This is a genomic window from Faecalicatena orotica (assembly GCF_905197545.1).
Classification (GTDB): Bacteria; Bacillota; Clostridia; order Lachnospirales; family Lachnospiraceae; genus Faecalicatena_A; species Faecalicatena_A orotica.
In genome coordinates this window covers 1-44,787 of the sequence record NZ_CAJJZH010000018.1, presented here as the reverse complement: position 1 = coordinate 44,787, position 44,787 = coordinate 1, and the positions used below count along the sequence as shown (strand labels likewise).

General features: G+C 46.1%; 37 protein-coding genes, 2 pseudogenes and 1 riboswitch. Of the genes and pseudogenes, 6 read left to right on the top strand and 33 right to left on the bottom strand.

Annotation, left to right across the window (positions count from 1 at the left end; translation table 11 throughout):
• Positions 1–164: 164 nt before the first annotated feature.
• The 8 genes from ABIN22_RS22645 to ABIN22_RS22610 form a co-directional block, all read right to left on the bottom strand.
• Positions 165–371: a hypothetical protein gene (locus tag ABIN22_RS22645; protein WP_147356323.1), complete on the bottom strand. Its 207-nt coding sequence runs from the start codon at positions 369–371 to the stop codon at positions 165–167.
• Positions 372–466: 95 nt separating this feature from the next.
• Positions 467–1,453: an aldo/keto reductase gene (locus ABIN22_RS22640; RefSeq protein ID WP_346911443.1), complete on the bottom strand. Its 987-nt coding sequence runs from the start codon at positions 1,451–1,453 to the stop codon at positions 467–469.
• 218 nt (positions 1,454–1,671) lie between these two features.
• Positions 1,672–2,691, bottom strand: a complete 1,020-nt coding sequence (locus tag ABIN22_RS22635) for a TRAP transporter substrate-binding protein (protein ID WP_346911441.1) — start codon at positions 2,689–2,691, stop codon at positions 1,672–1,674.
• A gap of 24 nt (positions 2,692–2,715) precedes the next feature.
• Complete coding sequence (locus ABIN22_RS22630) at positions 2,716–4,005, bottom strand: TRAP transporter large permease (RefSeq protein ID WP_346911439.1); 1,290 nt, start codon at positions 4,003–4,005, stop codon at positions 2,716–2,718.
• Between the two features lies 1 nt (position 4,006).
• Positions 4,007–4,504 (bottom strand): TRAP transporter small permease, encoded by a 498-nt coding sequence (locus ABIN22_RS22625; protein WP_346911437.1) that lies wholly within the window; start codon positions 4,502–4,504, stop codon positions 4,007–4,009.
• Positions 4,505–5,272: a type I 3-dehydroquinate dehydratase gene (gene aroD, locus ABIN22_RS22620; protein ID WP_346911435.1), complete on the bottom strand. Its 768-nt coding sequence runs from the start codon at positions 5,270–5,272 to the stop codon at positions 4,505–4,507.
• Positions 5,273–5,319: 47 nt separating this feature from the next.
• The gene (locus tag ABIN22_RS22615) at positions 5,320–6,531 is read right to left on the bottom strand and encodes an MFS transporter (RefSeq protein ID WP_346911433.1); all 1,212 of its coding nucleotides are present in this window, start codon (positions 6,529–6,531) and stop codon (positions 5,320–5,322) included.
• A 43-nt stretch (positions 6,532–6,574) separates the two neighbouring features.
• On the bottom strand, positions 6,575–7,450 hold the full coding sequence (locus ABIN22_RS22610) for a shikimate dehydrogenase (protein WP_346911431.1): 876 nt from the start codon (positions 7,448–7,450) through the stop codon (positions 6,575–6,577).
• Positions 7,451–7,641: 191 nt separating this feature from the next.
• Here ABIN22_RS22610 and ABIN22_RS22605 point away from each other — a divergent pair, with 191 nt between their 5' ends.
• Both ABIN22_RS22605 and ABIN22_RS22600 read left to right on the top strand, forming a co-directional pair.
• Complete coding sequence (locus ABIN22_RS22605; RefSeq protein WP_346911429.1) at positions 7,642–8,526, top strand: LysR family transcriptional regulator; 885 nt, start codon at positions 7,642–7,644, stop codon at positions 8,524–8,526.
• A gap of 134 nt (positions 8,527–8,660) precedes the next feature.
• Complete coding sequence (locus ABIN22_RS22600; protein WP_346911427.1) at positions 8,661–9,407, top strand: TraX family protein; 747 nt, start codon at positions 8,661–8,663, stop codon at positions 9,405–9,407.
• On the opposite strand, the gene ABIN22_RS22595 is transcribed toward ABIN22_RS22600, so the two are convergent.
• Entirely contained in the window at positions 9,404–10,288 is an 885-nt protein-coding gene (locus ABIN22_RS22595; RefSeq protein WP_346911425.1) for a LysR family transcriptional regulator, read from the bottom strand. The genes ABIN22_RS22600 and ABIN22_RS22595 overlap by 4 nt on opposite strands.
• Before the next feature lie 194 nt (positions 10,289–10,482).
• Between ABIN22_RS22595 and ABIN22_RS22590 the strand changes: the two genes are divergently transcribed.
• A complete protein-coding gene (locus ABIN22_RS22590) occupies positions 10,483–12,483 on the top strand; it encodes an oxidoreductase (protein WP_118621792.1) in 2,001 nt (666 codons plus the stop codon).
• 78 nt (positions 12,484–12,561) lie between these two features.
• On the opposite strand, the gene ABIN22_RS22585 is transcribed toward ABIN22_RS22590, so the two are convergent.
• From ABIN22_RS22585 to eno, 13 genes are all read right to left on the bottom strand, one after another.
• Positions 12,562–14,742 carry a YhgE/Pip family protein gene (locus ABIN22_RS22585; protein ID WP_346911423.1) on the bottom strand — a complete coding sequence of 727 codons (2,181 nt, stop codon included), beginning with the start codon at positions 14,740–14,742 and terminating at the stop codon, positions 12,562–12,564.
• Complete coding sequence (locus tag ABIN22_RS22580) at positions 14,739–17,297, bottom strand: YhgE/Pip family protein (protein ID WP_346911421.1); 2,559 nt, start codon at positions 17,295–17,297, stop codon at positions 14,739–14,741. Before ABIN22_RS22580 ends, ABIN22_RS22585 begins: the two co-directional genes overlap by 4 nt.
• Before the next feature lie 248 nt (positions 17,298–17,545).
• Positions 17,546–18,013, bottom strand: coding sequence for an SsrA-binding protein SmpB (gene smpB, locus ABIN22_RS22575; RefSeq protein ID WP_109731302.1), 468 nt, complete (start codon positions 18,011–18,013; stop codon positions 17,546–17,548).
• A 28-nt stretch (positions 18,014–18,041) separates the two neighbouring features.
• Positions 18,042–20,198, bottom strand: a complete 2,157-nt coding sequence (rnr, locus tag ABIN22_RS22570) for a ribonuclease R (RefSeq protein WP_346911418.1) — start codon at positions 20,196–20,198, stop codon at positions 18,042–18,044.
• A gap of 92 nt (positions 20,199–20,290) precedes the next feature.
• A complete protein-coding gene (gene secG, locus ABIN22_RS22565) occupies positions 20,291–20,533 on the bottom strand; it encodes a preprotein translocase subunit SecG (protein ID WP_009003784.1) in 243 nt (80 codons plus the stop codon).
• Positions 20,534–20,692: 159 nt separating this feature from the next.
• Positions 20,693–20,983 carry a hypothetical protein gene (locus tag ABIN22_RS22560; protein WP_109731307.1) on the bottom strand — a complete coding sequence of 97 codons (291 nt, stop codon included), beginning with the start codon at positions 20,981–20,983 and terminating at the stop codon, positions 20,693–20,695.
• Positions 20,976–23,816: a glycoside hydrolase family 3 C-terminal domain-containing protein gene (locus ABIN22_RS22555; RefSeq protein WP_346911415.1), complete on the bottom strand. Its 2,841-nt coding sequence runs from the start codon at positions 23,814–23,816 to the stop codon at positions 20,976–20,978. The genes ABIN22_RS22560 and ABIN22_RS22555 overlap by 8 nt, the downstream gene beginning before the upstream one ends.
• A 230-nt stretch (positions 23,817–24,046) precedes the next feature.
• A complete protein-coding gene (locus ABIN22_RS22550; protein WP_118621798.1) occupies positions 24,047–24,784 on the bottom strand; it encodes a LytR/AlgR family response regulator transcription factor in 738 nt (245 codons plus the stop codon).
• 2 nt (positions 24,785–24,786) lie between these two features.
• Positions 24,787–26,145 carry a sensor histidine kinase gene (locus ABIN22_RS22545; protein WP_346911413.1) on the bottom strand — a complete coding sequence of 453 codons (1,359 nt, stop codon included), beginning with the start codon at positions 26,143–26,145 and terminating at the stop codon, positions 24,787–24,789.
• An 84-nt stretch (positions 26,146–26,229) separates the two neighbouring features.
• Entirely contained in the window at positions 26,230–26,979 is a 750-nt protein-coding gene (locus ABIN22_RS22540; RefSeq protein WP_346911411.1) for a GNAT family N-acetyltransferase, read from the bottom strand.
• 20 nt (positions 26,980–26,999) lie between these two features.
• The gene (locus ABIN22_RS22535; protein WP_346911409.1) at positions 27,000–27,263 is read right to left on the bottom strand and encodes a zinc ribbon domain-containing protein; all 264 of its coding nucleotides are present in this window, start codon (positions 27,261–27,263) and stop codon (positions 27,000–27,002) included.
• Positions 27,264–27,335: 72 nt separating this feature from the next.
• Positions 27,336–28,232 (bottom strand): helix-turn-helix transcriptional regulator, encoded by an 897-nt coding sequence (locus ABIN22_RS22530; protein ID WP_346911407.1) that lies wholly within the window; start codon positions 28,230–28,232, stop codon positions 27,336–27,338.
• 601 nt (positions 28,233–28,833) lie between these two features.
• Positions 28,834–30,105, bottom strand: coding sequence for a phosphopyruvate hydratase (gene eno / locus ABIN22_RS22525; protein WP_109731312.1), 1,272 nt, complete (start codon positions 30,103–30,105; stop codon positions 28,834–28,836).
• A 159-nt stretch (positions 30,106–30,264) separates the two neighbouring features.
• Here eno and ABIN22_RS22520 point away from each other — a divergent pair, with 159 nt between their 5' ends.
• Together ABIN22_RS22520 and ABIN22_RS22515 are read left to right on the top strand one after the other, a co-directional pair.
• Complete coding sequence (locus ABIN22_RS22520) at positions 30,265–31,107, top strand: YitT family protein (RefSeq protein ID WP_109731313.1); 843 nt, start codon at positions 30,265–30,267, stop codon at positions 31,105–31,107.
• A 44-nt stretch (positions 31,108–31,151) separates the two neighbouring features.
• The gene (locus ABIN22_RS22515) at positions 31,152–33,347 is read left to right on the top strand and encodes a DNA topoisomerase III (protein ID WP_346911404.1); all 2,196 of its coding nucleotides are present in this window, start codon (positions 31,152–31,154) and stop codon (positions 33,345–33,347) included.
• Positions 33,348–33,417: 70 nt separating this feature from the next.
• Here the strand turns inward: ABIN22_RS22515 and ABIN22_RS22510 are convergent, their stop codons facing one another.
• From ABIN22_RS22510 to ABIN22_RS22495, 4 genes are all read right to left on the bottom strand, one after another.
• Positions 33,418–34,125 carry a cell wall hydrolase gene (locus tag ABIN22_RS22510; protein WP_109731315.1) on the bottom strand — a complete coding sequence of 236 codons (708 nt, stop codon included), beginning with the start codon at positions 34,123–34,125 and terminating at the stop codon, positions 33,418–33,420.
• Positions 34,126–34,399: 274 nt separating this feature from the next.
• Complete coding sequence (gene phnX, locus ABIN22_RS22505) at positions 34,400–35,179, bottom strand: phosphonoacetaldehyde hydrolase (protein ID WP_346911402.1); 780 nt, start codon at positions 35,177–35,179, stop codon at positions 34,400–34,402.
• A 16-nt stretch (positions 35,180–35,195) separates the two neighbouring features.
• Positions 35,196–36,293 (bottom strand): 2-aminoethylphosphonate--pyruvate transaminase, encoded by a 1,098-nt coding sequence (locus ABIN22_RS22500; RefSeq protein WP_109731317.1) that lies wholly within the window; start codon positions 36,291–36,293, stop codon positions 35,196–35,198.
• A 137-nt stretch (positions 36,294–36,430) separates the two neighbouring features.
• On the bottom strand, positions 36,431–36,898 hold the full coding sequence (locus ABIN22_RS22495) for a pyridoxamine 5'-phosphate oxidase family protein (protein WP_346911400.1): 468 nt from the start codon (positions 36,896–36,898) through the stop codon (positions 36,431–36,433).
• A 306-nt stretch (positions 36,899–37,204) separates the two neighbouring features.
• On the opposite strand from ABIN22_RS22495, the gene ABIN22_RS22490 reads away from it, so the two are divergent.
• Positions 37,205–38,554 (top strand): MATE family efflux transporter, encoded by a 1,350-nt coding sequence (locus ABIN22_RS22490; protein ID WP_109731319.1) that lies wholly within the window; start codon positions 37,205–37,207, stop codon positions 38,552–38,554.
• A 188-nt stretch (positions 38,555–38,742) separates the two neighbouring features.
• Here ABIN22_RS22490 and ABIN22_RS22485 read toward each other — a convergent pair whose 3' ends face one another.
• The 7 genes and pseudogenes from ABIN22_RS22485 to tnpC form a co-directional block, all read right to left on the bottom strand.
• Positions 38,743–39,393 (bottom strand): DUF4318 domain-containing protein, encoded by a 651-nt coding sequence (locus ABIN22_RS22485; RefSeq protein ID WP_346911398.1) that lies wholly within the window; start codon positions 39,391–39,393, stop codon positions 38,743–38,745.
• A complete protein-coding gene (locus tag ABIN22_RS22480; protein ID WP_346911396.1) occupies positions 39,390–39,842 on the bottom strand; it encodes a LytTR family DNA-binding domain-containing protein in 453 nt (150 codons plus the stop codon). The genes ABIN22_RS22485 and ABIN22_RS22480 overlap by 4 nt, the downstream gene beginning before the upstream one ends.
• Before the next feature lie 190 nt (positions 39,843–40,032).
• Positions 40,033–40,659 (bottom strand): ECF transporter S component, encoded by a 627-nt coding sequence (locus ABIN22_RS22475; RefSeq protein WP_109731322.1) that lies wholly within the window; start codon positions 40,657–40,659, stop codon positions 40,033–40,035.
• 165 nt (positions 40,660–40,824) lie between these two features.
• Positions 40,825–40,950, bottom strand: a riboswitch (FMN riboswitch).
• Positions 40,951–41,288: 338 nt separating this feature from the next.
• Positions 41,289–41,507 carry a hypothetical protein gene (locus tag ABIN22_RS22470; RefSeq protein ID WP_346911394.1) on the bottom strand — a complete coding sequence of 73 codons (219 nt, stop codon included), beginning with the start codon at positions 41,505–41,507 and terminating at the stop codon, positions 41,289–41,291.
• A gap of 1 nt (position 41,508) precedes the next feature.
• Positions 41,509–41,850, bottom strand: a complete 342-nt coding sequence (locus ABIN22_RS22465) for a ParB/RepB/Spo0J family partition protein (protein WP_346911392.1) — start codon at positions 41,848–41,850, stop codon at positions 41,509–41,511.
• 49 nt (positions 41,851–41,899) lie between these two features.
• Positions 41,900–42,733, bottom strand: a pseudogene (locus ABIN22_RS22460) (ParA family protein).
• Between the two features lie 176 nt (positions 42,734–42,909).
• Positions 42,910–44,586 (bottom strand): annotated as a pseudogene (gene tnpC / locus ABIN22_RS22455) (IS66 family transposase).
• Between the last annotated feature and the right edge of the window lie 201 nt (positions 44,587–44,787).

Genomic DNA, 44,787 nt, shown 5'->3' with positions numbered 1-44,787 from the left:
GAAAAGATTTTATTTTTTTAATTGTCTACTTGACGGGGAGCGGTTCACATTTTGCGACAGCCCCTTTTTAGGTTTTCTTAAAGTAAACTCCAAAAATTAACGATCAAATAGAAAAATGGCAGGACCCCTCTTCATCCTTTTCCATAGACATCTCCTTTTTGGTTTTAACAGATTTTTGCCTCCACTCTGGTCAAACGGTTCTGCAGATCTATCATGTCCATCATGCTCCTATTCCACACCCTAACCGTATGAAATTCTTTCAACAGACCGTTTTCCATGTCCGCTAAATCATCCTTCGTCGCCATGTTAGCCAGATCGTCTCTGGTTACCATATTGGCTAATATAAAATCCAGTTTTTGACTATCGTCCATATCCACTGCTCCTTTCATTTCGTCTGAATAAAGTATAGCATATACGATAATCAAAAGCATTCTACTTGTACCATAATATTGTGGGCCATGCCCTGCTAATCCTGCAATACGCGTGATATATCCGCCTTCATCTGTTCGATATCTTCCGCCTCCAGCACCAGCTTCATGGCCTTTACATTATCCTGCACCTGAACGATTTTCCGGGCGCCGCACAGTACGTGGACCCCATCAAGCATCTCTGATGTAAGCGCGATTGTCAGATTTCCCGGGGTACAGTTATATTTCTCACAATAGGGTTTCCACCCTTCCAGCATGTTCAGCACTTTTAACCTGTTCCCAGGTTCCCACCATATATTGTAATTCCGGACATCTCCGGGTGAGAGCTCTGTATCCATTGTTACTTTTCCAGTCAGAAGCCCCTGCTCCAGAGGGGAGTATGCCTGAATGGACACGCCATACTGCCTGCAGACCGGAGCCAGTTCCGCTTCCACCCTTCTTGTCAGAATGCTGTATTTTTCCTGTATTACATCCAGCTGTCCGAAACTGCAATATTCTTCAATGTCCTGTGCGGTCACATTAGAGGCGCCGATTGCCCTGATTTTCCCCTGCTTTTTCAAAGTCATCAAGGCGTCCATCGTTTCTTCCAACGGGTAGAGTGCGCGGTCAGGTGACTGCCAGTGGGTATAACAGATATCAATATAGTCCGTCTTCAGATTAATCAGGCTTCTGTCCACATCTTCCATGATACTTTTTTTAGACAGGTCGCGGTAGACTTTTGTGCCGTCTACCTCTTTATGGAAGCATGGTGTCTCATGATCCCATTCGAGTGCACACTTCGTAGAAAGTATCACCTTGTCCCGTCTGCCTTCCAATGCCCTGCCAACTACCTTCTCACTGTAACCAAGGCCGTAGACCGGAGCCGTGTCTATCCAGCGTATGCCTCTGTCTATGGCCTCCTGTATGGTATATATGGACTCCTGTTCTTCATTGTCCCCCCACCAGGAGCCGCCTCCGATTGCCCATGTCCCGAGGCCTAAAAACGGCACTTTGATTCCACTTTTTCCGATTTCTAACTCTTTCATTATCGCACCTCCTGTATTGTTATCCTGCTTGTCTTCCCTTATCTGAGGCCACTGCTTCAACAAGGTGAATCTATACCTTCTGCATACGTTTCTATTTACTATCTTTACAGTTTTATTCACACATGTCAATAATTACTCTCATAAAATGTAAAAACCAGAGTTTTCATATCTAATTGTTTAGACATGAAAACTCCGGCTTCTCCCAAATTCGTTTCTGTTTACTTTAGATATGCATCCAGCACCCCTTCCGATACTACTTCCGCGATCTCCCCATAAACCGGCTGCGACGCATCGATCATCTCTTTGCGAACACTTTCATCCAGAGATATAATCTTCGTCCCACTCTCTTCGATTACCTTAATCTTCTCCGCAATCCGTTCATCTGAAGCATTCCGGGAATATTCCTGTGCACGTCTCTGTGCTTCGGTCAGGATATCCTTGTCCTCTTTGGAAAGTTCTGCATAGAATTCCTCACTGACGATCAGGGAAATCAGGTGCGGCAGATGGTTCGTCTCGACCACATAGTCCTGCTGTTCATAGAGCCTGTTGGACACGATGACTTCATACGGGTTCTCCTGTGCATCGATGGTATGCTGCTGAAGCCCGATATACACCTCACTGTAACTCATCGGTGCCGGATTAGCATGCAAAGACTTCCAGAAGTCGATGTGGTAGCTGTTCTCCATCGTCCGGATCTTCTGGCCTTTAAAATCCGCAAAATTCTCCACTGCCTTATTGGTAGACATGACCCGGAAGCCCTGGTCGGAATATCCAAGCAGTTCATATCCGGCTTCCCGGTAGGACTTACGCATCAGCTCCATAAACGATTCCTCATCCACTGTTTCGCGTACCTCCTGAAGTGTCTCAAATGCACAGGGAATATCGAAAACCGCCGTGTCCGGAATAAAGTTCACCTGAGGGGCGGTATTCTGGACGACAAACGGGATATCCCCGTCATAGCAGCTTTCCAGCAGTTCTCTGTCGCCTCCGAGAACACTGTTCGGGTAGACCTGGATCTTAATTCTGCCGCCGCTTAACCGGCCTGCTTCCTCCGCGAACTTCTCTGCATATATCTGGGTGACCGTATCCTCGGGGCTTCCGGTCGCAAGAGGATAAGCAAACCGTTGTTCTGTATTTTTGTTCTCTGAACATCCTGTCAATACCGCCGCAAAAAGCACACCTGTCAGGAGCACACCTGCCGCACGGGAGAATGCCGGAAGATATTTCCATTGTTTCATACTCTTTTTATGACTCCCTTCCCGCTACAAAAGCGCCAGACTCACTGCCGGGACAAACGTGATCACAAGCAGTGCAGCCAGAAAATATACGATCATCGGCATTGCCTTTTTTGCAATCTCCATAATCGGAAGTTCTGTGAGAGAACCTGCCACAAACAGATTGACCCCGATCGGCGGCGTCACAAATCCGATTGCCAGATTTACAACCATAATCACGCCAAAATGCACAGGATTTACGCCGATCTCTGACACAATCGGAAGCAGGATCGGCGTCAGGATCAGGATTGCCGGAGTCGTATCCATCACCATTCCCACAAGAAGCAGAAATACATTGATTACAAGCAGAAGCAAGACCGGACTCGTAAAGTGTTCCAGTATCCACGCACTAACTGCCTGAGGCACCTGCATCAGCGTCAGTACCCGTGAAAATGCCACGGAAGCCGCCAGGATAAAGAGAATCGGCGTATATGTCCGGATTGCCTCGACCATGATTGCCCATATGTCTTTTACTGTAATAGACCTGTACACGATCATGCTGACTGCCAGCGCATAAAAGACAGAAATCACCGCAGCTTCTGTCGGGGATGCGACCCCGCTGTAAATGCAGCCAAGAATAATCACCGGGCTGAGCAGTGCAAAAAAACTGTCCTTCAAAACATGCAGCAGGCCTTTTTCATGGAGTACCCCCACCATTTTCTGCTTCTTCTCCTGATTCTCCCCATTCTTTTTACAGTAATAGACAGCATAAAACATCAAAAGCGCACTGATAAGCAGTCCCGGTATGATACCTGCCAGAAACAGGTCGCTGACAGAGGCGCCCGAAGCCATTCCATACATGATAAACGGGATGCTCGGCGGTATGATGACGCCAAGTCCCCCCGCAACCGCCACGACCGCCGTAGAAAACGTCTTGTCACAGCCCATTTCGGTGAGAATCGGTATGGTCATGCTCCCGACCGCTGCAACCGTAGCCGGAGCAGAACCGGAGATGGCCCCATAAAAGAGACAGGTTACAATCACGGCACAGGGCATCCCCGCCGTGCGTTTTCCCATGAAAAATGCGAACACGTCGAAAAGTTTTCTGGATATCCCGCCGCGCGCCATGATAATCCCAGACAGAACGAACATCGGAACCGCCAGAAGCGGAAAACTGTCCAGCCCTCCCAGCATGGAGCGGATTACATAGGTGCCTCCTGCCGTAAAAGAAGCGTCAAAAGCCCCAGGCAGGACCGATACGATTCCAAGTGAAATAGACACCGGAATTGCGATTACAAGACATATAACAAAAATAATAAAAACAACAACTGCCGGCATCTTATGCTCCTTTCTCCTTCATTCCCAGTACGACTTTCCATTCCACAATCCACCTCTGGAGCACCCTGAAAGCTGTCAGCAAAAAGCCTGCAAGCGGCGCCGCCTGTACATAATACATGGGCAGTCCTAAAGCAGGGCTTGTCTGTCCGCTTGCGACGGCTGACATCAGATACTGCCATGCAAAAGGGATGAGATATAGGAACAATACCAATTCCAGCGTATGGTTTACGACTTTAAACAGCGCCTTCCCCCTTTTCGGAAAAAGCGCTACAAACTGCTCTATTTTGATAGAAATACATTTTTTCGTACAATAGCTGACACTTAAGAACCCTGCCCAGATAAAAATATACCTGGTCAGCTCCTCAGACCATGACAGAGAGGCCCCCAGCACATAGCGCGAGAACACCTGAATCCCCATAATGACTGTCATAGCCGCAAGGAACAGCACCATCAGTGTTTCTTCCAAATTTTCATTCAGCCAGCGTAAAATCTTTTTCATTTAATCTCTCCAGCTCTTATGCAGCAGACCTAAAACGGTTCTCAGTTCTTCTACTTCCATCTGTCCCGGCGCGGATGCTTTCCCGGCCGCCCCGAACGTCAGGGCAGAACCGAACACTTCCCCGCACAGGCGGCTGATAACACCAGTACCTGCCATAGACATGGTGATGATCGGGCGGTCTGCATGATCGGAAGCCATTTCCTCCGTTGCCGCAAGGAGTGTCAGCACATCCTTTTTATTCTGCGGCATGACTGCGATCTTCGGAATATCTGCCCCCAGCTCCTGCATTTTTAACAGGCGGGAAACAATCTCCTTCTGGTCTGGTGTTTTGTGGAAATCGTGGTTGGATGCGATAACCTTTACCCCGCATTCATGGGCCGTTTCCACGACACTTTTCACTGCTTCATCCCCCGTAAACGCTTCCACATCTACCAGATCGACATAGCCCGATTTCGCGGCATCCTGGTTCAGTTTTACATAAATATCTGTTTCAATTGCCTTTTCCCCTCCCTCTTTGGAAGTACGGAACGTAAACAGAAGCGGGATCTCCCCCAGTGCCTCACGAAGCTGCTTCATGGTGCCTTCTGTCTTCTCTGCATCAAAGATATCCTCGTACCAGTCTACGCGCCACTCTACGACGTCAGCACCAAGCTCTTTCATCTCACGGGCCGCCTTTAAGATGTCTTCTCTTGTTACACCGACAATCGGAACACATATTTTCGGGATTCCTGTACCTATCTCTACATTTCTTACTTTTACTGGATTCATAATCATTCTCCTTTTATCTGCACTCTAAGTTATCCACAACTTACTCACTAATTTTCAACTTTATCTACAAGTTTACCATAACGCATGTTGACAAACAACGCCAGAATTACTCCAATTACTGTAATGATGATGTTCATTGTAATGACTGCCTGCGGACCGCTGGATGCACTTACCTTTCCGGCCGCGGAAAGAATCGTATAGTTGGAAAGGCTGGATGCGATCATGATGATACTTGTAATCGTACCTTTGATCTTCGGGAACAGATCGTTAACTGTCGCCGTAGCCAGCTGGAGCACCCCTCCTGCCGCTGAGTATCCGATCACGAAGGAACCGATCTGGCAGATCATCGGAGTTCTTACAATATATACGATGATCAGCATCATTGTGGCAATTGCCGGATAAATTACAAGGAAACGAACTTGTTTAAATTTTGTTACCAGTACGGAAGTAAGCAGTATTGCTACAATTGTTCCTGCGGAATACCATGTCTGCATAATGCTGGCATCTTTCATGCCTGCGATCTCTGTCCCGAACTTCTGCGCACAATTCAGCCAGAGCTGGAATGTTGCAGTACAGGTAAATCCGATTGCGATCAGGGCCATACTCTCCAGGGTGAACTTTGCATGCTTCAGATTCTGTATAAAAGATTCGCTCTTTCCATCAGCTGCTTTTTCCTGTGCCGGCATCGGTATCTTAAAGGTTAACACACCGATCACCAGAATTACGACTGCCGCTGCGATTAAAATCGTGTTGTATGACATATTTGCCGCTGCCACAAATCCGAGCATGAACGGAAGTAAGAGCTGTGAAATGGAGATAAAGAACTTAGTCAGCATGGTTGCCAGCCCGGAACGCGGTTCCAGAATCTCTACACAGGCCGGGATCACACCAGTATCCAGAAATGAATTCGCGGCTCCTCCGAGAATTGCCGCCGCGTATGCAACCTGCATGTTTGGTGAATATGCAACCCCGAAGAAGAAGACCGCATAGGAGAATATCCCGATCAGGGAACTGACACGGCGTCCCATTTTATCAGAGATCGGTCCGGAAAACGGCAGCGTGATCAAACGGCCGAGTCCCAATGCCGCAGCCACGAGTGTGACCGCGTCGTCCGCTGTTCCCCACTGTGCGGCCAGTGCCTCTTTCATGACCTGCTGTCCTAAGATGGAACATCCGATCCCGTGGATGAAATAGTTTAAATATAGTATAAATGCGCTCGGGTATAACTTTCTGCCTGTTTTGCTTACAGCTGTACTCATTGTTTTTCCTCTCTTTCCTTTCAGCGAATGGTTATCGTATTACTTACTCGTATTTAATATCCAGTATTTCTTTCATATATTCTATCGGCATCGGCTGGCCTGTCCAGAGTTCAAAGGCCGCAGACCCCTGAAACAGCATCATGCCTAGTCCGTTCATCGTCTTGCATCCGACTTCTTTTGCCATCTTAAGAAGTGCTGTCTCTCTTGGGAAATAAACGACATCTGTCACAATCAGGTCCGGCCTTAAGAATGATTTGTCCGGAATATAAGTCTTCCCTTCCAACGGTTTCATCCCCATACCGGTTGCATTTGCAAAAAGATAACTGCCGGCAATCTCTTTCTTTAACAGTTCCAAATCCGCCAGATCATAGAGCGCCGCCCTGCATTCAGTGTTCTCGTTGATCTTGCGCACAGTCTCCTCGGCATTTCCCCAGAATTTATCTTTTACATTAAAGATGGACATTTCTTTTACACCGTCCAGGGCAGCCTGGATTTCAATCGCTGTTGCGGCACCGCCGGCCCCTACAATCGTCATCTTCTTTCCTATGACATCTATATGGTTATCCTTCAGTGCTTCCATATAACCGATTCCGTCTGTGATATGCCCTGTCAGCACACCGTCCTCATTGACAATCGTGTTGACCGCCCCGCACATTTCTGCCGCAGGTGATAACTTATCCAGATACTTATGTACCACTGTTTTATTTGGCATGGATACATTGGAACCTTTCATCTTTAATGCACGAAGACCCTTGATCGCATCCTCCAGTGAATCATTGTCTACCTCGAATGCGAGGTATGCATAATCCAGCCCCAGTTTTGCAAACGCTTCATTCTGCATAGCGGGTGAACTTGAATGACGGATTGGATACGCCATTAAACCTATTAATTCAGTATGTCCTGTAATTCTTTCTGCCATTTTCTTAATCTCCTTATTCTTATCTCATTTTTCTTTTACTTCTGCCTCAACTTTGTTTGTTAATTATTAAACAACCTCTTTAATCACATTATAGTTCATCACAACCGATAGTTCTAATACAACTTTCTTACTTTTTTGATAGATTTAAACTATCATTTATGATAAAATATATACAAAAAGGAGGCCTGCTCATGACACTCAATCAACTGCTTTATTTTCAGAAGGTTGCCCAATGCCAGCACTTCCGCCAGGCAGCCGCGGACCTGAATATCTCCCAGCCGAGCCTGAGCCGCTCAATGGCCGTTCTGGAAGAAGAACTGGATATTATATTATTTGAAAGGTCCGGGAGGAATGTCCGGCTGACTAAATACGGGAAGATTTTTCTGGAACATGTGGACCGGATCCTGCATGAGACAGACCTTGCAGCCGAAAGAATGCGCCAGCTCTCAGGGAACGAGGGGCATGTGGATATCGCCTATGTGTTCCCCCTTGCAGGACGCTATATCCCGCATATGGTGCGGAAGTTTTTGCAGAAAGAAAAGAACAGCAGTGTGACTTTCAGTTTTCACCAGAGTCACACCGGGGATATGATCAACGGACTGAAGGCCGACCGGTATGATGTCATCTTTGGCTCCTATGTGGAAAATGAGCCGGATATTCAGTTCGTTCCTATCATTAACCAGAAGATGGTCGTCATCACGCCGCCGGGCCACCCTCTTCTGGAACAAGGTTTTGTCAGCCTGAAGGATCTGGAGCGTTACCCGATCATCGGGTACGACCGCACTTCCGGCCTTGGCAAGTTTACGAACCGCATATACCAGACCCATGACCTTTCCCTGAATATCATCTGTGAATCCCCCGACGAGAACGCAATCTCTGCTCTTGTCGCGGAAGACTTCGGAATCGCACTCGTAGCCGATGTGGATTTGATACGAGAAAGAAACGTATGCGTACTGCCGCTCTCCGGGGCAGGTTTCACACACACTGTTTATATGGCATACAAGAAGGAACACTACCTGATCTCGGCTGTCAAGAATTTTATCCAGTTTATACGCAAAGAAGGCACTCACTTATAACGGTGCCTGTTTTCTTTACAAACCTCTTAGATATTATTAAGGATTTCTTAAGTAGACCTGCGGCTTTACTGATGGTAAAATTTTCTTAGACACAATTAGGGCAGAATTCACCGCCGGATCAGAGGAGTTTTTACATGAGTACTTTTGTTTTAAAAATGATCGCTCTTTGCTTTATGGTCATCGACCATATCGGATATTATTTTGAGGGGACGCCTATGCTACTTCGCATGCTTGGCAGAATATCTTACCCCTTGTTTTTATTCTGTATGGTCTGGGGCTACCATTATACGAAGAGCCGGACAAAATACCTGATCCGCCTGTATCTTATGAGTGTATTCATGACCTTGTTCGGATACGCCATAGACGCTCATTTCGCCACTACAGCAGGTTATGGAAATCATAATATTTTTCTTTCCATGTTCCTTGTCGGCGTCTGTATCAGCACGATCGAATTATTTAAAAAAGCTCCCGGCAAAGGGTTTCTGGCCGTGGGAATCATGTTCGCAGTACAGGTCCTATATTACAGCCTGCCGAACTTTTTACCTTTCCTGCGCGATATGAGCGGGGACACGATTACCGGGATCATACCAAATCTGGCGCTAAACGAGTACGGGTTTGAATTTGTCGTACTCGGAGTGCTGATGTACTACCTGAAAGAAAAGAGGGAGCTGTTCTGTGCCATGTACACCCTATTCTGCCTGTACCAGTTCAGCGCAGAAATGCTGGCGGGCGGGATGGCCATTCAGTGTTTCATGATACTGGCCCTGCCGTTTATGCTGCGTTTCAACCAGCAGAAGGGTCCCGGCATGAAGTATTTTTTCTATATTTTTTATCCGGCTCACACGTTCCTTTTGTTCTATCTGTCTAATTTTGTTTTCTAAACGAACTGCCGGCGTTTTACGAAGTCTGCAAACCGGCGGACCACAGGGGCCTGGTATTTTTCTTTTGCCTGTGCCATGTAAATATACCGGACCTGCTGCGGAGAACGGATGTCGAGAACATCCACGTTCAGCTGTTTCAGGACCGGAATATCCGGCATGATGGCAATGCCGAAATTCTGGGCTACCAGCCCGGCCATAGACCCGTCTTCCTCTATCTCATATGCAATCTTTGGTGTCAGGTGTGCATTTTCAAACAGTTTGTCTACCACAGGGCGGAGACCGCTGTTCTCCGTGAAATAAATCTGCGGATAGGCGGCCGCCTGCTCAAGGTCTACGGCCTTTTGTTCCGACAACGGATGCCCTTTCGGTACGACTGCCACAAGCCCCTGTGTCCCGACCGGCGTGAACTGGATCGATGGCTCCTTATCCAGCATAGAGCAAAATGCAATATCATACTTTTCTTCTTTCAGCCCCTGAATAATCTCGTAGGTATTTCCTACTGTAAAGTGAAATGTTACTTTCATCTCCTCAAAAGTCCTTATAAAATCCCCTGCAAGCTGGGGGACAAATTCACTCCCCAAAGTATAAATATAGGCCAGCTCTATCCTGCCCTCATTCTGTCCGGTCATGGAACGCGTCTTCTTGATCCCCATATCTAAAATCTGCAGAGACTCTTCCACATACTTCAGAAAAAACCTTCCATATTTCGTCAGTACTACATTCCTCCCCTGTTTTTCAAACAGCTTCGTTCCCAGCTCCTTCTCGAGAGAATTCATCGCATGGCTCAGGCTTGGCTGGGTAATCCCCAGTTCCTCCGCAGCCTTCGTATAATGCTCCAGCCGGGCAAGTGCCGTAAAATAATGCAGCTGGTTCAGATTCATAACAATGGCCTCCTTTTACGTCCTTTTATACAAAATATCACAATTCATAGTTTTTATCTATAATTTTTATCAAAAACATGCATTTGTTTAATGAGTTATTTTTCCCTATAATACGAATCACAAACAGATTGTTAATGATATATCAAACAACCTCTCTTTTACTATTATATCTGGATTACAGGAGGTCCTATTTTATGAAGAGCAGTTACAGACATATTTTTGAACCTCTCACCGTACGTCGCATGACTATGAAGAACCGTATTATGATGACACCGATGGGGACTAATTATGGTGAGCAGAGCGGAGAAATGAGTTTTCTCCATATTAATTATTATGAACAGAGGGCAAAAGGTGGAACCGGCCTTATTATGGTAGAGAACGCCAGTGTTGATTCACCGGAAGGTTCCAACGGGACAACCCAGCTTCGGATCGACCATGACAACTATATCCCAAGACTGTTTAAACTGACGGAGACGGTACATAAGCACGGCGCATGTATCGGCATCCAGATCAACCATGCGGGGGCTTCCGCACAGTCTGCCCGTACAAATATGCAGCCGGTGTCCTCTTCCGATGTTCCGTCCAAGGCAGGCGGGGAGATTCCGCGACCGCTCACGGAGGAAGAGATTTTAAGGATTGTGAAAAAATACGGAGAGGCGGCAAAACGCGCACAGATCGCCGGTTTTGATACGGTCGAAATACATGCGGGACATTCTTATCTGATCAGCCAGTTCTTATCACCACTGTATAACCACCGGACAGATAAATTCGGCGGTTCTGCTGAAAACCGCGCCAGATTCGCACGTATGGTTATGGAAGAAGTCCGTGCGCAGGTCGGACCGTTCTTCCCGATCTTCCTCCGCATCAGCGCAGATGAATTTCTGGAAGGCGGCAATACACTGGAAGACACGCTCGATTATCTCCAGTATTTTCAGGAGGAAGCCGATGTGATTGATGTTTCCTGCGGATTGAACGCATCCATCCAGTATCAGATTGATGCCAATTTCCTGCCTGACGGATGGCGTTCCTATATGGCGAAGGCCGTGAAGGAAAAATACGGCAAGCTGTGTGTTACTATGGGAAATATCCGTGACCCGAAGGTGGCAGAAGATATCCTCGCAAGGGGCGACGCCGATATCATCGGTATGGGGCGCGGCCTGATTGCCGATCCGGAATGGGTCAATAAAGTAGAATTCGGCGACATCTGTGATATCCGTAAATGTATTTCCTGCAACATCGGCTGTGCAGGCAACCGTATCGGCATTAACCGTCCGATCCGCTGTACTGTCAACCCTGCAGTACCTGACGGGGAAATCTATAAAAAACAGCACGTCAGCAGGCCATGCAATGTGGTTGTAATCGGCGGGGGAACTGCCGGAATGGAAGCAGCATGCACCGCGGCGGAAGTCGGATGCACCACCTTCCTGATCGAGAAAAAACCTTACCTCGGTGGACTGGCTGCGGAAATCTCAAAGATTCCTGACAAGAAGCGGCTGGCCGATTTCCCGAATTACCTGATCCACCGCGCATCCAAACTGAAAAACCTGTTTGTATTTACAGGCACGGAAGCGTCTGTGGACTTTATCCGCAACTTAAAGCCCAGCATCATTGTAAATGCAACCGGCTCCACCCCCCTGCTCCCGCCGATCCCGGGGCTGATGGAGCATATCGACAAGGAAGGGGGGAAAGTTTCCTCTATCCTGAATATGATCCGCCATATCGGCGAATATCCGGAGGATCTTACCGGAAAAAAAGTAGTTGTGATCGGCGGCGGTGCCGTCGGACTGGATGTGGTAGAATACTTTGCCCCCAAAGGCGCCGAAGTCAGCATCGTGGAAATGATGCCGGTGATTGGCAACGGAATCGACCCGGTCTCCAAAACAGGCACTTTTGCGCTGATGGAACAGCACCATGTCCGTCAGATGCCAAACACGGCGCTCAAAGAAGTGCGGGCTGATTCCTTCCTCGTGGAAACAAAAGACGGCCTTGAAGAACTGCCGTTTGATTATGGATTTGTCTGTCTGGGAATGAAAGCAAGCCAGCCGATCCTCCAGAATATCAGGGATGCTTTCGATGATGAGAATGAAATCGAGATTGTCAACATCGGGGACAGTGTCCGTGCCAGAAGAATTATCGAAGGAACAGAAGAAGGGCGGAATATTCTCAATACACTTGAAAAACGGGGATATCTCTAGAAAAAATGACGAAAAGAGCAATACCGCAGCCGTCAGGCATGGTATTGCTCTTTTTGATTTTTTAAACAACCTGTTGCTTTATATTAAATGCGTACTCTCCAGTTTTTCCGTAAATGCTTCATTCAGGCGGATCACCGGTTTTCTCAGTACCAGTCCCAGTATAAGGGATAAGATCAGGAAGATCCCCAGCGCCCCCAGTTCTTTGATGTAAGTCATACCGTACATCCCGCCGATGCATTCCCGCATAGCCGCCATGCTGTGTGTAAACGGAAGCAGCGGATAGACTTTCCGGAAGAATGCCGGTGCCACCTCGATCGGGAACGTCCCCCCTGAGCCCGCCACCTGCATGACGAGAAGCACGACGCAGATTGCTTTCCCGATGTCCCCGAAAGAAACCGTCAGTGTATAGATGATATTTACATATACAATACTGGTCACCCATCCCGCCAGCAGAAATAAAAACGGATGCCGGCACTGAATTTCCAGATAAAACAGGTCTCCCAGACAGATCAGCCCGCTCTGCATAAGGCCGATGATCAGAAACAGGATGTAGCGTCCCAGATACATCTGGTGGTCCTTTACTTTATTCATTCCCCTCAGTGATTCCTGAGATACCGTCACCTTCAGCATCGCGACAAGCACGATCCCTCCCACCCAGATAGCAAGTGTGGAATAAAACGGCGCCATAGAAGAGCCGTAATTCTCGATTGGGTACAATTTCTCTGTCGCCAGATTCACCGGGGCAGAAAGGAAAGCACTGATGCTATCTTTATCGCCGCCGATGATATTCTCAAGTGTTCCGAAATCGCCGCTGTCCCGGGCTTTTTTCAGCTGTTCCACAGTTGCTGACAGTCTGGACGATATCTGGTCAAGCAGCTCACCTGACGTGTCCAGCGTCTTTTTTATCTGCGACAGATCGGAGGATGCCGGGCCTGACAGGCTGTAGACACCCGCGGCACCGTCATCCAGTTGTTTCAGAAGTCCGGATATACTGCTTTTTGTATCCCCCAGTGAGCCAAACAGTCCATCCAGACTACTCTTTACATTCTGCTCATAATCTGCTTTTACATCCGCAAGACTCTGGGCATTCTGCTGTAACAGCTGGTTCAGTTCTTCCTGGGAATCTGCTGCGTTTTCCCCGTGGTTCCTTATGGAAGCGGCGGTACCTGAAAGCCGGTCACGCAGGGTCTCCTGCACAGAAATAGACTCGTTCATGCGTCCTGTGATCTTGCCCGTCAGCGGTGCCAGTTCCGGGTGTTCCTCCCCCAGTGCCAAAAACGTATCACTCAGCGCCTGATAGGCATCTATCATCGTCCCTACTTTTCCCGCCAGCGTATCCAGTGTATCTGCCGCCGCAGATGTGTCCGATGACAATGCGGACAGGGCATCCCGTATGGCAGACTCAATCTGCTCATAATAACTTCCGCTGTCCGCCAGTGCCTGATTAATGCCGTCCGTCGCTCCTGAGACCGCCCCCCGCATATCTGAAAAAGCCGTCTCTGTCTGTTCCAGCGTTTCGAGGCTTTTGTCGGAATGATCCCCTGACTGCTTTAAGAATGCAGCCGTTGTTTCCAGCATCTGCTGTGTCGAGTCTGTCATTGCCGCAAATGCCTGTATCGTCCCTGAAGCTGCAGCCAGATCGGAGGACGTCTTTTCCAGATTGGAAATCAAGGCCGCCACTATGGAATCTGTCCCCTTTGCATCGGCAGTATCTGCCACAGTCTGCATGGCCGAAAGCGCGGTATCCGAAATCGTTTCTATGAACACTTCCTTCACCTGTGTCTGGACTGCACTTGCCCCTTTATCCGTGACCTTCGGTGCAATCGCATTTTCCTTGGCATTGGAATAATAAATAATCTCCGGATTCGTGACATCACTGGAAAAAAGGCTCATCAGATTTTTGCTAAAATCCTCCGGTATGACAATGGCCGCATAGAATTTACCGGATTTCACGCCGTCAAGGGCCTTATCCCGGTTCGTAAAGGTCCAGTCCAGCTGTTCGTTTTCCCGAAGCGCCGAAAGTACATTATCCCCCAAGTTCAGCCTGACCGGAAGCAATTCGCCCTCATAGCCTTTGTCGGCACTCGCGACAGCCACCTTCAGATCCTTAGTATTCTCATAAGGGTCCCAGCTTGCCGCAATGTTAAACCACGCATACAGGGCCGGGACAACCGTGATTCCCAGAATCACGATCCATGCGATGACGTTCTTATGAAAACGCTGTACATCATGTTTAAAAATATTCAGTATGTTTTTCACTCGTCATCCCTCCCTTTCATTGCATTTAGCAGTTCCTCTCTTGAAAGAGCCCCCAGTTCAGTCTCCCTCTTTAAGCGTTCATGGATATATTCCAGAATGATCAGATATACGGCAATCACGATAATGGAGGCAATCCACAGCACAAGAAATACAATCTTGGATTCAATGCTGAACATCAGGATCAGGAAAATCACCGGCAGAATGATCATAGCCGCAAAGCCGATGCGTATCTGCTTCTGATATCCCGCCTCGAAAGCTGCCGCCTTCGCAACCAGTTCTTCCCGCAGTGTTTCCTCTCCCATCAGCGCCTTAATGACAAGGGATACCTGCGTCTTTTCCTGATTAACCGCCTCTGTCTCGCAGATCATCAGGTCCGTCTCGGCAAGTTTCTTGTCGAACAGATAGTTTAGATTCATCAGCAATTTCCTGAATCCAAGTCCGATCAAAAAGGCAATCGGCAGATAAAGCGCGAGGCACAGCAGATTTTTCATATACTCATGCCCGTACATCCCTGCAATCGCTTCCCTCATGGCATTGATTCCATAGGTGAACGGAAGAAGCGGATGAAGACGTTGAAAAAATGCCGGTGTCATCTCGATCGGATACGTTCCCGCTGAACCGGGAATCTGTAAAATGACAAGCACAACGCACAGTGCCTTGCCGATATGTTTAAAAGCAATCGACAATGCATAGATCAGGTTTACATAGACAAAGGAGCAGAAGACTCCTGCTGCCACAAATGCCGCCGGGTGAAGGCACTGCACCTTTAGAAGCCATAAATCCCCGAGACATACGATCAGCCCCTGAATCAGCCCGAGCACCATGAACAGCATCCATCGTCCAAAATAGGCGCTGGCCGGTGAAAATTTAGGAACCTTCTCATCCCGGTCCACTTCCAGCTTCAGAATCGCAATCAGGACGATTCCCCCTACCCAGAGCGCCAGATTCGTATAAAACGGCGTCATGGATGATCCGTAATTTTTCACACTGTAAAGCGTTTCACTCCGGATCGTAACAGGGGATGCCATAAATCCTGCAATAGAATCGGCGTCCAATCCTTCCAGTGATAAAAACTTCTGGTAAGCGTCCGAACCCTGAAGCACCTTAAGGTCGGTCGAAATCCGGGCAATCTGCCCGTCCAGAGAAGAGACTGCCTCCCCGGTCCGGCTCAGGGCTTCCAGACTGTCATCCAGGCTTTCGTCCAGCTGGTTTAAAATCTCCTTCAACTGATCCGCAGAATAAGGGATGCCGGACAAGGTGGCAGACAAACCCCCGCTCACTGTTGAGAATGAATCCAGTGACTGGTTAAGCTGCGGCAAAAGCGTCTGGTCAAAGGTCTCACGGTAGTCCTGCATGGATTGGCGGCTCCCGGATACAAGTGATTCCAGCGTTTTCTTTGTATTTTCAGCGGTATCAAGCGCTTCAGCAATATTCGCATTCCCCTCCTTCAGGGAGGCCAGAAGATTCTGGTACTCCGTGTTCCTGTCCTGAAGTCCGGATATAGCCTGACTGACCGTACCTGCCGCCTCATCCGCGACGCCACCGGGAAGCTTTTCCTGTAGACTGTCATTGAGCTGTAAAAGCTCCTCTAAAAGTTTTCCATTAATCTCTGACAGGTTTTCTACAGAATCTATCCCGCTGCCAATCACACCGTTAATAGTATCTGCCTGTGTTTTCAGAGAACTCAGTTTATCGGAGGCAGACCCGTAAATGCGGTTCAGACGGTTCTCCCCATCGGACAGGCTCTGGGAAAATACAAGTGAAAAATCTCCCACTGAATTACGGCTGTTCTCCAATACCGACGCCGCATCTTCAAATGCCCGGGAACCGGAATCTGCCGCCGACTTTACTTCATCTAACGTGGCAAGTGTATCCTGTATCAGGGAATTGCTGCTCCCTGCCGTATCCTGAAAATTTTTCAGCACCGTCTGGTACTGTCCCAGATTATCCTGAACGTCAGACAGCATAGCCATGACGTCTGTATCCATACGATTCATATCACCTGAAATCTTTGTCACGGATGACCGGATCAGCTTCGATATCGTCTCAGCTGCTACGGAAGAAAATGTGTCATTAATCTCCTGCTGCACAGTACCGGCCCCGGTATCTGTAATCTTCGGGGCAATCGCATTCTTCTTTTCATTAATATAATAGGAAAGTTCCGGTTTCTTAGGCTTACCGGATATGATACTTAAAAGCGAACTGCTGAAATCTTCAGGTATCACAATTGCCGCATAGTATTTCCCGGACCTGACACCCTTAACTGCCTTCTCTTCATCGACAAATGTCCAGCCCAGCTGGTCATTCTTCTTCAGGTTATCCGCGATGCTTTCTCCTGCATTCAGGGTCAGCACCTCATTTTTTGATCCCTTATCATTATTCGCAACTGCCACCCTGATCCCCTGGGTATTGCTGTACGGGTCCATATTGGCTGCAATATTGAACCATGCATACAAGGATGGAAGGACGCAAACGCCCGCCATTACAATCATAGCAACTTTGTTGCGGAAAAGCCGCTGTATATCTCTTTTAAAAATCTGGAATGATTTCTTCATGCCGGTAAACCTCCTGTCTTTGGCCAGTACAATGCCATACACAACTATAGGTGCCGCCGTCGCGACTGTCGTGTGACAATGTGTCAGGTAAAGTATACCAGAAGCAGGACAGAAAATCTATCGTTAAAATGACGAATGGTCATAATTTTATTCATGAACTTATTATGCATAAAAAAAGCAGTACAGGCCCCCTCGGGATATCCTGTACTACTTTCAGTTCCTTACGCGGCCCGGTCCCAGTCCGCCGTCTATCCTATATTCCGCACTTTAAAGTCTCTCAACGCCTCGCGTTTCTGGTCCTTTTTCGCAATATCGGCCCGCTTATCATAAAGCTTCTTCCCCTTTGCCAGCCCAAGCTCAACCTTGACAAGGCTGCCGCTGAAATAAACACGCAGCGGCACGAGTGTATTTCCTTTTTCCTTCATCTTGCCGAATATCTTATTGATCTCATTCTTATGAAGAAGAAGTTTCCTCACACGCAATGGGTCTTTATTGAAAATATTTCCTTTTTCGTACGGGCTGATATGCATTCCATAAATGAACATTTCTCCGTTTTCAATTCGGATGAATGCTTCCTTGATACTGCACTGCCCCATACGCAGCGACTTAACCTCTGTCCCGTGCAGGACGATCCCTGCCTCATATTTCTCCAGTATAAAATAATCATGGTATGCTTTTTTGTTATTGGCAATCAGCTTGCCCTCTGTCTTAGCCATAGCACTTCCCCCGCGTCTTTTTTAATAATTAGCCGTCATATTCCTGATCATCCCCGCAGAACTCAAAATCAATGGTCCTCTGCAGCCGGTCTGCACCCAGCACACGCACCATAACTTTCTGTCCCAGTTTGTATACATTTCTTGTGTGTTCTCCGATCAGCTCATACTGGTCTTCCCTGTAATCGTAATGGTCATCACGCATATTGGTGACATGTACAAGACCCTCGATTGTATTTTCCAGCTCCACATATGCACCCCATTTGGTAATGCCTGAGATAACCCCCTCGAACACTTCTCCAATCCGGTCCTGCATATACTCTACTTTCTTCAGTTTGACTGTCTCGCGTTCTGCTTCCTCTGCTTTTCGCTCCCTGTCACTGGCCTGAGCTGCGACACCCGGAAGGATACTCTCATAGTGGCCGATCCTGTCCTCATTCATCCTGCCCCTTAGATTCTCTTTGATAATCCTGTGAATCTGCAGGTCCGGATATCTCCGGATCGGTGACGTGAAATGTGTGTAATACTTTGCGGCCAGCCCGAAATGCCCTGTATTCTCAGGTGTATACTTTGCCTGCTTCATGGAGCGAAGCGCAAGGCGGCTGATCAGCGCTTCCTGCGGTGTTCCTTCGACTTTTCCGAGCAGCTTCTGTACTTCCTTTGGCTTTACCTCGCTGTTGCCCACATGGATGTGGTAGCCGAAATTATTGATAAACAGACTCAGCTTCTTAATCTTCTCCTCGTCCGGCTGTTCATGTGTGCGGTAAAGGAACGGCAGTTCCCTCCAATAGTACTCCTCGGCCACGGTCTCATTAGCCATCAGCATAAAGTCCTCAATCATTTTAGTCGCGGCGTTTCTGTCATAAGGCTTAATATCTATCGGTCTGCCGTTTTCATCCAGCACCATCTTTGTCTCTGGGAAATCGAAATCAATGGACCCTCTTTTCCTTCGCTTTTCCCTCAGGATTCCTGAAAGTTCCGCCATTTTCATAAACATCGGGACTAATGTACTGTATTTTTCGCTTTCCGTCTGCGGAAGCTTATCGTCTGCCTGTTCTTTTAGTATCTCTGCCACGCTTGTATAGCTCATGCGCTCATCCACTTTGATCACAGTCTCAGCAATCACGTGGTCAATGACTTCGCCCTTCTGGTTAATCGTCATAATACAGCTCAGTGCCAGCCTGTCCTCACCTGCATTCAGGGAGCAGATCCCATTAGATAACACATGCGGCAGCATGGGGATCACCCGGTCTGCAAGATAAACACTTGTCCCTCTTTTCAATGCCTCACGGTCCAGGGCGCTCTTCTCCTGAACATAATTCGTCACATCGGCAATGTGGACGCCCAGCTTGTAGCTGCCGTCTTCCAAGGTCAGGGAAACTGCATCATCCAGATCCTTCGCGTCTTCTCCATCAATGGTTACCATCTGCCAGTCACGCAGGTCCATTCTTCCTGCCATGTCCGCTTCCGATACCTCTTTGCCCACGCGCTCAGCCTGATTCATCACTCTTTCGGGGAACTCCACCGGGAGGTCATATCCTTTCACTATGGACATAATATCGGTTCCCGGATCGTTGATGTGTCCGATAATCTCGATGACCTTCCCTTCCGGCTTCATATCCTGACCGCCGTAGGACATCAGTTCCACCACGACCTTATGACCCGTCATGGCTCCCTTTTCCTTACCCTCCGGAATATAAATATCCTTCAGCACACGCTGGTTATCAGGCCTTACAAAGCCAAAATTCTTACACTTTTCATAAAGGCCCACAATCTTCGTTGTTCCGTGTGAAAGAATGCGGACAATCTTGCCTTCCTTCCTTTTTCCGTCCGGTGATTTCGTAATAATGAATTCGACCTCATCCCCCTGGAACGCGCCTCCTATATTATCTTCCGAAATAAAGACATCCTCGTCCTCACCTTCCTGAAGTACAAAACCAAAACCTCTGGCATTTGCCTGAAATGTTCCTGTCAGGCGCTTCGCCTGTCCTTTTGCATACTTTCCCTTTTTAGAAACATAGATCTTCCCCTCTGCCTCTAAAGCATCCAGAACTTCCTTCAGTTCCCCTCTCTGCTCCTTCGGAATCTGAAGCACGATCGCTATCTCTTTTATCTTCATCGGTATATAAAAATCATCACAAATGAAATCGTACAGTACTTTTTTTCTCTTTTCAAATGTCTGGTCCAAATTCTCACCTTCTTTCTTCTATCTTTCTATTATCTCTATTATATAAAGAAAAAACACTCTATATTTTATAGAGTGTTCATCATCTTATCCTCTTAGTTAAATACACCCAGGTTCAAAACCAGTGCCAGAACCATAAATAAAATGGCAAGGAACTTCGTGGACTTTACAAGAGCGCCTTCCATAGAACGTCCTTTATTCTGTCCCCAGTAGGAATCCGCTGCACCACTGATCGTTCCCAAACCTGCCGACTTACCTTCCTGCAGAAGAATAATTGCTGACAGTGCAATACAATCTATAACAAATATAATCGTCAAAATAATCTTTAAAATATCCATCAATCTCCACCTCCTGTGAATAAACCACGATTATCTTACCACAGATGGGAAGTATTTGCAATAACTTTTCCAAGTTTTCAACAAAATTATAAAAACAAAAAAATGCTGAGAAACCCTGAAGATTTCCCAGCATTTTGACCTTCCTGCCACATTAGAAGCTTATTTTACAACCGCCCTGATAATCTTGTTTTTTAACAGGCAGAATATAAATATCACAGCACAGATCACGGTTACTATGATGCTTGGCATACGTACCGCGTCGTTCGTTCCGGATGTCAGTATATATCCGATGGACCAGCTTAATATCTGCACGTCTCCCACTGCCAGAATCATAATAGCCAGTGACACAATTCCAAAGGATGCGCTTGTCAGCAGCAGAACCAGCCAGATGAAGTTCAGTCCGTTATTGTGAATCAGTTCGTTCGCTTTTTTCCCTGTTACTTTACTCATTGTCATCCTCCTTTTTCTTGTTGCAGCACCACGCCCTGAACGGCAGGCACATAAAGAGCGCGATCATTCCAGCGGCCAGTATGGCATCTCCCAGAATCCAGAACCACATCCAGTTTGAGAATCCGCCTTCGTATGTATACATATTCGGTGCCTCGCTGTTTGCATATACATACAGGATATTCTTTGCTGATTCTCTCATTTTTGTTACACCATAACCGCTCTTCAATGTGGCAGACGTAAAGCCGCAGTCACCGCTGGCTTTTGTCAGCATCATGTCATTTCCAGCCCGGAGTGCATAGTCAGGGAGCATGTAATAGGAACCTCCCGGTCCTACACCATCTGTGATCACCTTCCCCTTCATCCCCCACTCATCACGTGGAAGTACGGTACATAATGCATAAGTTGCACCACTCCATGAGGTTCCGATTCGTCCCAGTTCCGTCATAAGTCCGGTACATTCCCCTTGTTTCACTGCGAGTTCAAAAGGTCTTGCATACACCTCGCGAAGTGCCTGTTCATTGCACCAGTTTGCGACACCATCCCGGTTAGTATCCTGTGTATTCAGCAGGTAATGTTTCGCATATACATATACGCCCTGCCCCTGAAGCCCTGACACTTCTGCTGCCGCAAACATACCGGCATGGGTCGGGTCTTCTGAAAAGTATTCAAAGTTTCTTCCACCGAATGGAGAACGGTGTGTATTCATCGCAGGGGCATACAAACCGGCAATTCCCCAGTTGATTGCTTCCTGCCCATAGATGCTGCCCATTTTTTCAACGAGCTCCACATTCCATGTCATGCCCATCAGGACTTCTGATACATATGTGTTCATTTTCAGTCCAAGATCATTAAAGCTGAATCCATTTAATCCCTGGGGGCCATCGATGTCGACCGTCTCTGGTTTTTCTATGGAGTCTATCTGCGGGGTGGACCACCCGGAATTTCCGCACAGTACTGTCAGCTCATCTAACGTAAGCTGGTCCATAAGGTCTTCCCACTTCTCATCGTCATAGTCCAGACCGATCATGTCATTGATCGTCAATCCGTTGTCCGCCCCAAGTACAGGCATTTCCACGGAATCATCATCCATATCCATAACTGAAGATCCGGGGCCGTTAGCCTCTAATCTTGCCTTGACTTCCTCAGGAACAGAAGTCGGGTTCAGACGTCTTTCCACCTTCGGAAATGTTCCAGCAAAATCTGCACGGCTTAAATAGGTCATGTTTGTCTCCAGTGTTGCTGCGTCCTGAAATTCATCCTGCACTACAGCCGCCGTTTCATCTGTAGATCTCTTGCCGTCATTTTCCTCGTTGTAAATAATCTGTCCGGCCAGATCATAAGTAAAGCTCTGTCCTTCCTTTACTGTATGTGCATCTGTACGCAGTGTAAATGTATAAGTACCTTCATCCATCACATAACATCCATTTCCTTTTTCATCAAAGGATGCCATATCATCGAATACCATTGTCAGTTCCAGTGTCTGGGACTCACCCGGCTGAAGTTCATCTGTCTTGGCAAACGCTCCCAGATTTACCGCCGATTTCTCAATTCCGCCTTTTGTATACGGTGCGCTGTAGTATAATTGGACGACATCTTTGCCGGCCGTATCCCCTGTATTGGTTACTTCCACCTTGCAGGTAATATTGCCCCCCTGCCCGTCAACCTGTGAATCTATAAGTTTCCAGTCGAAGGTGGTATAGCTTAGTCCATATCCGAATGGATACTGTACGATGCTGTCATAGTTTTTATAATCATAAGTTGTATCCCCGACTGTAACCACAGTGCCGTCCACTGCTGCCGTCTCATACCAGCGGTAGCCTGTATAAATATTTTCCTCGAAATAGAAATATTTATTGGACATATTTGTATCATAGTCCGTGTAAGTGCAGTCTCCCATATTATAATAGGAAGGAGCACTCTTTAAATCGTATGCATAGGTATCAACCAGATGGCCGCTCGGATTCACGGTTCCCATCAGAACATCGGCAACACCTCTCAGGCCGGTTGCCCCCGGTCCCGCGATCTGAAGTGCCGCGTCAATCCCTTCGTCTTCGAGAAAACCAAGTTCCATTGCATGAGAGGAATTAATCAATACGATTACATTTTCGAAGTTTCCTTTCACCAGATCCAGCAATTCCTGCTCACAGCTCTGGATCTCCAGATAGTGTTTCCCTTCGTCACCGCCCACATCTGTATACTCACTCATATCCAGCGGGCAGTCCTGTCCTTCTCCGCCTACACGTGAAAGAACTACTACCGCGGTATTGCTGAATTCCTTTGCTGTATCAATATGTTCTGACACATCCGTACACTTGCTGTCATAAACAGAAAAATCTGCACCGTCCGGATTAAAGACATCCCACTCCGCGCTTTCCGTGTATTTCCCGGAATAATAATCCCAAAGGTCCTCATTAATCGTAAGCCCTTCATTTTCAAAGGATTCCTTCAAGGTCTCATTCTCCGCACTTCCGCTTGTGGTCCCGCTTCCGGCACCGCCATATACAATATCGACGCTGCGGTACCCGAATACATTGATTTTGTCGGTATCCATCGGAAGTGCATTGTCCGTATTCTTCAGGAGCGTCACCCCTTCCGATGCTGCTTCCTTCGTAATATCACGTGCCTCATTAAAGGTGGCCGTCTTTTCTTCTTCTGATGCCTCTGAACTGTTTCCCCCGGTCACCTGCTTATTCAGGTTCCAGTAATATGTGATCGTATCTGCATACCGTGTCAGACCGATATTTGCGACGATCATGATAATCATCAGCAGCGACACTGCAATGGAGCCAATGACTCCGAATTTCTTTTTAACAGGATGCATCCATTTTTTCATTGTGTTTCCTCCTCATCCATTTTTTCATTTGCTTTTCCACCCGTTTTTCTCCTTTCTTTACTTGATGAGGAGAGTATATTAAATGTAAAACACATACGCAATATTTCTGACACCAACGGATTTTAGCTGGTACAAAAACAAATTCAGCCGGTACAACTGGTACACATAACGGTATGATTTGCACTTGACAATGACAGATTTTTTTCACCAGAAAAGCAGCATAATCTTCCTTAGAAAATTATGCTGCCTTCATTCTTCATCAGTTCCATATAATAATCCTTCACTTCTGCCGCCTTCCGCCTGCTCATCGGAAGGCTCATCCCATTATCCAGAACCACATCATTCTCTTTAAATACCTGGATGTGTTTATAGTTCACAAGATATCCCTTATGGATACGGATAAAACCATAATCTTTAAATTCTTCCTCCAGCTCCTGCATCTGCTTTCTGACTGCAAGAGGCTTCTCCCGGCCCGCTATATAGAACTGCTGGTATTTCCTGGCCCCCTCAATGAACAAAATATCTTCTATATTGACCGTCTCGGTCTGGTCCTTCAGCTGGAGTACAACCCGGCTCTCCTTTCCGTCTTCCCTCTGATCCAGATACCCGCCGAGGACCTGTGGGATATCTTCCAGAAAATGATTCTTACGGATAAACCCGTATGGGTTAACCCGGAGGGAATCAAACACCTTGTCCTCCCTGCTGGAAACATAGATGATATCGACCTTATTCCTTTGTCCACGCAGCTTCTTTCCAAATGCAATTCCATCCACAACAGGCATATCAATATCCAGAAGAAGCAGATCGAAGGAAACCTCCCTCATCTTCTTTTCCAGACTTTCCGCGTTTATGAAGGTACGGACCTCCCCTTGCACTTTTTTCTCCTGCAGTACCTTCCCAATAGCCTCTCTGATCACATCCAGGGCAAATGTCTCGTCATCACAGACGGCAATTCTCAGTTTTTCCACTCTTACTCTCCCTTTTGCCTTATGGCCGCTTCTTTTTCCATCTGCAGCATCACATCTGCGGTAAATACGGAATCCGTTATCTTGTATTTTACATGACCATGATACTTCTGTGCAATCATATCTACTACTTTTGTCCCGTAACCATGCACTTTTTTATTTCGTTTCGTACTCTCCAGCTTCAGCCGCTCTTTTACGGACATACTGTCGTCCACGGGATTTTTTACGGTAATAAACAGATAAGCTCCCTTTGCCTCCATTTCCAGAGTGATAACCGGCCGGTCGAATTTCCCGGCATCACATGCCTCAATCGCATTGTTCAGGAGATTAAACAAAAGACTACATAACTCTGCGTCTTTAAACGGAAGTCTCTCTGGAATGATAATTCTGGTTTTCAGCGTAATTCCATGCGATCTGGCAGAGGACGCCTCATAATTGGCAATGGTATTCACTACCGTATTGCCACAGTTTACATACTGGTACAATTCTGCATTCTGGGAAAAACTGTTGTTTAAAAAGTCTTCCAGCTTGTCATACTCTTTCTTCTCAAGTAGTGCCTTCAGGTACATATCATGGTTCTTAATCTCATGGCGGATTGTGCTCATTTCCTCATATATATTTTTGGTGGCCTCATACATCTCATGATCGACCTCCGCCTTTCTCTGCATCGCCACCAATTCCATATTCTGCACATATTCTCTGGAGATCATATAGAACATATAATACCCCAGAAGTTCCAGAAGCCAGAAACTAAGGCTGATAATCACATTGTATGCCACGGTCCCTTTCAACAGTGTTTCAGCCAGCAGGGCATACGCAATCTGTGAGATGCCTGCAAGGGCGGAGATTGCCACCATCAGGATCACTCCCGATTTAGGTGTATAAGAGAAAGACTCCGTTGAAAATCTTTTTAAAAACCATGCCATGAAGAAAAACAGCAGGATACTTAAAATAGCCGTTATCCCCAGATATCCGTATGATGAATATCCAAGGCCGTTAAAAAAATCCCCCCAGGGTTCCGAGATAACTACATTGAGAAATGCCGCCGAATAGTATACGCTGCACATCACGATTCTGGTGGATAGCCGGTACTTACTCCGGAACACGGCATAACACACCAGAAAAACGAGTAAAGAGAGCCAGTCTTTACTCGTTGAACCGATCAGCATATAGATGACGCTGTTCAGCAGAAACATCACGACAGCACATACTGCCGTCTCCGCTGCCTTTTTTAAGGTTCCTTTTATAGAAAGTTTTATATCATTCAGCATCAGGATGGCAGCCGCCATGTAAGCAAGCTGGGTTACTATGTAGGATTTTCCGTAGACCTGTTCAATAAAATAAATCTGAAAATATTCTGACATAAACTGGGTGTCCTTTACGGTGATTTTGTTATATCATATACCCTGAATACACCGGCGGTCAACATTTCATCTTATGATTAAAGCCTACAGCCCCAACATTTTTTTGATGCCGCCTTCATTCAGCATCTGAACCGTCTCGAATTTCCCGTCCCGGAATACCGCCCAGTTATTAAAGATTCCGGGTACATTTTTCGCCTTTTCCAGACTGTCCACTGCGATCAGATTTAACGGCACATTGTATTTTTCACATGTATCTTTTACCTGTAAAACACTGTTTTTGATAAACGGGCACTGCATGCCGTAATAGATCGTCAGTTCTTTCTCTTCCGTCTCCATTTTCTTTGCACGCTCAGATAAATGCGGTTTCGTCCCGTCAAACGACAGTGCCAGTAACTCATAGTCACCTGCAGCAGTATCCACTGTTTCAAATCCAAATTTCGCCATAAATTTCTTATCTGTCAGATAAGGCTTTTTCTTTTTGGAGCTGAGTACACAGACCCCCGATTTCCCCTGTGCCTTTGCGTCGCTGATACAATATTCCAACAGTGATTTGGCATACCCATTCCCTTTGTATGACCCAGATACCCAAAGGCAGTAAATATATAAATAATTATCTCCATACACCGGGACCCATGCCGTCTCAAGCGGTGCATATTCAATAAATACTTTTCCTTTTGCATTGAGCTTACGGAAAACATGTCCCTCTGCAAACCGCTCCTGCAGCCATTGTTTTTTAGCTGCTACGCCGCCCTGATGCTTTTTATCCGCTATTGCACAGCACAGGTGCTCATTCTCAAGATTATCCGCGGTTATATTTACGAATTGTTCGCCCATACCAGTCTCCCTTTGTCTACTTATTTTTTCCAGCGTTTTAAAGTTGGAAACCATTCCATCATGCCAGACCTTGCCTCTTCCTCGCTCATCCCCGGATTAGCTGAGACCATATGCGGTACACATGTTTCAATCATTTCTTCCATCGTTCCCTGAAAAGTGAACGCACCATTTTCATAGCAGTAACTGCAGTAATCCTCGTTTTTACTGCCATCGGCATTGCTACCATACATTTCATTTGTTTCCCCCATAGGCATCCCGCAGCATTGACAAAATTGTTCACTCATTTTTGATTCCTCCATATTTGGTTTCTGTTGTTTTACAACTTTAGTATAATCCATATATGTTGACATCTTATGTCATGGTTTATTTTTTTCGAATATCTTTTTTGCTTCATTTGAGATGACCTCACGCAGATATGCGGGCTCTACTACATCCACTTGTGCCCCGAAGGAAAGCAGATAGCCTGTAAGCCAGTCATCCTCAGGCATTTCTGCTGCGGCAATAAGCGTCCCGTCTTCCTGTTCCTCTATTTCTCCGGGATCAAACTCATCATATACCCGGTATGCCATGTTCTTCGGGAAACGAAGTACGATCTTGTTGTAACTAAAATTCTGTGCATCCTCACAATCCGGAAAAGGAACAGGACTGAACCGCCGTCCTGTCGGTTCCAGTTCAATCATACGGTTCAGCTTAAAGATTCGAAAGTCTTCCTTCTCTGTACAATATGCCTTTACATACCATTCTTTTGCTTTATATAGAAGCTTAAGAGGATTGATTTCTCTTTTTGATCTCATACCGGAGGCCCCTGCATAGACGATGGATACTGTCTCATGATTTACAACGGCATCCTTCAGCTTTTCAAATCTGACGTTATCCTTCGTTTTTCTTCCCCAGCGTGAAAAATCTACTTCAAACCAATTATCAGACTGAATTTGAAAAAGCGCGGACAGCTTAGTCATCATTTCCTTTTCATAGACATGGTCCAGAACGGACAAGCTTTGTAATGAGGATAATAACTCCTGCTTTTCCTGATCCGATAACAAAGCATGATCAAGTACATAATTATCCAATAAGTAAATTCCGCCGTTCCTTCCTGTCTCAGCATAAACAGGAATCCCCGCATTGCTCAGGGCATCGATATCCCTGTAAATCGTCCTGACCGACACTTCAAACTCCCTTGCCAGCTCCGGCGCTGCTGCATGTCCTTTGCTAAGTAAATAGTATACGATCTTAAACAGCCGGCTTTCATTCATAACATCAATCACCTCCTTTTTCGGGTACCCCCTCCAAATTTCAAATGCGGGGAAAAAACCGCAGGAACACTGCATTTTGCCATTAAGCTGTAAAATACTGAACTTTTTATAACATTTAACTACATTATAGCAGATAAACCATGACATCGTATGTCAAGTTTAATTACATCTTCCGCCAGTTAAGCTCCATACCGCGAATTGATACGCTGCCCCCGTTTAGAGTCTCCCCAGTGGGCATTCTATCCCCTCGGCCGGATGCAGCAGCTGAAAAACCGGGAAGCCAGCCCCACGCCGGGGGCACCTGTGCTGTTTTAAAAGCCCTAAAGTTTACGTTAGAGCTTCTTAAGACAAAAACAGAAAAAATGACGGACAGAATTTGACGTCTCACGGCAAATTCTGAAGCGACTTAAAACCCGAAATTATCAAATTTCGGGTTGCATGTCGCTGGACCGCCATTTTCTCTGTTTTTGTCTTTAGGAGCTCTTACGTAAATGATGTGGACTTTAAAACAGCACAGGTGCTCCCGGCGTGGGGCTGGCTTCCCGGTTTTTCAGCGTCCCCTTTCCCAGCCAAGACTAAAGCTTGCCAACTAACTCCAAATTTATTTTCCTAATTCTTCTTCGATCCTCAATAACTGGTTGTATTTAGCAACACGCTCTGTCCTGCAGGGCGCCCCGGTCTTAATCTGCCCGGTATTAAATGCGACCGCTATATCTGCTATTGTTGTGTCTTCTGTTTCCCCTGAGCGATGGGATATGATCGCCTTGTATCCGGCTTTCTGTGCCATTTCGATCGCTTCAATTGCCTCCGTGAGTGTTCCAATCTGGTTTACCTTCACCAGAATTGCATTGGCAACACTCTGTTCAATCCCTTTTTTCAGTCTCTCCACATTTGTAACAAACAGGTCATCCCCGACCAGCTGTATCTCATTCCCCAGCCTCGTAGTAAGGAGTTCCCAGCCGTCCCAGTCTTCCTCATCAAGAGGGTCTTCAATCGAACGGATCGGGAATTCCAGTGATAAGTCTTCATAATACTCAATCAGCTCCTCTGCGGAACGGATAATTTTCTGTCCCTGCATCTTACTCTCACCAGGGAATTCGTATTTTTTATAGTCCTTGTTATACAGCTCGGATGCCGCAACGTCGAGGGCAATCGCAATATCTTCCCCCATTTTGTAACCAGCCTTTGTTACAGCCTCACTGATAAACCGAAGGGCTTCTTTTGCATCCGGCAGGTCCGGTGCAAAACCTCCTTCATCACCTACTGCCGTGCTCAGTCCGTTTTCTTTCAGCAGGTTCTTCAATGAATGGTAAATCTCCGCACACATGCGGAGTCCTTCCTTAAAGCAGCATGCTCCGACAGGCATGATCATAAACTCCTGAATATCCAGTGTATTATCCGCATGTGCCCCCCCGTTTAAGATATTCATCATCGGCACCGGGAGCTTGTGTGCATTAACGCCGCCGAGATAACGGTACAGCGGTACTTTCAATGCATTTGCCGCTGCTCTTGCGGCCGCCAGGGATACACCGAGGAGCGCATTCGCACCAAGGTTCTTTTTATTCTTGCTTCCATCCGCTTTGATCAGAACCTTGTCGAGAGCCGTCTGGTTAAACACGTTCATCCCGATAACCGCCCTGGCGAGCTGGTCATTCACATGTTCTACAGCACGCTGCACGCCTTTCCCGCCATAGCGGTCTTCATTGTCACGAAGCTCCACAGCCTCATACATTCCTGTCGATGCCCCGGACGGGACTGCGGCGCGTCCCACAGTGTCCTCACCGACCAGCACTTCTACTTCTATCGTAGGATTCCCTCTGGAATCAATAATTTCTCTTGCGTAAACATCCCGAATCGCTAAATACTGATACATAGATTTATTTCCTCCTGCTTCCTCATAATCCAGTGTTAGTATTTCCAATTATCTTTTCTTAATGCGTTGACTTTTGATATTCACGGCGTTACAATGCGGTTAGGTTTACAGGGGATGCAATGGCTCCCCGAAATAATGTATATAGTGGGGATTATACAAATGAACGGAAAAGTGAAACATTTTCTATTATTAACAGGCAGTACACTGATCATGTCTGTCGGAACCTATTTTTTTAAGTTTACAAACAATTTTACGTTCGGAGGCATAACAGGTCTCGCAGTCCTGGTTGCCAAGACCGGATTCATGTCCGCCAGTGACTTTACATTTGTCATGAATATGATATTGTTGGTCATTGGCTTTCTTGTGTTAGGAAAGAAATTTGCCGCAAAAACTGCATACTGCAGTATTCTTCTCTCCGTCACACTGTCTGTTCTCGAGCGTGTCTATCCGATGTCACACCCATTGACCGACCAGCCCATGCTGGAGCTGTGTTTTGCAATCGCACTTCCTTCTCTGGGATCTGCAATTTTATTTAATATTGGTTCTTCCAGCGGAGGTACCGATATCATTGCCATGATCCTGAAAAAGTATTCCAGCTTTGATATCGGCCGCGCACTTCTCGTAACTGATATCCTGATTACTGTGGCGGGCTGCTTTATGTTTGACATTAAAACAGGGCTGTATTCCTTCCTCGGCCTTGCAATTCGCTCGTTCATGATCGATAACTTTATTGAAAGCTTTAACCTTTCTAAATATTTTAATGTAGTCTGCGATACACCTGAGCCAATCTGTGACTTCATCGTCCATACACTTGGCCGCAGTGCCACCGTATGCCTGGCACAGGGTGCATTTTCCGGTAAAGATAAGTATATCATCTTTACCGCGCTCAACCGGCCGCAGGCTATAAAGCTTCGTAACTTCATCAAGGAAAACCAGCCGGAAGCATTTATCCTCATATCCAATACGAGTGAAATTATCGGAAAAGGATTTCATAGTATATAAGGATACAAAACGACTCAACATATTTGAATTAAAGGAGATTTTTAATGAAGCATCTAGTAATAGCTGAAAAACCATCTGTAGCGAGGGACATAGCACGTGTTCTCCACTGTACGAAAAAAACGAACTCTTATATAGAAGGAACGGATTATATTGTAACATGGGCGCTCGGCCACCTTGTCACACTTGCGGACCCGGAACAATACGGCGAGCAGTATAAAACTTGGACTATGGACACGCTCCCCATGATGCCCAAAGACTGGAAGCTGGTAGTCATCAAACAGACCGGGAAGCAATATACTGCTGTCAAGGAACTGATCTACAGAAAAGACGTCTCTGATATCATTATTGCAACAGATGCCGGCCGCGAGGGTGAACTTGTTGCCCGCTGGATTCTGGACAAAGCAGGGAACAAAAAGCCACTGAAGCGTCTCTGGATTTCCTCAGTCACGGATAAAGCCATCCGTGAGGGTTTTGCGCATTTAAAGCCCGGTAAGGAATACTATAATCTCTATAAAGCCGCTGTTGCCAGAGCACAGTCTGACTGGGTTGTAGGCATCAATGCCACCCGTGCCCTGACCTGTAAATATAATGCACAGTTATCCTGCGGACGGGTGCAGACGCCGACGCTTGCCATGATTGCGGCGCGGGAGGAAGAAATACGCAGTTTCAAACCCAAAACATTTTACGGAATGAAGGCACTGGCAAAGGGAATCAGCTTTGTATGGATCGACGCACAATCCGGTTCCCAAAGAACATTTGACCGTGACCGCATCCAGAATCTTTATAAACAGCTCAGTGGCCCGCTTCTTATCGGGGAAGTCAACAAAAAGCAGAAGAAATCCTTCTCCCCCGCCCTTTACGACCTGACCACCCTGCAGAGGGAGGCGAACCAGCATTTCGGATTTTCCGCAAAGGAAACGCTCAATATTATGCAGCGTCTCTATGAAAACCATAAGGTGCTCACCTATCCACGTACGGATTCACGATATCTGACAAGTGACATGGTGGGAACGTTAAATGAGCGCTTAAAGGCGTGCGCTGTAGGCCCGTACGGCAGACTGGCCGGAAGACTTTCCATGAAGCCGGTCAAAGCCGACAAATCTTTCGTCGATAATGCAAAGGTATCCGACCACCACGCAATCATCCCGACAGAGCAATTCGTCCAGCTCGACCATATGACAAACGAAGAACGAAAAATATATGACATGGTCGTGAGGCGTTTCATCGCCGTCCTTTCACCGGCCTGTGAGTATGAAGAAACCGTGATAAAAGGAACCATCGGATCGGAAACATTTACTGCGAAGGGAAATATCATAAAGCAGCACGGCTGGAGGGAGGTTTATGAATCCGGTTATGAAGAGCCTGACGATGACGATGCAGAGGATTCTTTTGTGAAACAGACACTCCCTGAAGTAAAAAAAGGAGATACCCTCGATGTGACAAGCCTGACAGTGACGGAAGGCAAGACCAAACCGCCTGCATATTTTACAGAGGGCACCCTGATTAGTGCTATGGAAAATCCGGTAAAATATATGGAGCGTAAAGACAAAACACTCATCCGTACACTTGGGGAGACCGGAGGACTTGGAACCGTCGCCACCCGCGCTGATATTATTGAAAAGCTGTTCAACAGCTTCCTGATGGAGAAGAAGGGAAATGAGATCCATATAACGTCAAAAGGAAAACAGCTTCTGGATCTCGTACCCGCAGACCTCAAGAGCCCGGAACTTACTGCGGACTGGGAGCTTAAGCTTCAGGCGATTGCGAAAGGAAAAGTGTCCGGCCAGGATTTCATGAACGAAATCGAAGGCTATACAAAAAGGCTCATACAGGAAATCAAGACCGCCGAGGGCCGGTTCCGCCACGATAATCTGACACGCACCAAATGCCCGGAGTGCGGCAAATACATGCTCGAAGTCAATGGAAAACACGGAAAGATGCTTGTCTGCCAGGACCGTGAATGCGGACACAGGGAAACCATTTCCAGACATACCAATGCCCGCTGTCCCGTCTGCCACAAGAAGATGGAGCTTACAGGCAAGGGGGATGGCCAGCGTTTCATCTGCTCCTGCGGGCACAAAGAAAAGCTCAGCGCTTTTCAGGAACGCCGGAGCAAAGAAGGAAAAGGTGCGAATAAGAAAGATGTGAATAACTATTTGAAAAAACAGGCAAAAGAAGCTCAGGAACCGATTAATAATGCATTTGCGGACGCATTTTCCAAATTTGATATAAAATTTTAGTTATGGCCTTTATGAAAAAAATCCGCGTACGCCCTTTGCCGGCCCGTACGCGGATTTTTTGTTTATAGAATTAGTGGAAGAAATGATCCCCGATCTGAATTCCCCAGTCTCCGTTTCCGAAGTAAAGGCAGTCCCCGATCGGATTCGCTCCTGCAATCGCATCTGCTGCTGCCTGCATTGCAGTGTCAGTATATCCGCCACTTGCAAGCACACTGTCCAGCCAGCCCGTCATAGCCGGTCCAAACTGTCCTGACTGATATATGACTTCAGCAACACTGTTCGGATACACACCGCTTCTCACGCGGTTCATAATAACGGCTCCAACAGCAACCTGTCCGTCATACGGCTGGTTTCCCGCCTCACAAAAGATAATGGATGCCAGAAGCTCCTGATCCCCCGCCGCAACCGGCATGGCTGACGCCTCTGCCGCCGCAGAGAGCGCCGCTTCTTCCTCCGCCGCTCTCTGGGCCTCTTCCGCCGCCCGCTGGGCCTCCTCGGCAGCACGCTGTGCCTCCGCCGCGATTCTTTCCTGCTCTTCTTTTATCCTGCGCTGTTCCGCATCATAAGCTGTTTTTGCATCTGTTGCAGCCTTTTTCGTATCTTTCATCTCCAATGCTGGAATCCTGCCAATTGCTTCTGTATTCTCCCCTTTATCTACAGTATCAATTGTAAACGCTTCCGGCATCGAAGAAGCCGCCTGCGTTGTAAACCCGGCAGTAAACATCGTGCATACGGTAACCGCCGACAATACCTTTATAAATTTTTTTCCCTGTAACATATTTATACCCTCCTGATTTGTTGCAATATCTTTACGTGTTTGTAATAAGCTTGTAATAAAATATATGCTTATCATTTCAAACTTATTACAGATATTACAAATTTGTTACAAAACGCATTCTACTACAAAAAATCAGATCTGTCAACTTTTTTATTTCCTTTTATTCCACCCAATAAATTCCTGCGGTCCGGTACGAAAAAAATGAGAATATTCTGAAAATGGAGTGCAAAGGGGTCAGACCCCTTTGCACTCCATTTTCAGAATATTCTCATTTTTAGTCAATCACCAGCACTTCCAGAAGCTCACTCATATTCCGAATGACCGCATCTGCCCCTGCTTCTTTATATGTCTTTTCCACAGTTCTAACAAGACTGTCTTTCTCACTCTGGGGAAGTCTTTCGTATTCCTCCTGCGTGAGTCCCATTTCTGAGCTTCCTTCGATCACTCCAATAGTAAATACACCCGCATTTTTTCCTTCTTTGATGTCGGATACGGTATCCCCTACTTTTACTACATTAGCTGTGGATGTGATTCTAAGAACCTCCATGTTTTTAAATATCATGTAAGGATAAGGCCTTCCGGCATTTCCCACAGAATTTGGTGAAAACCAGGCATCCGGCTCGTAGCCTTCCTCTTTTGCCTTTGGCACAACAACCGCCATCATTTCGTCGGTATAGCCTGTTGTTGAACCGATCTTAATGCCCTTCTCACGCAGTTTCGCCACAGTCTCCAGAACATATGGCTTTGGCTTTGCGAACTGGTCCAGAATCCCCATCAGATTTTCTTCAAAGGACTCGTACAGCCTGTCTATATCAGGCTCCCCCGGCTCCTGCCCGTATTTTTCAATCCACTGCTCCCGGATTCTTGGCATCGCCAGCATTGTTTTAATGTGATCCCTTTTCAGCATCCCCATCGGCTTTCTTACCTCTTCCATCGTAGGTTCGATTCCCGCTTTGCGGAATACTTCCACAAAAGCCTGTACCGGCGCAAAACAACCGTAGTCTACCGTGGTACCGGCCCAGTCAAATATGACTGCCTCAATTTTTCTGTTCATTACGTATCTCCTTGTTTTACTCATTATTTTCCTTTAAAAATTGTGTAAGAATTTCGATTAATTTCAAAATATCCTCTTCATAAATTTCACCGATATTACCGATACGGAAAGTCTCGGCTTCTGTCACTTTCCCCGGATAAATGGCGTATCCGCGGTCTTTGATGTATGTATACATGTCAGTAAATGAAAATTTATGATTCTCCGGATAGAAAAATGTCGTAATGATCGGCCCCTGATGTTCTGCTTCTATATAAGGATGTATTCCCAGTTCTGCCATTTTTTCAATAAGAAGTTTGTTATTATCCGTATACCTCTTATTTCTCGCCGGAATGCCTCCCTCTTCTTCCATTTCTTTAAGTGCCTGTGAAAATGCAAGTACAACATGTGTTGGTGATGTAAATCTCCATTTACCGTCTTTGTCCATCGTCGCCCACTGGTCATACAGATCCAGTGAAAGACTCCTCGCCTTACCTTTACTCTCGACCAATTTTTGTTTATTGGCGATGATGAATGAAAATCCCGGCACACCCTGAATACATTTATTCGCACTGCTGACGATAAAATCAATTCCCCATTCCCCAACAGGGATATCCACACCGCCAAAACTACTCATTGCATCGACGATCATGGTTCTGTTTCTTTCCTTAACAACCTTTGATACAGCCTCAATATCATTGAGAATCCCGGATGTTGTTTCACTGTGAACCATAGATACATGTGTAATGTCCGGATTCTGATCAAGTATTTCCGCAATTTTCTGCGCATCCGGCACTTTATAGTATACCTCATGATGAATCATATACGGGATTCCTGCGTGCTTCGCGATATCTTCCATCCGCTCGCCATAAGCACCGTTTGCTATGATAAGCAGCTTATCCTCATCTCCGACAACACTGGTCAGCACAGACTCCACGCCAAAAGTACCACTTCCCTGCATCAGCACTACTGTGTAATCCTCTTCCGATACGTGCGCAAGTTCAAGCAGCTTTCTTCTAATCTCAAGTGTAATTACTTTATAATCATCATCCCAGGTACAGTGGTCAAAAAGCATCTCCTCCTTCACGGTATTTGTCGTCGTCAGCGGTCCCGGCGTCAGTAACTTATAATTCTTCATAATGTAAAAATTCTCCTCTCAATCTTTCTCCGGCCTGTAGCATCCGTTATAAATAGCATTGAAATTATAGCAATATCAGTATTAAGAAACAATCAAATACAGTTCAAACTTCGGTTAAACAAATGTAAATTTACAGATTATTCCCTCCGCTTCCCACTGAATTCTTCTGCTGTAATCTTAATGACTGACACAATTGATACGAGTCGTTCGTTAAATTCGAAGTCCTTTCCCGTCTGGCACTTCATTAATATGCTGAGTGCCTTGATTTTTTCTGCGGAATCATCTATGATCTCCGCCTTTCCCTGTCCGACAATACTGGCATAGCGAAAGCCATACTGGCATGCAACCCTTCCTTCGATCAGCTCATGGTCGCAGTCCAGTTCAAATCCTACTTTTTGATTTTTCTGAAGCAGGTCCAGTTTCTTTCCTTCCAGAGCGGCGTGGAGATAGAAGATCAATTCTTTTCCCTCATATGTATATCCGAAGTTCATTGGAAGGAGATAGATTCCATCCTCATCATACATCGCGATTCGTATCACCTTGCATGTATCCAGTACATGCAGCATCTCCTCCCGTGTTTCTATCTCTCTGTCTCTTCTTTTCATTCGCGGCATATCTTTTGTCCTCCTTTTTAATCTTATTTCATAATATCACATCCTTGCATTCTCTTCCATTATTGTATTTTTCTTCTAAATTTATTTTGGATTTACATGACTGCTTACCGATCGCTGTCAATCCGGAAACAATCTATCGACAGCCGATATTTTTCATGATATAGTAGCCATATCACATAAAATCGTTATTGTCCGTGCCCTTTCAGGACGCACAGTAACGGTGTCCGCCAAAGGGGAAATTCATAAAGGCGGATTCATCTGCAAAAGAAAAATTTTATTTAGAGTGAGGCTTTAGAAATGAGACGGGGAAATTCAAATGTAAATCAGATCACAGAAGGAGTCATCTGGAGGCAGCTTCTTCTGTTCTTTTTTCCGATTGTATTCGGAACCTTTTTCCAGCAGCTTTATAATACAATTGACACGGTTATTGTCGGACACTTTGTGGGTAAAGAAGCCCTTGCAAGTGTAGGAGGGTCTTCCACCCAGATTATCAACCTGATCGTCGGCTTTTTTACCGGGTTGTCCTCCGGCGCTTCCGTCGTGATTGCGCAGTTTTTTGGGGCACAGGACGAACGCACCGTACGTCAGAGCCTGCATACTGCCTATGCTTTTTCGATAGCCGGAAGTATCGTCATTAGTGTACTCGGGATCGTACTGGCTCCGTCTATGCTCGAATGGATGCATACCCCGGAAGAAATCATGGCGGACTCTACGATGTATCTGCGTATTTATTTTACCGGAATTCTATTTGTCTTCATATATAATATGGGGTCCAGCGTCCTGCGCGCAGTCGGGGATTCCAGGCATCCGCTTTATTACCTGATTTTCTGTTGTGTAATGAATATTATACTGGATACTCTGTTTGTTGTAGTATTCCACATGGGGGTTCTCGGAGTCGCGCTGGCTACTCTAATCTCTCAGGCCTGCAGCGCCGTGCTTGTCACGCGAAAGCTCATGATTTCCGACGGCATCCTGAAGCTTTTTATCCGGCAGATCCGGCTGCACAAATCCGTACTGAAGTCCCAGCTTCACATCGGGCTTCCCGCCGGTTTCCAGTCCGTAATGTACAGCATTACAAATGTAATCATACAGGCCGCCCTGAATGACTTTGGAACAGATACTGCGGCAGCCTGGTCCGTATACGGGAAATTGGATGCTGTATTCTGGATGGTCAGCAGTGCTTTCGGAATTTCAATCACCACTTTCGTCGGGCAGAATTACGGTGCCAAAAAAATGGACCGTATCAAACGGAGCACCCGCGTCTGCCTTGGCATTGATTTTATTATGTCCGGAGTACTTGTGCTGTTCCTCATTGTGGCCCGTACCTTCCTGTTCCGCCTGTTTACGAATGATGCCGAAGTAATCCGGATTGGCTCCGAAATGCTCCTGCTTATCACACCGTGGTATATCGTATTCGTAATCATCGAAATACTGTCAGGTTCCCTGAGGGGGATCGGTGACGTTGTAATCCCGATGATTATTACGATGTGTGGGATCTGCCTGCTGAGAGTGGTATGGATCATCGGCGCGCTCAAGATTAAACCGACCATTCCGGCCATCATTTTCAGCTATCCGGTTACATGGATTTCTACGGCAGTCCTATTTATCATTTACTATTTTTACCGAATGAAAAAATTCAAGATATGAAATAGAGTTTCGCTTGCGAAACTCGCGCCTGCGGCGGTCGCATCGCGACATCTACCTTATACGCCGCAGTGCGCATCCCCCGGAGGGGGGGATTTCATAGGACGTACTTTCCTATGAAATAAACACACCTCCGGCGGTTACTAGGCCGGAGGTATGTTTTGCTTTTCTACTGAGTCACAGGCAGATGCCTATTTCTTATAATATTGTCCAAATTTCAGTGCATACATCGGTCCGAACTGGGAATAGAAGGAATCCAGTTCCACATGGTATGTCTGACCGTCCATCTTAACTACCGCGGGCTTTCCCCTCGTAATGAACTCCAGCGTGATCCTGTTCTTTCTGCAGTAATCTTCTATTTCCCTGCAAAATGCATCCACACTTCTGGGGCATTCCTCTAAATCCACGACAAGGTACCGCCCCTTCACAACTTCCCCGTTTAATTCTTCCGCTATTTTCTTAAAGGAACGATAATCCACTATCCAGCATATAAAAGCCACTGCGATGTTCACCAGAACGATATTCCGCAGGACTCCGGGCAAAAGAATTGACAGAGATACAAATACAGTTGTGAAAATCGAAATCCAGTAAACTGCCGCTGCCCCGTTAAACCATTGACCGATTTTTCTCTTTCCCGGCCTGTTATAGAGCCAGATAATCACATTGCCCACAAGCAGATACACAATTAACGCAACAGGGATAAACTTAAGCATTCCTGCAATCGTAGCCGTATTCTTTGAAAAACTCAGATACACTGCCGTGCTGGCAAATAAAACCAACCCAAAAAAGCATCCATCAAGTACTTTTTCCTTTGTTTCTTCTGATATTCCGTGCGTTCTCATAACAATCCCTCCTTAATTTGTGCCCGAAGGCCTTTTAAATATTTTCTGGAAATATAGGTACTGTCACCATTCTCAAATTCCGCCATCATAATCCCGCCAGGTATGGGCTTATAACGTTCCACCTTTGTCATATTGAGAAGGACCGACTTTGATGCCCTCACAAATTCCACCGGCAGAATCCTTTCCAATTCATACAGCCGCTTTCTGGTACAATAGATTTCCCCATTCATATGGATGTACTGTACCTCCATCAGCGATTCGATATAAAAAATCTCTCTGCATTTCACCTGATGGATCTCGTCATCCTTATAACAGGAGAGAAGCATATGTTTATAATTCTCCCGCTCTATAAAACCGGATAACCTCCTGATACTTTCATCTTCCTCATGTACCATCAGCCTTGCGGTCTCCGGCTTCTCTTTATCTATCTTTTCTATTTCCACCTTCATTCCATTTCCCTCCTGCCGTACCGTTTAGTAATAATGTCTTCCCTCTTTTTCTTTATCTTATCCGAGTTTTTTATAATTGTCTACTCATAAACGGCCAAAGGTCGCTGGGCATCGGTAAGAGGATATTGGACAAAAGAAAAGACGCTGCCCGGGCATTCCGCTCAGGACAGCGTCTTTCGTATCTTCTTATTTATCTCATTCTAAAGATCGGGCTGATCTTCTTATAAATCAGAAATACAATCAGGGAAACCAGTGTACCCTTCAGCAGGTTAAATGGTCCGACTGCAAAGAATACAAATGTGGATAAACTTGTAATATGTGCATTCACCGCCGTCCCCATCTCCACTAATGAATCAATCGGCATTCCAAATGCCGCGGCATAAGTTGGAAGCAGGATATATGCATTCAGTGCACATCCAATTACCGTCATAAATACAGTGCCAACAGCCATTCCCACAATGGCATTCTTTCTTGTACGGTTCCTCTTATAAATCAATCCCGCCGGAACACATAATGCACACCCGATCAGGAAATTTGCGATCTCGCCGACACCTGCTGTAATCGTGCCGTTGATAATAAAGTTCAGAAGGATCTTTACCAGCTCGATCACGGCACCTGCCATAGGTCCCATGACGAAGCAGCCTACCAGTACCGGAACTTCACTGAAGTCGATCTCATAAAATGCCGGTGCGAACGGCAGTGGAATCTCGAACAGCATCAATACTGTTGCAATTGCGGATAACATGCTGATCTGTGCGATTGTGCGGACGCCAATTTTACTTTGTGTCCTTGATACTACATTTGTCTCTGTGCTCATAGTCGTTTCTCTCCTTTAATTAAAAAAATTGAATTGAAAAGAAAGAAAATCTTCCCGGAAATCATGTCGGCCGCGTACATAACAGAATTTTCTGTGTTCCAAAAAATCCCAAAAGAAAAGCCCCGGATATTATCCGGGGCTAAAAAAATACGCTTTTGATGGCATAAATTTCTTCTTTCATCCAGACTTTACTGTCGGTACTGGAATTGCACCAGTTCAGCCACTATCCGAAAATAGCAGGTCGCGGACTATACCGCCGGTTGGGAATTACACCCGACCCCGAAGAATTTTCTCTATTCTATAGGTTATTATAATCCATTGTATGTGGTTATGCAAGCACTTTCTCTGTTCAATTTTCCAACAAAGAGTCTACAGTAATTGATTGCAGCTGTTCCCCAGTCTTTGCAATGGTAAGGCTGCCTACCTGCTCATTGTTCCTCTGAATCTATTGTCACAACTGGTATCCCGCTCTCTGGATCAATCTCAGATGCATTGCCAGACTCAATCGAAATAGATCTGAAGGGGTGAGGTGTGGAGAGGGGAACACAAACTTTTCTCACCATTTAGTGGAACATCCCACTTCCCTCTTGGTGTATTTCCGTGGACCTTGCTCAAAACAACATGAAATTTTACCTTTCCATATCTTTGTTTCTCTGCCTCTTTTGGTACATCTCTAACGCAGAGACTATCGTATCCTCCATCTTCTTTTTCGGCGTCCCTTTTGGAAAATATTTGCTGATACGATTCTGTGGAATCTTAAATTGCTCGACTTGGTTTGGCTTTTCCTTCTGCAGGATCGACGCAATCATCGGTGCTTCTAACTTGCCCTCTTTTAAGAATGATTTCATTTTAATGGCCTGCGCCGGTGATGGTGTGCAGTCCGAAAGCCTTTTCTGACGGCAAAATGTGTTCTCTTTGAAGGTTGCTATCCACCATAATCAAAATTGCTTCGTCATCTGTCAAATGTCTGACAATACATGGAAGATCAGTCTTTTCAGCCAGAATGGTTCCATGCTTTCGCCGATGTCCCGATACCATCTCATAACGTCCATCCTCTTTTGGCCTGACTAAAGCTGGAACAAGCACGCCATATTCCTTTATGCTGGTACTTAGATCAATCATCTCTGAATCATCCAATACTTTAAATGGATGGTTTAGGAAGTCATCGATCGGATCAACAGGAATGTCCATTACCTTTTCAAGGTTCTGTTCTGCCCGCTTTTCCTGTGTCGTAAACAGGTCATCGACTGAGGGCGGGTCCAGACTTATGCCTTTGCTTTTCTCTATCTCTCAACACCTCCTTCGTGAACGATTCGTATGCCTTTGCTACTAAACTATCTTTATCGTAAGCATAAACACTCTTCCCTTCGGCAGATGTCTCTGCGGCAGCAATAGCCTTCGGAATTTCTGTCTTGAACACTTTAACAGCAGTTCCATATTGCTCGCGTAATGTTGTAGAAACAAATTTTGCAAGGTTTGTCCTTCCTTCTACTAACGTAATTAAGATTCCCTCCATTTTTAATTGTGGATTCAACTGTCTTTTTACTTTTCCAATAGTTTTGATCAACTGCGTCACCCCTTTTGCCGGAAGATAATGAGCCTGAACTGGGATTATAACTGAATCTGCTGCTGATAATGCGTTTATAGTAATCATAACAAGGCCGGGCTTGCAATCCAAAAGGATAAAGTCATAGTCCTGCTTTACCTGTTGCAAATAGTTTCTAAGAACATATTCCTACTCATTGCAGTTACCAGAGACATTTCCATTGCGGAGAGTTCAATATTAGCAGGTATTAAATCTACTCCCTCTTGATGATGTAAGATCACTTCCTGCGGTTCTATTGGAATGTCTTCTATGATCTTTCCCATGATTGTTGATAATGTTATGGGGAGATCATCAATATCTTTAAAGCCAAGTGATGTAGTTAAATCTCCTTGTGGATCGGTAGGTATCTACTACCAGCACTTTCTTTCCCTGATCAGCTAGCCCAATTCCCCAATTCATTGTTGTACATGTTTTTCCTGTACCTCCTCCTTTTTGATTTGCTATTGCAATTATTTTGCCATCGGGCATGATTCTTTTACCTCCCTGTATTCACTCATCCTACATTGAGAAGCAAAACGCTCCAAGAACAACAGAAGTATATTTTCGACTGGTTGGTTTTAAAGCATAAACTGCTTGATCCTCATTCCCTTCCCTCCCTTCAACGTAAGCGCTTAAATTTTAGGTATGATAGAAAAAATCCCCGGCTACATTTCAGTAGCCGGAGCACCTTGACAATTCACATATGATTGATTTGATTCGTTTGCACGACGTTCAATCTCCACTTTGATGGTTTCGTTCCACGGTGCCAGAAGTTCTAATTCATCATCACTCATCCTATCATCAGGCAGTTTTTCAAGCAGATAGGTAAGATAGTGATAGACGTTTACTCCATTGGCTTTTGCCATTTCTACCATTGTATACACAATGGCGCTGGCCCGGGCTCCGTTTGGTGTGTCGCAGAACAGCCAATTTTTACGGCCAACTGTAAACGGACGGACCGCATTTTCACTGAGATTATTAGAAAAACTGCAGCGTCCATCTTCCAGATAGGTGGAAAGATAAGAACGGCGGTTCTGAATGTAGGTGACAGCTTTGTCCATTTTGCTCCCACGGGTAGGGTCCTGCTGATCAAGCCACGACAAAAAGCCTTCTACTACCGGCTTTTCTTTTTCAAGACGAGCCTTTTTGACAGCATCGAAGGAAGAATACTTTGACTTGATCACATCTTCCATATGGAAAAGCTGGTTAATATACAGCATTCCCTGTACGGATGGCTGGGTATAATCTAGAGCCTTTCCTTTTGGGATGGCATCGGTCAGATATCTTCTGATGTGCGCCTAGCAGGCTGTGCGCTTTGCATCCGGAACTTTATTGTATCTGCTGTAGCCATCACACATCAGATAGCCCTTGAAGCCGTGGAGGAAATCAACGGCATTGTCCCCTGCCCGGGTCTCCGAGTATTTATAGAGGATAATAGGCGGTCCTCCGTCTTCGCCGCTGCGGAACAGCCACATATATGATTTTGTCTGTGCACGGCGTTCCGGTTCATGCAGAACCTGCAGAGGCGTTTCATCTGCCATTGCGAATCCCCGTTCCAGAAGCTTTCTGTGGAAGTATTCATACATGGGAAGAAAAAATGCCTCAGAATTCCGGATCACCCAGTTTGCCATAGTAGCTCTGGTGATTGCCACACCATACTGTTTCCAGTCTTTTTCCTGGCGGTAGAACGGAAGGCCATTACAAAACTTCTGGTACATTACCCAGACAACCGTACCGGCGGAAGTTATTCCATAGAGCATATGGGCTCTGCCATCTTTGTCTTTTTTGATAACTGGAAGATCACTAAGGCTGCACTGCGGACACTCATAGTTTTTACTGTAGTATTCATATACTTTCAGTTTTGCCGGGACAAAAACTAGTTCCCGGCGGACAAACTCCTCCCCGATCTCTTTCAGTGGAGTACCACACACGGGACAGAGTTTGTCTTCCTCAGACAGGTCCAGATACTTTTTTTCAACTGGAACACCTTTAAAACGCTCAGCATCTGTAACTCTTGCTTTTCGTTTTTTTCCTGTTTTTCCCGGAAGAAGTGCTTCAAGATCTTCCGCTTTTGCAGCTTTTGGATCCTGTTCCAATTCAGCCTCATTGAAAAAGTTCAGCTGGCCTGGAATGTCGGGTATTCTTTTTTCGCTGGAGGTGCCAAACAGTTTTTTACGGAGAAGGTCTATTTCCTCTTTCAGGTTATCCCGTTCCTGGGTGAGGGCCTCTTCTCGTTTATTGGCAGCATCGACAGTTGCCTGAAGTGTTTTTATCATTTTTTTGAGATCATTGATCATGTCCTTCAGCTCACGGAGCTGGATATCTTTGGAACTGTCTGCCACTGCTTTTTCCTCCTGTTTCTGATATTTCTATTATACCAGAAAACAGGGGATCTTCCCAGAAAAACAGCAGATTTATAGGGATTGAAAGTGCTGAAAAACAAGTTTTATGTGTATCTTTTTCATGTAGTCTTAATCGCCTTTGGCTGCTCAATATCGATGCCTGACATCAGCCAGTCGAACTCCCGCCATGTAAGATTCCGG

What these genes read in the sequence shown, in the direction of transcription:
- secG (WP_009003784.1), bottom strand. Translation starts at nt 20,533, where the DNA reads ATGGATATTTTAAAGATTATTTTGACGATTATATTTGTTATAGATTGT.
- ABIN22_RS22645 (WP_147356323.1), bottom strand. Translation starts at nt 371, where the DNA reads ATGGACGATAGTCAAAAACTGGATTTTATATTAGCCAATATGGTAACC.
- ABIN22_RS22615 (WP_346911433.1), bottom strand. Translation starts at nt 6,531, where the DNA reads ATGAGTACAGCTGTAAGCAAAACAGGCAGAAAGTTATACCCGAGCGCA.
- ABIN22_RS22490 (WP_109731319.1), top strand. Translation starts at nt 37,205, where the DNA reads ATGAGACGGGGAAATTCAAATGTAAATCAGATCACAGAAGGAGTCATC.
- ABIN22_RS22530 (WP_346911407.1), bottom strand. Translation starts at nt 28,232, where the DNA reads ATGAATGAAAGCCGGCTGTTTAAGATCGTATACTATTTACTTAGCAAA.
- phnX (WP_346911402.1), bottom strand. Translation starts at nt 35,179, where the DNA reads ATGAACAGAAAAATTGAGGCAGTCATATTTGACTGGGCCGGTACCACG.
- ABIN22_RS22580 (WP_346911421.1), bottom strand. Translation starts at nt 17,297, where the DNA reads ATGAAGAAATCATTCCAGATTTTTAAAAGAGATATACAGCGGCTTTTC.
- ABIN22_RS22535 (WP_346911409.1), bottom strand. Translation starts at nt 27,263, where the DNA reads ATGAGTGAACAATTTTGTCAATGCTGCGGGATGCCTATGGGGGAAACA.
- ABIN22_RS22635 (WP_346911441.1), bottom strand. Translation starts at nt 2,691, where the DNA reads ATGAAACAATGGAAATATCTTCCGGCATTCTCCCGTGCGGCAGGTGTG.
- ABIN22_RS22605 (WP_346911429.1), top strand. Translation starts at nt 7,642, where the DNA reads ATGACACTCAATCAACTGCTTTATTTTCAGAAGGTTGCCCAATGCCAG.
- ABIN22_RS22500 (WP_109731317.1), bottom strand. Translation starts at nt 36,293, where the DNA reads ATGAAGAATTATAAGTTACTGACGCCGGGACCGCTGACGACGACAAAT.
- ABIN22_RS22480 (WP_346911396.1), bottom strand. Translation starts at nt 39,842, where the DNA reads ATGAAGGTGGAAATAGAAAAGATAGATAAAGAGAAGCCGGAGACCGCA.
- ABIN22_RS22625 (WP_346911437.1), bottom strand. Translation starts at nt 4,504, where the DNA reads ATGAAAAAGATTTTACGCTGGCTGAATGAAAATTTGGAAGAAACACTG.
- ABIN22_RS22555 (WP_346911415.1), bottom strand. Translation starts at nt 23,816, where the DNA reads ATGAAAAAATGGATGCATCCTGTTAAAAAGAAATTCGGAGTCATTGGC.
- ABIN22_RS22590 (WP_118621792.1), top strand. Translation starts at nt 10,483, where the DNA reads ATGAAGAGCAGTTACAGACATATTTTTGAACCTCTCACCGTACGTCGC.
- ABIN22_RS22540 (WP_346911411.1), bottom strand. Translation starts at nt 26,979, where the DNA reads ATGGGCGAACAATTCGTAAATATAACCGCGGATAATCTTGAGAATGAG.
- ABIN22_RS22475 (WP_109731322.1), bottom strand. Translation starts at nt 40,659, where the DNA reads ATGAGCACAGAGACAAATGTAGTATCAAGGACACAAAGTAAAATTGGC.
- ABIN22_RS22595 (WP_346911425.1), bottom strand. Translation starts at nt 10,288, where the DNA reads ATGAATCTGAACCAGCTGCATTATTTTACGGCACTTGCCCGGCTGGAG.
- ABIN22_RS22545 (WP_346911413.1), bottom strand. Translation starts at nt 26,145, where the DNA reads ATGTCAGAATATTTTCAGATTTATTTTATTGAACAGGTCTACGGAAAA.
- ABIN22_RS22470 (WP_346911394.1), bottom strand. Translation starts at nt 41,507, where the DNA reads ATGAAATCATTCTTAAAAGAGGGCAAGTTAGAAGCACCGATGATTGCG.
- eno (WP_109731312.1), bottom strand. Translation starts at nt 30,105, where the DNA reads ATGTATCAGTATTTAGCGATTCGGGATGTTTACGCAAGAGAAATTATT.
- ABIN22_RS22510 (WP_109731315.1), bottom strand. Translation starts at nt 34,125, where the DNA reads ATGTTACAGGGAAAAAAATTTATAAAGGTATTGTCGGCGGTTACCGTA.
- ABIN22_RS22610 (WP_346911431.1), bottom strand. Translation starts at nt 7,450, where the DNA reads ATGGCAGAAAGAATTACAGGACATACTGAATTAATAGGTTTAATGGCG.
- ABIN22_RS22465 (WP_346911392.1), bottom strand. Translation starts at nt 41,850, where the DNA reads ATGGACATTCCTGTTGATCCGATCGATGACTTCCTAAACCATCCATTT.
- ABIN22_RS22630 (WP_346911439.1), bottom strand. Translation starts at nt 4,005, where the DNA reads ATGCCGGCAGTTGTTGTTTTTATTATTTTTGTTATATGTCTTGTAATC.
- ABIN22_RS22485 (WP_346911398.1), bottom strand. Translation starts at nt 39,393, where the DNA reads ATGAGAACGCACGGAATATCAGAAGAAACAAAGGAAAAAGTACTTGAT.
- ABIN22_RS22520 (WP_109731313.1), top strand. Translation starts at nt 30,265, where the DNA reads ATGAACGGAAAAGTGAAACATTTTCTATTATTAACAGGCAGTACACTG.
- ABIN22_RS22640 (WP_346911443.1), bottom strand. Translation starts at nt 1,453, where the DNA reads ATGAAAGAGTTAGAAATCGGAAAAAGTGGAATCAAAGTGCCGTTTTTA.
- smpB (WP_109731302.1), bottom strand. Translation starts at nt 18,013, where the DNA reads ATGGCTAAGACAGAGGGCAAGCTGATTGCCAATAACAAAAAAGCATAC.
- aroD (WP_346911435.1), bottom strand. Translation starts at nt 5,272, where the DNA reads ATGAATCCAGTAAAAGTAAGAAATGTAGAGATAGGTACAGGAATCCCG.
- ABIN22_RS22515 (WP_346911404.1), top strand. Translation starts at nt 31,152, where the DNA reads ATGAAGCATCTAGTAATAGCTGAAAAACCATCTGTAGCGAGGGACATA.
- ABIN22_RS22600 (WP_346911427.1), top strand. Translation starts at nt 8,661, where the DNA reads ATGAGTACTTTTGTTTTAAAAATGATCGCTCTTTGCTTTATGGTCATC.
- ABIN22_RS22560 (WP_109731307.1), bottom strand. Translation starts at nt 20,983, where the DNA reads ATGAGTAAAGTAACAGGGAAAAAAGCGAACGAACTGATTCACAATAAC.
- ABIN22_RS22495 (WP_346911400.1), bottom strand. Translation starts at nt 36,898, where the DNA reads ATGAAAAGAAGAGACAGAGAGATAGAAACACGGGAGGAGATGCTGCAT.